56 protein-coding genes (1 of these 56 only partly in view) are annotated in these 54,462 nt (G+C 69.1%); 32 read left to right on the plus strand and 24 right to left on the minus strand.

Annotated elements, in window-relative coordinates; all coding sequences use genetic code 11:
* The first annotated feature begins 249 nt into the window (after nt 1–249).
* Genes ACFV2O_RS26580 through ACFV2O_RS26590 form a run of 3 tightly spaced genes read left to right on the plus strand, consistent with a single transcriptional unit; the run spans nt 250 to nt 2,064 of the window.
* Nucleotides 250–981, plus strand: coding sequence for a rhomboid-like protein (locus ACFV2O_RS26580; protein ID WP_379254096.1), 732 nt, complete (start codon nt 250–252; stop codon nt 979–981).
* A gap of 37 nt (nt 982–1,018) precedes the next feature.
* Nucleotides 1,019–1,708: an endonuclease NucS gene (nucS, locus tag ACFV2O_RS26585; protein ID WP_355081528.1), complete on the plus strand. Its 690-nt coding sequence runs from the start codon at nt 1,019–1,021 to the stop codon at nt 1,706–1,708.
* Between the two features lie 47 nt (nt 1,709–1,755).
* Nucleotides 1,756–2,064, plus strand: coding sequence for an ATP/GTP-binding protein (locus tag ACFV2O_RS26590; protein WP_379254097.1), 309 nt, complete (start codon nt 1,756–1,758; stop codon nt 2,062–2,064).
* Between the two features lie 99 nt (nt 2,065–2,163).
* Here ACFV2O_RS26590 and ACFV2O_RS26595 read toward each other — a convergent pair whose 3' ends face one another.
* A complete protein-coding gene (locus ACFV2O_RS26595; protein ID WP_355081524.1) occupies nt 2,164–3,165 on the minus strand; it encodes a hypothetical protein in 1,002 nt (333 codons plus the stop codon).
* An 86-nt stretch (nt 3,166–3,251) separates the two neighbouring features.
* Nucleotides 3,252–3,725: a methylmalonyl-CoA epimerase gene (gene mce / locus ACFV2O_RS26600; RefSeq protein WP_379254098.1), complete on the minus strand. Its 474-nt coding sequence runs from the start codon at nt 3,723–3,725 to the stop codon at nt 3,252–3,254.
* A 127-nt stretch (nt 3,726–3,852) separates the two neighbouring features.
* On the opposite strand from mce, the gene ACFV2O_RS26605 reads away from it, so the two are divergent.
* The 3 genes from ACFV2O_RS26605 (at nt 3,853) to ACFV2O_RS26615 (ending at nt 6,985) form a co-directional block, all read left to right on the plus strand.
* Entirely contained in the window at nt 3,853–5,031 is a 1,179-nt protein-coding gene (locus tag ACFV2O_RS26605; protein WP_379254099.1) for an acetyl-CoA C-acetyltransferase, read from the plus strand.
* A 675-nt stretch (nt 5,032–5,706) separates the two neighbouring features.
* A complete protein-coding gene (locus ACFV2O_RS26610) occupies nt 5,707–6,075 on the plus strand; it encodes a DUF3817 domain-containing protein (protein WP_355075568.1) in 369 nt (122 codons plus the stop codon).
* Nucleotides 6,076–6,136: 61 nt separating this feature from the next.
* A complete protein-coding gene (locus ACFV2O_RS26615) occupies nt 6,137–6,985 on the plus strand; it encodes a tetratricopeptide repeat protein (RefSeq protein ID WP_355075969.1) in 849 nt (282 codons plus the stop codon).
* A gap of 282 nt (nt 6,986–7,267) precedes the next feature.
* On the opposite strand, the gene glgB is transcribed toward ACFV2O_RS26615, so the two are convergent.
* The 4 genes from glgB to ACFV2O_RS26635 all read right to left on the minus strand — a co-directional run bounded on the left by glgB (nt 7,268) and on the right by ACFV2O_RS26635 (nt 12,747).
* Entirely contained in the window at nt 7,268–9,421 is a 2,154-nt protein-coding gene (gene glgB, locus ACFV2O_RS26620; protein ID WP_379254100.1) for a 1,4-alpha-glucan branching protein GlgB, read from the minus strand.
* The gene (locus tag ACFV2O_RS26625; protein ID WP_356966874.1) at nt 9,418–11,421 is read right to left on the minus strand and encodes an alpha-1,4-glucan--maltose-1-phosphate maltosyltransferase; all 2,004 of its coding nucleotides are present in this window, start codon (nt 11,419–11,421) and stop codon (nt 9,418–9,420) included. Before ACFV2O_RS26625 ends, glgB begins: the two co-directional genes overlap by 4 nt.
* 101 nt (nt 11,422–11,522) lie before the next feature.
* Nucleotides 11,523–12,164 carry a LysE family translocator gene (locus tag ACFV2O_RS26630; RefSeq protein WP_379254101.1) on the minus strand — a complete coding sequence of 214 codons (642 nt, stop codon included), beginning with the start codon at nt 12,162–12,164 and terminating at the stop codon, nt 11,523–11,525.
* 139 nt (nt 12,165–12,303) lie between these two features.
* On the minus strand, nt 12,304–12,747 hold the full coding sequence (locus ACFV2O_RS26635; protein ID WP_355075574.1) for a hypothetical protein: 444 nt from the start codon (nt 12,745–12,747) through the stop codon (nt 12,304–12,306).
* Between the two features lie 262 nt (nt 12,748–13,009).
* On the opposite strand from ACFV2O_RS26635, the gene glgP reads away from it, so the two are divergent.
* The 3 genes from glgP to ACFV2O_RS26650 all read left to right on the plus strand — a co-directional run bounded on the left by glgP (nt 13,010) and on the right by ACFV2O_RS26650 (nt 17,751).
* A complete protein-coding gene (gene glgP, locus ACFV2O_RS26640) occupies nt 13,010–15,583 on the plus strand; it encodes an alpha-glucan family phosphorylase (RefSeq protein ID WP_379254102.1) in 2,574 nt (857 codons plus the stop codon).
* 108 nt (nt 15,584–15,691) lie between these two features.
* Nucleotides 15,692–17,053, plus strand: coding sequence for an NCS2 family permease (locus tag ACFV2O_RS26645; RefSeq protein ID WP_379254103.1), 1,362 nt, complete (start codon nt 15,692–15,694; stop codon nt 17,051–17,053).
* Between the two features lie 164 nt (nt 17,054–17,217).
* Complete coding sequence (locus tag ACFV2O_RS26650) at nt 17,218–17,751, plus strand: DoxX family protein (RefSeq protein ID WP_379254104.1); 534 nt, start codon at nt 17,218–17,220, stop codon at nt 17,749–17,751.
* Between the two features lie 78 nt (nt 17,752–17,829).
* Here ACFV2O_RS26650 and ACFV2O_RS26655 read toward each other — a convergent pair whose 3' ends face one another.
* Together ACFV2O_RS26655 and ACFV2O_RS26660 are read right to left on the minus strand one after the other, a co-directional pair.
* Nucleotides 17,830–19,878 carry an ATP-dependent DNA helicase gene (locus ACFV2O_RS26655; protein WP_379254105.1) on the minus strand — a complete coding sequence of 683 codons (2,049 nt, stop codon included), beginning with the start codon at nt 19,876–19,878 and terminating at the stop codon, nt 17,830–17,832.
* Nucleotides 19,879–19,935: 57 nt separating this feature from the next.
* Complete coding sequence (locus ACFV2O_RS26660) at nt 19,936–20,502, minus strand: isochorismatase family protein (RefSeq protein WP_355075583.1); 567 nt, start codon at nt 20,500–20,502, stop codon at nt 19,936–19,938.
* Nucleotides 20,503–20,685: 183 nt separating this feature from the next.
* On the opposite strand from ACFV2O_RS26660, the gene ACFV2O_RS26665 reads away from it, so the two are divergent.
* Complete coding sequence (locus ACFV2O_RS26665; protein ID WP_356966884.1) at nt 20,686–20,877, plus strand: hypothetical protein; 192 nt, start codon at nt 20,686–20,688, stop codon at nt 20,875–20,877.
* Between the two features lie 2 nt (nt 20,878–20,879).
* Here the strand turns inward: ACFV2O_RS26665 and ACFV2O_RS26670 are convergent, their stop codons facing one another.
* Nucleotides 20,880–22,190 (minus strand): nicotinate phosphoribosyltransferase, encoded by a 1,311-nt coding sequence (locus ACFV2O_RS26670; protein ID WP_379254106.1) that lies wholly within the window; start codon nt 22,188–22,190, stop codon nt 20,880–20,882.
* A gap of 123 nt (nt 22,191–22,313) precedes the next feature.
* On the opposite strand from ACFV2O_RS26670, the gene clpS reads away from it, so the two are divergent.
* The 10 genes from clpS to rdgB all read left to right on the plus strand — a co-directional run bounded on the left by clpS (nt 22,314) and on the right by rdgB (nt 29,705).
* Entirely contained in the window at nt 22,314–22,664 is a 351-nt protein-coding gene (gene clpS, locus ACFV2O_RS26675; protein WP_039796380.1) for an ATP-dependent Clp protease adapter ClpS, read from the plus strand.
* A gap of 22 nt (nt 22,665–22,686) precedes the next feature.
* Nucleotides 22,687–23,256 carry a DUF2017 domain-containing protein gene (locus ACFV2O_RS26680; protein WP_355075589.1) on the plus strand — a complete coding sequence of 190 codons (570 nt, stop codon included), beginning with the start codon at nt 22,687–22,689 and terminating at the stop codon, nt 23,254–23,256.
* 61 nt (nt 23,257–23,317) lie between these two features.
* Nucleotides 23,318–24,382: a P1 family peptidase gene (locus tag ACFV2O_RS26685; protein WP_379254107.1), complete on the plus strand. Its 1,065-nt coding sequence runs from the start codon at nt 23,318–23,320 to the stop codon at nt 24,380–24,382.
* 111 nt (nt 24,383–24,493) lie between these two features.
* A complete protein-coding gene (locus tag ACFV2O_RS26690; protein ID WP_355075591.1) occupies nt 24,494–24,913 on the plus strand; it encodes a M67 family metallopeptidase in 420 nt (139 codons plus the stop codon).
* Nucleotides 24,914–24,946: 33 nt separating this feature from the next.
* Complete coding sequence (locus ACFV2O_RS26695) at nt 24,947–25,219, plus strand: MoaD/ThiS family protein (protein ID WP_379254108.1); 273 nt, start codon at nt 24,947–24,949, stop codon at nt 25,217–25,219.
* An 8-nt stretch (nt 25,220–25,227) separates the two neighbouring features.
* Nucleotides 25,228–26,190, plus strand: a complete 963-nt coding sequence (locus ACFV2O_RS26700) for a cysteine synthase (protein WP_355075595.1) — start codon at nt 25,228–25,230, stop codon at nt 26,188–26,190.
* 65 nt (nt 26,191–26,255) lie between these two features.
* Complete coding sequence (locus ACFV2O_RS26705) at nt 26,256–26,972, plus strand: rhomboid family intramembrane serine protease (RefSeq protein ID WP_379254109.1); 717 nt, start codon at nt 26,256–26,258, stop codon at nt 26,970–26,972.
* A gap of 69 nt (nt 26,973–27,041) precedes the next feature.
* Nucleotides 27,042–27,806 (plus strand): cyclic nucleotide-degrading phosphodiesterase, encoded by a 765-nt coding sequence (locus tag ACFV2O_RS26710; protein ID WP_379254110.1) that lies wholly within the window; start codon nt 27,042–27,044, stop codon nt 27,804–27,806.
* A 517-nt stretch (nt 27,807–28,323) separates the two neighbouring features.
* A complete protein-coding gene (gene rph, locus ACFV2O_RS26715; RefSeq protein ID WP_355075601.1) occupies nt 28,324–29,094 on the plus strand; it encodes a ribonuclease PH in 771 nt (256 codons plus the stop codon).
* Nucleotides 29,094–29,705, plus strand: a complete 612-nt coding sequence (gene rdgB, locus ACFV2O_RS26720; RefSeq protein ID WP_379254111.1) for an RdgB/HAM1 family non-canonical purine NTP pyrophosphatase — start codon at nt 29,094–29,096, stop codon at nt 29,703–29,705. Before rph ends, rdgB begins: the two co-directional genes overlap by 1 nt.
* A 4-nt stretch (nt 29,706–29,709) precedes the next feature.
* On the opposite strand, the gene ACFV2O_RS26725 is transcribed toward rdgB, so the two are convergent.
* From ACFV2O_RS26725 to ACFV2O_RS26740, 4 genes are all read right to left on the minus strand, one after another.
* Nucleotides 29,710–30,075, minus strand: coding sequence for a DUF3817 domain-containing protein (locus ACFV2O_RS26725; protein ID WP_379254112.1), 366 nt, complete (start codon nt 30,073–30,075; stop codon nt 29,710–29,712).
* Nucleotides 30,072–30,545 (minus strand): transcriptional regulator, encoded by a 474-nt coding sequence (locus ACFV2O_RS26730; protein ID WP_379254113.1) that lies wholly within the window; start codon nt 30,543–30,545, stop codon nt 30,072–30,074. The genes ACFV2O_RS26725 and ACFV2O_RS26730 overlap by 4 nt, the downstream gene beginning before the upstream one ends.
* A 424-nt stretch (nt 30,546–30,969) precedes the next feature.
* A complete protein-coding gene (locus tag ACFV2O_RS26735) occupies nt 30,970–31,845 on the minus strand; it encodes an oxidoreductase (protein WP_356966897.1) in 876 nt (291 codons plus the stop codon).
* A 114-nt stretch (nt 31,846–31,959) separates the two neighbouring features.
* The gene (locus ACFV2O_RS26740; RefSeq protein ID WP_379254114.1) at nt 31,960–33,369 is read right to left on the minus strand and encodes a lipase family protein; all 1,410 of its coding nucleotides are present in this window, start codon (nt 33,367–33,369) and stop codon (nt 31,960–31,962) included.
* A gap of 162 nt (nt 33,370–33,531) precedes the next feature.
* Between ACFV2O_RS26740 and ACFV2O_RS26745 the strand changes: the two genes are divergently transcribed.
* The 5 genes from ACFV2O_RS26745 to ACFV2O_RS26765 all read left to right on the plus strand — a co-directional run bounded on the left by ACFV2O_RS26745 (nt 33,532) and on the right by ACFV2O_RS26765 (nt 39,375).
* Entirely contained in the window at nt 33,532–34,191 is a 660-nt protein-coding gene (locus ACFV2O_RS26745) for a TetR/AcrR family transcriptional regulator (protein ID WP_379254115.1), read from the plus strand.
* A gap of 55 nt (nt 34,192–34,246) precedes the next feature.
* Nucleotides 34,247–36,280 carry a DHA2 family efflux MFS transporter permease subunit gene (locus tag ACFV2O_RS26750; RefSeq protein ID WP_379254116.1) on the plus strand — a complete coding sequence of 678 codons (2,034 nt, stop codon included), beginning with the start codon at nt 34,247–34,249 and terminating at the stop codon, nt 36,278–36,280.
* Nucleotides 36,281–36,343: 63 nt separating this feature from the next.
* Nucleotides 36,344–36,988, plus strand: a complete 645-nt coding sequence (locus tag ACFV2O_RS26755) for a PadR family transcriptional regulator (RefSeq protein WP_364430129.1) — start codon at nt 36,344–36,346, stop codon at nt 36,986–36,988.
* Nucleotides 36,989–37,170: 182 nt separating this feature from the next.
* Nucleotides 37,171–38,373 carry an FAD-dependent oxidoreductase gene (locus ACFV2O_RS26760; protein WP_379254117.1) on the plus strand — a complete coding sequence of 401 codons (1,203 nt, stop codon included), beginning with the start codon at nt 37,171–37,173 and terminating at the stop codon, nt 38,371–38,373.
* A gap of 78 nt (nt 38,374–38,451) precedes the next feature.
* Nucleotides 38,452–39,375 carry a LysR family transcriptional regulator gene (locus ACFV2O_RS26765; protein ID WP_355075618.1) on the plus strand — a complete coding sequence of 308 codons (924 nt, stop codon included), beginning with the start codon at nt 38,452–38,454 and terminating at the stop codon, nt 39,373–39,375.
* 12 nt (nt 39,376–39,387) lie between these two features.
* Here the strand turns inward: ACFV2O_RS26765 and ACFV2O_RS26770 are convergent, their stop codons facing one another.
* A complete protein-coding gene (locus ACFV2O_RS26770; RefSeq protein ID WP_379254118.1) occupies nt 39,388–40,179 on the minus strand; it encodes a helix-turn-helix domain-containing protein in 792 nt (263 codons plus the stop codon).
* Between the two features lie 86 nt (nt 40,180–40,265).
* On the opposite strand from ACFV2O_RS26770, the gene ACFV2O_RS26775 reads away from it, so the two are divergent.
* Nucleotides 40,266–40,709 (plus strand): hypothetical protein, encoded by a 444-nt coding sequence (locus tag ACFV2O_RS26775; RefSeq protein WP_379254119.1) that lies wholly within the window; start codon nt 40,266–40,268, stop codon nt 40,707–40,709.
* Nucleotides 40,709–41,725, plus strand: a complete 1,017-nt coding sequence (locus ACFV2O_RS26780; protein ID WP_355075973.1) for an NAD(P)-dependent alcohol dehydrogenase — start codon at nt 40,709–40,711, stop codon at nt 41,723–41,725. The genes ACFV2O_RS26775 and ACFV2O_RS26780 overlap by 1 nt, the downstream gene beginning before the upstream one ends.
* A gap of 3 nt (nt 41,726–41,728) precedes the next feature.
* On the opposite strand, the gene ACFV2O_RS26785 is transcribed toward ACFV2O_RS26780, so the two are convergent.
* The gene (locus ACFV2O_RS26785; protein ID WP_355075622.1) at nt 41,729–42,451 is read right to left on the minus strand and encodes an HNH endonuclease family protein; all 723 of its coding nucleotides are present in this window, start codon (nt 42,449–42,451) and stop codon (nt 41,729–41,731) included.
* A gap of 593 nt (nt 42,452–43,044) precedes the next feature.
* Between ACFV2O_RS26785 and ACFV2O_RS26790 the strand changes: the two genes are divergently transcribed.
* A complete protein-coding gene (locus tag ACFV2O_RS26790; RefSeq protein WP_379254120.1) occupies nt 43,045–44,004 on the plus strand; it encodes a haloalkane dehalogenase in 960 nt (319 codons plus the stop codon).
* Nucleotides 44,005–44,068: 64 nt separating this feature from the next.
* A complete protein-coding gene (locus ACFV2O_RS26795) occupies nt 44,069–44,929 on the plus strand; it encodes an RNA polymerase sigma factor (protein ID WP_379254121.1) in 861 nt (286 codons plus the stop codon).
* Between the two features lie 17 nt (nt 44,930–44,946).
* Here ACFV2O_RS26795 and mmuM read toward each other — a convergent pair whose 3' ends face one another.
* Both mmuM and ACFV2O_RS26805 read right to left on the minus strand, forming a co-directional pair.
* Nucleotides 44,947–45,873, minus strand: a complete 927-nt coding sequence (mmuM, locus tag ACFV2O_RS26800) for a homocysteine S-methyltransferase (protein ID WP_379254315.1) — start codon at nt 45,871–45,873, stop codon at nt 44,947–44,949.
* Nucleotides 45,874–45,898: 25 nt separating this feature from the next.
* On the minus strand, nt 45,899–46,561 hold the full coding sequence (locus ACFV2O_RS26805; protein WP_355075627.1) for a PhoU domain-containing protein: 663 nt from the start codon (nt 46,559–46,561) through the stop codon (nt 45,899–45,901).
* 523 nt (nt 46,562–47,084) lie between these two features.
* Here ACFV2O_RS26805 and ACFV2O_RS26810 point away from each other — a divergent pair.
* Both ACFV2O_RS26810 and ACFV2O_RS26815 read left to right on the plus strand, forming a co-directional pair.
* On the plus strand, nt 47,085–47,480 hold the full coding sequence (locus tag ACFV2O_RS26810; protein ID WP_355075629.1) for a nitroreductase/quinone reductase family protein: 396 nt from the start codon (nt 47,085–47,087) through the stop codon (nt 47,478–47,480).
* Nucleotides 47,481–47,549: 69 nt separating this feature from the next.
* On the plus strand, nt 47,550–48,641 hold the full coding sequence (locus ACFV2O_RS26815) for a calcium:proton antiporter (RefSeq protein ID WP_379254122.1): 1,092 nt from the start codon (nt 47,550–47,552) through the stop codon (nt 48,639–48,641).
* 121 nt (nt 48,642–48,762) lie between these two features.
* On the opposite strand, the gene ACFV2O_RS26820 is transcribed toward ACFV2O_RS26815, so the two are convergent.
* Together ACFV2O_RS26820 and ACFV2O_RS26825 are read right to left on the minus strand one after the other, a co-directional pair.
* Nucleotides 48,763–49,143 carry a DUF5313 family protein gene (locus tag ACFV2O_RS26820; RefSeq protein WP_355075633.1) on the minus strand — a complete coding sequence of 127 codons (381 nt, stop codon included), beginning with the start codon at nt 49,141–49,143 and terminating at the stop codon, nt 48,763–48,765.
* The gene (locus tag ACFV2O_RS26825; protein WP_379254123.1) at nt 49,140–49,631 is read right to left on the minus strand and encodes a MarR family winged helix-turn-helix transcriptional regulator; all 492 of its coding nucleotides are present in this window, start codon (nt 49,629–49,631) and stop codon (nt 49,140–49,142) included. Before ACFV2O_RS26825 ends, ACFV2O_RS26820 begins: the two co-directional genes overlap by 4 nt.
* Before the next feature lie 116 nt (nt 49,632–49,747).
* On the opposite strand from ACFV2O_RS26825, the gene ACFV2O_RS26830 reads away from it, so the two are divergent.
* Complete coding sequence (locus tag ACFV2O_RS26830) at nt 49,748–50,749, plus strand: DUF418 domain-containing protein (protein ID WP_379254124.1); 1,002 nt, start codon at nt 49,748–49,750, stop codon at nt 50,747–50,749.
* 2 nt (nt 50,750–50,751) lie between these two features.
* Here ACFV2O_RS26830 and ACFV2O_RS26835 read toward each other — a convergent pair whose 3' ends face one another.
* From ACFV2O_RS26835 to ACFV2O_RS26855, 5 genes are all read right to left on the minus strand, one after another.
* Nucleotides 50,752–51,954, minus strand: coding sequence for an MAB_1171c family putative transporter (locus ACFV2O_RS26835; protein ID WP_379254125.1), 1,203 nt, complete (start codon nt 51,952–51,954; stop codon nt 50,752–50,754).
* 2 nt (nt 51,955–51,956) lie between these two features.
* On the minus strand, nt 51,957–52,514 hold the full coding sequence (locus ACFV2O_RS26840; RefSeq protein WP_379254126.1) for a hypothetical protein: 558 nt from the start codon (nt 52,512–52,514) through the stop codon (nt 51,957–51,959).
* 3 nt (nt 52,515–52,517) lie between these two features.
* Nucleotides 52,518–52,907, minus strand: coding sequence for a hypothetical protein (locus ACFV2O_RS26845; RefSeq protein WP_379254127.1), 390 nt, complete (start codon nt 52,905–52,907; stop codon nt 52,518–52,520).
* 218 nt (nt 52,908–53,125) lie between these two features.
* Entirely contained in the window at nt 53,126–54,292 is a 1,167-nt protein-coding gene (locus ACFV2O_RS26850; RefSeq protein WP_379254128.1) for a cytochrome P450, read from the minus strand.
* A 72-nt stretch (nt 54,293–54,364) separates the two neighbouring features.
* A protein-coding gene (locus ACFV2O_RS26855) for a heavy-metal-associated domain-containing protein (protein WP_067802986.1) crosses the window boundary here: on the minus strand, nt 54,365–54,462 show its 3' portion. Its footprint extends 97 nt past the window's final position; only the last 98 of its 195 coding nucleotides appear in the window; its start codon lies off the right edge, out of view; its stop codon occupies nt 54,365–54,367.

Genomic DNA, 54,462 nt, shown 5'->3' on the forward strand with positions numbered 1-54,462 from the left:
CATTCCGAACCCGGAAGCTAAGCCTGCCAGCGCCGATGGTACTGCACTCGACAGGGTGTGGGAGAGTAGGACACCGCCGGAACATCCTTTCACGAAAGGCCCTCGACACCGTCGAGGGCCTTTCGTCGTTCATGCGGCGAGAACGTTTCGCAGCAATTTCAGAGGGAACTACAAGCACACGCAGCGCGCGGACGACGATGATGGATGGTGGAGACGGATCGCTGTCCCGCGCGAACAACGGAGGTATGTATGGTCGTCGCGACGACGCCGGGTCACCCGGCGCCGCCAGCCCCCGCCACCTCGACGCGACCGCGTTGGTGGCGGCCGAGGCTGCCCGCGACGGCTGTGTACTTGGCGGGGTTGGTCGTCGTCTCTGCGATCTTCTCCGTCCTGAGCGACTCCGCGCAGACGAGGGTGGTTCTGCACGCGAGCACGAACCTGCACAACCTGCTGGACGGCCGGATCGGGACGTTGCTGGCAAGCGCGTTCGTGATCGGCGACGTCGTCGGGTCGTGGGTGATCATCCCGCTGCTGGCCTGTCTGCTCGCTCTCGTCGAACTGCGCTTCGGCGCGTTGCGGTTGGTTCGGGTTTTCCTGGCCGGCCACATCGGCGCCACGTTGTTCGTCGCGGCGGGGCTGTGGGTGGGCGTTGAGGCCGGATGGGTGCCCACGAGCATCCGGTGGGCCGAAGACGTCGGTGTCAGCTACGGCGCCATGGCTTTGGTCGGCGCGCTGGTGGCCGCCCTGCCCTACCGGTGGCGCGCCGCCTGGTCGACGCTCTGGTTCATCGTCGCGGTCGAGGGTGTGCTCATCGAGCACACCTTCACCCAGGTCGGCCACATGGTGGCGTTGATGATCGGCACCGTGGTCGGGTTCTGCATGGTCTGGGCCAGGACGACCACCCGTCGGCGGCTGACCCGGATCGAAAGCGCCCTGCTCGCCGTCAGCGGGGTTCTCGCGGCGATTCTGCTCATGGGCTGACGACGGGGGCGTGCGGGCGTTCGCCTACAGTGCTTGGGTGCGCCTAGTGATTGCTCGCTGTCAGGTCGACTACGTAGGGCGACTCACCGCCCATCTTCCGATGGCCCGCAGGCTACTGCTGGTGAAAGCGGACGGCTCGGTACTCGTGCACTCCGACGGCGGCTCGTACAAGCCGCTGAACTGGATGAGCCCGCCCTGCTGGCTGGAGGAACGCAACGGCGACGCGCAGCTCCCGGAGGGAGCGAAGGCGCTGTGGGTCGTCGCCAACAAGGCCGGCGAGGAACTTCGCATCACCATCGAGGACATCGAGCACGACTCCTCCCACGAACTCGGCGTTGACCCGGGCTTGGTGAAAGACGGTGTGGAGGCTCATCTCCAAGAGCTGCTGGCCGAGCACGTGCATACGCTCGGCACCGGCTACACGCTCATCCGCCGCGAGTACATGACCGCGATCGGCCCGGTGGACCTGCTGTGCCGGGACGCCGACGGCGGCACCGTGGCGGTGGAGATCAAACGGCGCGGTGAGATCGACGGCGTCGAACAGCTCACCCGCTACCTCGAGTTGCTGAACCGGGATCCGCTGCTGGCTCCGGTGGCGGGCGTTTTCGCCGCCCAGCAGATCAAGCCGCAGGCGCGCACGCTTGCCGAGGATCGCGGCATCCGCTGCCTCACACTCGATTACGACGCCCTGCGTGGCACGGAGAGCAACGAATTCCGCTTGTTCTGAACTCGGGGGCGTGCGGGGCGCACGCGGCCGAGTAATAGGCTTGTCGCATGCCTCGCCGGAAACCGCGTTCGGATCGCTCCGCTGATCACTCGCGGTCGGGAGGCGCGCCGATCGGCGATGTCTTCGGACGGACCGAATCAGGCCCGGACGGTGACGAGACTTATGTGGTCCGCACCATTCCGGGTACCCGCGCTGTGAAGACCTACCGCTGCCCGGGCTGTGACCACGAGATCCCGCCCGGCGTCGCGCACCTCGTCGCGTGGCCCGCTCATGGCGGAGAAGACGACCGCAGGCATTGGCATCGCGGGTGCTGGAACGGTCGCCGTACTCGGAAGATCACCCGACGCTGGTCCTGATGCCCAGCAAACCGGGTGCGGAATTAAGGAAGGCCGCCCCGGTTGGGGCGGCCTTCGGTGAATTCGGTTCAGTTTTGCTGTAGTCGCCTCAGTCCGACGTCAGTTGCTGACGTCGGCGCTCTCGCGCTCTTCCGAGTCGATATCGTCGTCCTCGGTGGCGACCTCGGGGATCGCCTTCTGACGGGAACCGGTGACCGACTTGGTGTTGCCGCCGATCGACTTGCGCTGATCCGGAACGCCGTCCAGCAATTCGCTTTCCCGGTTGACCGCGGCGAGCATCGCGGGCACCGAGTCGAGCTGACCGCGGATACCGAGCAGCTGGGCGAGCACGCGGCCGCGCAGCACGCGCATCTCCTCGGCCAGCTCCTTCGCGTGCGCGATCTTGCGCTCGGAGGTCTGGGTGGCGGAGGTGATGAGGCGGTTGGCCTCGTCGGTCGCGTCCTTGATCCGCTGGGCGGCCTCGGCGCGGCTGGTGGCTTCCAGCTCTTCCATGGCGCGGGTGAGCTTGGTGCGACGCTCGGCCATGGTGGCCTCGAAGTCCTGCTGGGTGGCCTTGCGCTTCGCGTCGGCTTCCTTCGCGATGCGGTCGGCCTCGGCCTGAGCGGCCTCGATGATCTTGGCGGACTCGGTGCGTGCGTTCGCGAGGGTCTGCTCGAATTCGATTTCGAGCGCCTCGCGCTTCTCCTTGGTCTCCGCGAGCAGCGACTCGTACTTGCCACGCATCTCGGTGGCCTGCTGCTCGGCGATCGACACCATCTCGGCGGCCTCGGCCTGCGCCAGGGCACGGACCTCGGACGCCTCGTCGGAGGCGAGACGGAGCATGCGGGAGATGCGGTCGGACATGCCTTCCGCGGTGGTCGGCGGCACCGAGAGTCGGTCGACCTCCTTGCGGAGTTCGTCGATCTCGTCGCGCGCGTCTTCCAGCTGGCTCGCGAGGTTACGTGCTTGTGCCGCAGCCGCATCGCGGTCGGTGGCGGTGACTCTCAGTTCCGCGTCGAAGCGGTCGAAGTAATTACGCACCTCGTCTTGCGCATAACCCTTGCGCACAACGGTGAAGGGCAGTGCAACGAAGCGATTGCGATCGGACTCGGGTGACGACATGGCACACAAACTACAGCCTGAAGACAGCCGATGGTGACTCGACTGCGAATGTCATTCCAACGAGTTTTCCCGACCTGACGCCGATACTAGTGCGTAACATTAGCGTTCGGTTCGACCAACTCGATCAGCACACCTCCAGCATCCTTCGGGTGGATGAAATTGATGCGAGAATCGGCCGTTCCGTGCCGCGGGGCCTCGTACAGCAAACGCAGACCCTTGGCGCGCAGGTACGCGGAGACGGCCTCGATGTCGGTCACCCGGTAGGCCAGTTGCTGCAAGCCGGGCCCACTGCGGTCGATGAACTTCGCGATCGTCGACTCCGCGTTGAGCGGTGCCAGCAACTGCAGGGCAGTGGCGCGGTCGGGTGCGCCGGGCAGCGACAGCATCGCCTCGTGCACGCCCTGAGCCTCGTTGACCTCGCGATGGGTCTCGATCATGCCGAGGTTCTCCGCGTACCAGGCGACGGCGGTGTCGAGATCCGGCACCGCGATGCCGACGTGGTCCACCGCGGTCACGTAGTCCGCGGGGATGAAAGATGACTGTTCGATAACGTTGCTCACCATTCGAAAGTAGCGCGACCTGGCACGGGGCGCGTGCGACGCACCCGCTACCGTTGAGTAGAACACCTGCTCTCGCATTGCCCGGTGTGGGCGCGAGCAGGTCCGATCTACGAATGCGAGGCTCGTCGTGACCACTTCCGTGATCGTCTCCGGTGCGCGTACCCCGGTCGGCAGGCTGCTCGGAGGTCTGAAGGACTTCAGCGGTTCCGATCTGGGCGGGTTCGCGATCAAGGCGGCGCTGGAGAAGGGCGGTGTCGCGCCCGACCAGGTCGACTACGTGATCATAGGTCAGGTGCTCACCGCGGGCGCGGGCCAGATCCCGGCCCGGCAGGCGGCGGTGGCGGCGGGCATCCCGATGGACGTGCCCGCGCTGACGCTGAACAAAGTCTGCCTGTCGGGCATCAACGCGATCGCGCTGGCCGACCAGCTGATCCGGGCGGGCGAGTACGAGATCGTCGTCGCGGGTGGCCAGGAGTCGATGAGCCGGGCGCCGCACATGCTGGAGAAGAGCCGGGAGGGCTTCAAGTACGGCGACGTGACGCTGCGTGACCACATGGCCTACGACGGCCTGCACGACATCTTCACCGATCAGGCCATGGGCGCGCTGACCGAAGCGCGCAACGAGGCCGATCGGATCAGCCGGGAGGATCAGGACGCGTTCGCGGCGGCTTCGCACCAGCGTGCGGCGGCGGCGTGGAAGAACGGCGTGTTCGACGACGAGGTGGTCCCGGTCGCGGTGCCGCAGCGCAAGGGTGATCCGGTGCTGGTGACCACGGATGAGGGCATTCGCGCCGACACCACGGTGGAGTCGCTGGGTAAGTTGCGTCCGGCGTTCCGCAAGGACGGCACCATCACCGCGGGCACCGCGTCGCAGATCTCCGACGGAGCCGCGGCGGTCGTGGTGATGAGCAAGGAGAAGGCGCAGTCGCTGGGGTTGAGCTGGATCGCCGAGATCGGTGCGGCGGGTGTGGTCGCGGGTCCGGATTCGACGCTGCAGGACCAGCCCGCCAACGCGATCGCCAAAGCCTGCGCACGCGAGGGCATCTCGCCCGCCGACCTGGACCTGGTGGAGATCAACGAGGCGTTCGCCGCCGTCGGCATCGCGTCCACCCGCAAGCTGGGCATCGACCCGGAGAAGGTGAACGTCAACGGCGGCGCCATCGCCATCGGCCACCCGCTGGGCATGTCCGGCGCCCGCATCCTGCTGCACCTGGTGCTGGAGCTGAAGCGCCGCGGCGGCGGCGTCGGCGCGGCCGCGCTCTGCGGCGGCGGCGGACAGGGTGACGCGCTGATCGTTCGCGTCTGAGTCCGGCGGGGCGATGCCCCGCGCCGAATCGTGCCGATGGCCGCCCCGATGTGGGCGGCCATCGGTCGTTCTGCTGAGGGCCACCAGCCATCGCAAGGTGACAGATCGGGGCGACGAGCGGCCGCTCGGCTCGTGGCGAGCCGTAGGCAGCGGTCGCCTTGCCATCGGCGAGCAATGCGGCTACGAGCGGCAGGTCTTCGTGCAACCTGGTCACGTCGTCCGATCGCTGCCCAGGCAGCGGGGCTCCGGATCGCCGGGTCGGAACTCGGCTGGCGTAGGAGTGGTCGCGTCATCCGTGGCGCACTTCACCCGAAGCAGTCGTTTCGCTACTGGTGCCATGCGCAACTGCGATCGGAAGGTGACCGATGTTGCGATCGCACCGGCCGATCAGCGCGTTCAAGAAAGCGAGGGGCATTCGCGGCGTTCGCGCGTTCGCGCGGTCCTGGTCCTGGTCCTGGTCTCGAGTTCGCATGCCGACGCGCCCAGCGCACCGCAACCACGTCTTTCGAGCGGAGCGAGACCGAGCCTGTTCCGTTCGCGGCCCGCGCGACGAAGGAGCAAGCGGCGGTCGCGCAAACGCGAGCCATAAGGGGCCGCGAACACGCGGCGCCGCAGGCGCCGCAATTAGACACAGCTCACTACGACAGCCTGTAGTGCATCCGGCAGAATGGGCGCATGGGCAATGTCTTCGACCTGAGCACGGTGGCCAAGCGGTTTCGTTTCATCGCGGTGCTCGAGGCGATCTCCTGGCTGCTGCTGATCATCGGCATGGTGTTCAAGCGGATTCCGGAGCCGGTGCTGTGGCCGGTCAAGGTGTTCGGCATGACGCACGGCATCGTGTTCGTGCTGTTCGTCATCACCGCGATCGTGGCGGCGCGCGAGCTGGGCTGGAACGTCAAGACCACCGTCCTCGCGCTGCTGTCGAGCATTCCGCCGTTCTGCACGGTGCTGTTCGAGGTCTGGGCGGTGCGCACGGGGCGGTTGGGTGAGCTGAGCAACGCCGGTTCGGTCGAGTCCGGGGCGCCCGCATCCGCCACGTCGTGACAAACTGGAGGTCGTGAATCGACCAGCCGCACGCCGTCCTTCGCCCGCTGTCGCCGCCGCCATGTCCGGCGCGGTCGATCTGTCCAGCCTGAAGCAGCCCGCCGGTGGCGGGGGCGCTCCGGCCGGTGGCGACTACGCGGTATCCGAGGCCGATTTCGAGACCAAGGTGCTGCGTCGTTCGATGCAGGTGCCGGTGGTGGTCGTGCTGTATTCGCAGCGCAGTCCGGGCAGCGTCGAACTGGTGCGGACGCTGGAGCGACTGGTGGCCGCCGACGGCGGCAGCTGGGACCTGGCGATCGTCGAGGCCGAGGCCAACATGCGCATCGCGCAGGCGCTGCGGGTGCAGGGCATCCCGACGGTCATCGCGATCGCGGCAGGGCAGCCGCTGGCCGATTTCGAGGGCGCCCAGCCGGAGCCGCAGGTGCGGCAGTGGCTGAACGCCGTGGTCGACGCGGTGGCGGGCAAGCTGGAGGGTGGCGGGGAGCCGCAGCCGCAGGCTGAGGACCCGCGTTTCGCGGCGGCCGAGGCGGCGCTCGAGCACGGTGACCTGGCCGGCGCCGAGGCGGCTTACCAGGCGATTCTCGACGCCGAGCCGACGAACGACGAAGCCAAGGGCGCGCTGCGTCAGCTGCGCTTCCTCGCGCGGGCCCAGGAGCTGCCGGAGTCGGCGATCGAGGATGCCGATGCCGACCCGTCGAACGTCGATGCCGCGATTCGCGCCGCCGATCTCGAATTGTTCCAGCAGCGGCCCGAAGCGGCCTTCGATCGGCTGATCGGCGTCGTCAAGCGCACTTCCGGCGACGAGCGCACCAAGGCGCGCACCCGCCTGCTCGAGCTGTTCGAGCTGTTCGATCAGGCCGAGCCGTTCGTCGTGGCCGCGCGCCGCAAGCTGGCCGCGGCGCTGTACTGAGCCGCCGCGCGGGGCGGTCCGCGAACCAGCCGGCCGCGTCACCGCCCCCGGTTGCGCCCAGGCGTCGGGTATCCGATCCGGCGCGGTGTTGTGACGGACCTCCGCTACAACCGGTCGCGATGATCATCGATCGCCGCTCATAGTGGGCGTCCGCCGAGTCTGCTCTGGATTCGCGCATCGGACTCGGGTCTCGCACCGAGGCGTCAGCTGCTCACCTGAGTCCGTGCTTCGAGGACCGGCGCACGTCGGCGTCGGGCAGGGCTCGGTTCGCCGGGCGACTCGTCAGGCGGGGCGCAGCCAGACCGCGCCGTGGGGTGCGAGCGTCACGGTGGCCGAGGCGGGCCGATCGTGCCACGGCTCGGCGCTCGCCGTCACCTCGCCCAGGTTGCCGAGGCCGGAGCCGCCGTAGTCCGCGGCGTCGCTGTTGAGGATCTCCAGCCACGGGCCCGCGTGCGGCAGGCCGATCCGGTACGCGTCGTGCGCCGACCCGGAGAAGTTGTAGACGCAGGCGACAACGGAGCCGTCGGAGCCGTAGCGCAGGAACGCCAGCACGTTGTTCGCGCGGTCGTCCGCCTCGATCCAGGCGTAGCCACCGGGTGTGGTGTCCTGGCTCCACAGGGCGGGGTGGGCGCGGTAGACGGCGTTCAGGTCACGCACCAGCGTGGTGATGCCTTGGTGCAGCGGGTTGTCCCGTTCGTGCCAGTCCAGACCGCGATCGTGTGACCACTCCCGGAACTGGCCGAAATCCTGGCCCATGAACAGCAGTTGTTTACCCGGGTGGGCCCACATGTAGGCCAGCAGCGCCCGCACGCCCGCGGCTTTGGCGAAATCGTCGCCCGGCATTCTGGTCCACAGCGTGCCTTTGCCGTGCACGACCTCGTCGTGGCTGATCGGCAGCACGTAGTTCTCGCTCCAGGCGTAGACCAGTGAGAAGGTGATCTCGTTGTGGTGCCAGGAGCGGTGCACCGGGTCGCGGCCGAGGAACCCGAGGGTGTCGTGCATCCAGCCCATGTTCCATTTCATGGTGAAGCCGAGACCGCCGACGTCGATGCCGCGGGTGACGCCGGGCCAGGTGGTGGACTCCTCGGCGATCGTCACGACCCCGGGGTGATGCCGGTGCAGCGTCTCGTTGAGGTCCTGCAGGAAGTCGACGGCCTCCAGGTTCTCCCGGCCGCCGTGCACGTTGGGCTCCCACTGGCCTTCGGCGCGGGAGTAGTCCAGGTAGAGCATGGAGGCGACCGCGTCGACGCGCAGACCGTCGATGTGGAATTCCTCGACCCAGTAGCGAGCGTTGGCGATGAGGAAGTTGCGTACCTCGTGCCTGCCGAAGTCGAACACGTAAGTGCCCCAGTCGAGTTGCTCGCCCCGGCGCGGGTCGGCGTGCTCGTAGAGCGGAGTGCCGTCGAATCGGGCCAGCGCCCACTCGTCGCGCGGGAAGTGGGCGGGGACCCAGTCCAGCAGGACGCCGATGCCCGCCGCGTGCATGCGGTCGACGAACGCTCGGAAGTCGTCCGGGGAACCGAATCGCGCCGTCGGCGCGTAGTAGGAGGTGACCTGGTAGCCCCACGAGCCGCCGAACGGATGCTCGGCGATGGGGAGCAGCTCGATGTGGGTGTATCCGGTCGCCCGCACGTACTCGGCGAGCTGGTCGGCCAGTTCGCGGTAGCCGAGGCCGGGCCGCCAGGAACCGAGATGCACCTCGTAGACGCTCATCGGGGCGCGGGTGGGATCGGTGGCCGCGCGCTGCTCGAGCCAGGCGCTGTCCTGCCACACGTAATGGCTTTCGGTGACCACCGACGCCGTAGCCGGTGGTAGTTCGGTGGCGAATGCCAGCGGGTCGGCGTGATCGACGGTCCGCCCGTCGGCGCCGTGCACGCGGTATTTGTACTTGGCGCCCGGCTCGACACCCGGGATGAAGACTTCCCAGATCCCGGACGACCCCAGCGTCCGCATGGGCGCGGTGGTGCCGCTCCAGCCGTCGAAGTCCCCGATCACGGTGACGCCGCGCGCGTTCGGCGCCCATACCGCGAACGACGTGCCCGCGACGTCACCGTCGAGGGTGCTGTAGCGGCGCGGGTGCGCCCCGAGCACGTCCCACAGGCGTTCGTGGCGGCCTTCACCGATCAGGTGCAGGTCGAGTTCGCCGAGCGTGGGCAGGAATCGGTAGCCGTCGGCGCCGATGACGGTCTGGCCGCCGGGGTAGGTCGTCACGACGCGATAGTCATCGATCTCCGGGTACGGCAGCACCGCGGCGAATACGCCGTGGCCCACGGACTTCAGCACGTGGTCGTCGCCGCCGACCCGCACCGAAACGGTTTCGGCGTGCGGGCGCAGCACCCGCACGGCGGTGCCGTCCGGATGGGGGTGTGCGCCGAGCACGGTGTGCGGGTCGGTATGGGTGCCCGCCGCGAGCAGCATGAGGTCGCGACGTTTCATCGCAGCGTCCTGCGGTAGGCCAGCTCGGTGCGAGCCTGCTGGGACACCGGGGGCAGGGCGATGATGTGCGCCACGGCCCGCGCGGGGTCCAATCGCACGTAATTGGTTTGGGCCCAGTGGTATTCCTCGCCGCTGACCTCGTCGTACACCACCGGGTGGTCGTGCCACTCGCGGCCGATCGCGGGCAGGTCGAGCGAGAGCATGCCCCATTCGGCGCCGAAAGGATTGAGATTCACCACGACCAGCACCGCGTCGCCACTGGCGGGATCGAGCTTGGAATAGGCGATCAGCGCGTCGTTGTCCACGTGGTGGAAATGCAGGCAGCGCAGCTGTTGCAAGGCGGGGTGGGCCCGGCGGATCTCGTTGAGCCGAGTGAGCCAGGGTTCCAGCGATTCTCCGCGCGCCAGCGCCTCGGCGAACGGGCGCGGGCGCAGCTCGTATTTCTCCGAATCGAGGTACTCCTCGCTGTCCGGGCGCACCGCCTGATGCTCGAACAGCTCGAAGCCGGAGTAGACGCCCCAGGTGGGCGCGAGGGTGGCGGCCAGGACGGCGCGTATGGCGAACATGCCCGGCCCGCCGTGCTGGAGGCTCTCGTGCAGGATGTCCGGGGTGTTCACGAAGAGGTTCGGGCGGGCCTCGTCGGCCTTCGCGGCCAATTCGTTGCCGAACTCGGTCAACTCCCATTTGGCCACGCGCCAGGTGAAATACGTGTAGGACTGGCTGAATCCGCGCCGGGCGAGCCCGTAGAGCCGGGCGGGGCGGGTGAACGCCTCGGACAGGAAGATGACGTCCGGGTCGGTGCGCCACACGTTCGCGATCAGCCACTCCCAGAAGTCGGCGGGCTTGGTGTGCGGATTGTCGACGCGGAATATGTTGACGCCCAAGCCGATCCAGTGTTTGACGACGCGCAGCACTTCGGCGTAGAGCCCGTCGGGGTCGTTGTCGAAGTTGACCGGATAGATGTCCTGGTACTTCTTCGGCGGGTTCTCCGCGTAGGCGATGGTGTTGTCGGGCAAGGTGGTGAACCACTCGGGGTGCGCCTCGACCCACGGATGATCCGGCGCGCATTGCAAGGCGAGGTCGAGCGCGACCTCGAGGCCCAGTTCCCGCGCCGCCCTGACGAACTCGGCGAAATCGGCTTCGGTGCCCAATTCCGGATGCACGGCGTCGTGACCGCCGTGCCGCGAGCCGATGGCCCACGGCGAGCCGACGTCGCCGGACTCCGCCGTGAGCGCGTTGTTGCGGCCCTTGCGGTTGACCTCGCCGATCGGGTGGATCGGCGGCAGGTACACCACGTCGAAGCCCATGGCGGCGATGCGCGGAAGGTCCTTGGCCGCGGTGACGAAGGTGCCGTGAACCGGCTCGCCGGTGGCGTCGCGGCCGCCGGTCGAGCGCGGAAAGAACTCGTACCAGGAGCCGTAGAGCGCGCGGTGCCGCTCGACCAGGACGGTGTGCTGCGGCCCGCGGGTGACCAGGTCGCGCAGCGGCGTGGCGCGCAGGATCCCGGCGACCTCCTCGGTGAAGGCCGGGGCCACCCGTGCGGGGAGTTGCTCGTCACCGCGCAGCGCAGCGGCGACCGCGCGCAAGCGCTCGAACTGTTTCTTCGGGACGGCCTGCGCCGCGCGGTCGAACAGGCGAGCGCCCAGCTCGAGATCGTTGGCCAGATCGACGGCGCTCTGCCCGACGGCAAGTTTCGCCTCGATCGCCGATCGCCAGGTCGCGATCGGATCGCTCCAGCCTTCGATCCGGTAGGTCCAGGCTCCCGGCGTGTTCGGTGTGAAGGTCGCGTTGAAGACGTCGGGCTCGTAGTCCGGCGTCATGCGGACGCGGGTGGGTCGCGACGCGCCGGGGGCGCGCACGACGAGTGTGGCGGCGACGGCGTCGTGCCCCTCGCGCCAAACCACGGTGCGCACCGGGAATACCTCGCCGACCACCGCCTTGGCGGGCCGGCCGCCTGGGATGGACGGGGCAGTGTCATCGATAGCGATGCGGCCGGTCACGGACCCCAACCTACCGGCAACCGGCCTTTCGGACCGGACCAGCCGATTTTTCGTGCCCGGTTCCTGGCCTCTCACGGTGGCGGGCCAGCTGGGCATTCGCCTCAGCGTGCGTCGGCGGCGAGGCCCAGGCCGAGCGCGACCAGCACCGCGCCGAGCGCACGCTCTACCCGCTGCCGGATACCGGTGCGGCGCAGCCAGGCGCCCGCGCGGTCGGCCGCCATGACCACGCCGACGCACCACGCGGTGTCGATCACCAACTGGATCAGCGCCAGGATCACCACCGTGGGCAGCACCGGCCCCTCGGACGGAAGGAATTGGGGAAGGATTGTCAATCCGAAAATCGCCGCCTTGGGGTTGGCCGCGATCGAGATCAGCGAGGCGCGGAACGCGGCGGCGGGCGTGTGACCCGCCGGTAGCATCCTCGTCATCGCGCTGCCGAACTCCTCGCCACCACGGGCATTCCGCCACGCCTGCACGCCGAGCCAGATCAGGACCAGCGCGCCGATGACGTGCACGGCCGTGTTCATGGCGCGATTCGCGACGAGCAGGACGGACAGTCCCGCCCCGCCCGCCAGCGTCCAGCCGAGTACGCCGATCTCGTTCCCGGCCACCGCCGCCAAGCCCGCGGTGCGGCCGTCCCGCACCGCGCGCTGCAAGAACAGTGCGGTCGCAGGCCCGGGCAGCGCGGCGATGAGCAGGCAGGCCGGCAGGAATTGCGGAAGAACATCGACCCAGTGCGGCATCAGCCGATGCTGTCATCCCGGTCCTGCTCGGGCTACCGATTTTCCCGCTTTGAAGAGTGAGGTGCCCGGGTGGCCATGGACGGAGCTCGTCCACTGGGTGGCCACCCGGGCGCTCAACTCGACATGCCCGAAACGTCGATCACGGCATGACCATGCACGCGAAGCCCAGGTTCATCCCGTTGCCCACCGTCATCACCGGTGAAGTCCAAGCGGGCGTGGCGCCTTGCGTCGCGGAAATGGTGTGCTGCCCGGTCGCCTCGGGGATCCAGACCGTGGTGGCCTGGCTGCCGACCACCGGTGCGGGGTTCGGTGAGAAGGTGCCCCCGGCGCTGTCGGCGAACTGAACCGATTCGGTCGAGGGATTGTTGTCCACCGTCGCCGTCACCCGGTACTGGCAGTTGGTTCCGTAGTTTCCGAAGCCGAAACTGGTGCCTTGGGCCGGGCTGGCGGTCGCCGTCGTGACCGCCGCGCCGGCGGCGGGTGCGACGAGAACGAATGCCGCCGCGAGCGCTCCGAACCCTGTGATCGCTGCTCCAGCGCGCGACCAGCGCCGATCGCGGGCGCGATTTGGGTGTGCTGTCATCCACATCTCGATCACTCCCGTACTGATTCGGTTGGTGCGGCCGGTTGGTCCGCACAGCTTGTGGGTTTGCCCCGGGTTCCGGAGTTCACAAGCGAGCGCGGGTCTCGATCGGGTAGCGGGCACGGGGGTGCCGGTGTGCGGCGTGTGGCCGTTCCGTGACGATGAAGAGCGTTATGCTGCCGGGAAACGCGCTGGTCGGAAGGTTGTTCCGGGCCGTGGTCGGGCAGGGCGCGTCCCGCGGTCGGCGTGTAGGTTCTACCCAATGAAGGCATTGCGTCGTTTCACCGTCCGTGCCCATCTGCCCGAGCGCCTGGCCGCCCTGGGGGAGCTCGCCACGAATCTGCGCTGGTCGTGGCATCCGCCGACGCAGGACCTGTTCGCCGCGCTCGATCCCCAGCGGTGGCAGGAGATGGGGCACGACCCGGTCCGGATGCTGGGCGAGGTGCCCGCGGCGCGGCTGGACGAGCTTGCCGCCGACCCCGGCTACGTCGCGCGTGTGGACTCCGCGGCGGCGGACCTGCGCGAGTACTTGGCCGCGCCGGGCTGGTTCCAGCGCCGGGCGGGCGAGGAAGGGGTGCGGGGCATCGCCTACTTCTCGATGGAGTTCGGCGTCACCGAGGTGTTGCCGAATTATTCGGGCGGCCTCGGCATTTTGGCCGGAGACCACCTGAAGGCCGCCTCCGACCTCGGCCTGCCGCTGATCGGCGTGGGATTGCTGTACCGCTCGGGCTACTTCCGGCAGTCGCTGACGACGGACGGCTGGCAAGCCGAGCACTATCCGGCGCTGGATCCGCAGGGCTTGCCGCTGCGGGCGCTCACCTCCGGCGGTTCGCCCGTGCTCATCCACGTCGCGATGCCCGACCGCAGGGTGCTGCGTGCTCGGGTGTGGATCGCGCAAGTCGGCCGGGTTCCGCTGCTGCTGCTCGACTCCGACATCGCCGAGAACGACCCGGAGTTGCGTGCGGTGACCGACCGGCTCTATGGAGGTGACCAGGAGCATCGCATCCGTCAGGAGATTCTCGCTGGCATCGGCGGTGTGCGGGCGGTGCGCGCGTACACCGCGTCCGCCGGACTGCCCGATCCCGATGTGTTCCACATGAACGAGGGCCACGCGGGTTTCCTCGGCGTGGAGCGGATCCGCGAATTCGTCGCGGCCGGGCAGGATTTCGATTCCGCGCTCGCCGCCGTTCGGGCGGGCACGGTGTTCACCACGCATACGCCGGTCCCGGCGGGCATCGACCGGTTCCCCATGCCGATGGTGCGGCGTTATTTCGGCGGTGCGCACGGGGAATCCGAATCCGCTCTGCTGCCGGGGCTTTCGGTGGACCGGATCGTGGCTCTCGGCCGGGAGGCCGATCCGTCGGTCTTCAACATGGCGCACATGGGCTTGCGCCTGGCGCAGCGCGCCAACGGCGTATCGAAGCTGCACGGCGAGGTGAGCCGGTCCATGTTCGCTTCGCTGTGGCCGGGCTTCGACCCGGCCGAGGTGCCGATCGGTTCGGTCACCAACGGTGTGCACGCCGCCACCTGGGCCGCGCGCGAGTGGGTGGACAAGGCGCGCGAACACATCGGCGCGGAGCTGGTCGAGGAGGGGCGCGGCTGGGAACGGCTGCGCGACGTCGATCTCGCCGAGTTGTGGTCGACCCGCAACACCCTGCGCGGCATCCTCGTCGAGGAGGTGCGCCGCAGGCTGCGCGCGTCCTGGTTGCAGCGTGGCGCCGCGGAAGCCGAACTCGGCTGGGTGAACGGCGTTTTCGACCCCGATGTGCTGACCGTCGGGTTCGCCCGGCGAGTGCCGACCTACAAGCGCCTCACCCTGATGCTGCGCGATCCGCAGCGACTGCGCGCCCTGCTGCTGGATCCGCGGCGGCCGATGCAGCTGGTCGTCGCGGGTAAGAGTCATCCGGCCGACGACGGCGGCAAGGCGCTGATCCAGCAGGTGGTCCGCTTCGCCGACGATCCCGAGGTGCGGCACCGGATCGTCTTCCTGCCCGACTACGACATATCAATGGCTCGCTACCTGTACTGGGGCTGCGACGTCTGGCTGAACAATCCGCTGCGCCCGCTCGAGGCCTGCGGCACCTCCGGCATGAAATCCGCGCTGAACGGCGGGCTCAATCTCTCCATCCGCGACGGCTGGTGGGACGAGATGTACGACGGCGAGAACGGGTGGGCTATTCCGACCGCGGAAGGCGTCCGGGACGAGCACCGCCGCGACGATCTGGAGGCCGCCGCGCTCTACGACTTGTTCGAGCGTGCGGTGGCGCCGCGTTTCTACGAGCGCGACGCGTCCGGGATGCCGGTGCGCTGGGTCGAGATGGTTCGCCACACGTTGCAGACCTTGGGGCCGAAGGTGCTGGCTTCCCGGATGGTCCGCGACTACGCGGTGGAGTACTACGCTCCCGCCGCCGCGGCGTCGCAGCGGGCGACGGCCGACGATTTCGCGGTGGCGCGCGCCATCGCCGAGTACCGCCACCGGGTCGAGTCGGCGTGGCCCTCGGTCAAGGTGATCCAGGTGGACAGTGCAGGGCTGCCGGACACGCCGGTGATCGGGGCGCGGCTGTCGCTCACCGCGCGGGTCGAGCTCGGTGGCTTGAGCGTGCCGGACGTGGTGGTGCAGGCGGTGCTCGGCCGGGTCTCGTCGACCGACGATCTCTCCGACACCACGACGATCCCGATGAATCACGTCGGGTCCGACGCGGGCGCCGAGCTGTTCACCGTGGACACGCCGCTGCCGCTGTCCGGCGCGGTCGGGTACACCGTGCGGGTGCTGCCGCACAACGATCTGCTGGCCTCCGACGCCGAGTTCGGACTGGTCTCCGCTCCGAGCGCTTGACCCCGGTGGCGCCGGTCACGGTGGCGCCGCCGTGGGTGTCGCGGGCAGTGAACCGTCGGCTACCGTGCCCTTGGCCCGCCCCGAATCGTTCCTGTACTGGAGTCACCCATGGTCACCGACGTTCTGCACCGGACCCGAGGACGCCTCGACGGATACTTCGGGGTTCGCTCGACCGGCTCGACCGTGAAGCGCGAACTCATGGCGGGGACGGTCACGTTCCTCGCCATGTCGTACGTCCTCGCGGTCAACCCCGCCGTGCTGGGCGATCAGGGCGCGTTGGGTGACAAGGGCATCCCGATGCAGGCGGTGTTCACCGCGACCGCTGTCGCCGCGGTATTCGGCACGCTGGTCATGGGGCTGTGGGCGCGATATCCGATCGCGCTCGCGCCGGGCATGGGACTCAACGCCTTCTTCGCCTACACGGTGGTGCTCGGCATGGGGATTCCCTGGCAGGTCGCGTTGTCGGGCACGTTCCTGTCCGGCGCCATCTTCTTCGTCCTGGCGGTGACGCGGATTCGCGAACGCATCCTCAACGCGATCCCGATGCAATTGAAGCTCGCCGTTGGCGCCGGCATCGGACTGTTCGTCGCGTTCCTCGGCTTGAAGAACGCCGGGATCGTGGTGAACAGCGAGGCGACGCTGGTCACCCTGGGCGACTTCACCAAGGGCACCACCTTGCTCGCGCTGTTCGGGTTGCTGGTGACCGTGGTGTTCCTCGTGCGCGGCTGGCACGGCGCCGTGCTCTACGGCATCGTCCTGACCACCCTCGTCGGCATCGTCAGCGGCTTGGTCGCGCTCCCCAAGGGCTTGTTCGCCGCGCCGCATGGGCTCGAGCAGACCTTCGGTCAGGCGATCGTCCATCTGCCCGACGCGTTCACCGGTCAGATGGTCGTGGTGGTGCTGACCATGCTGTTCGTCGACTTCTTCGACGCATCCGGCACGCTGATCGGCGTCGCGAACCAGGCCGGGCTGCTGGACGCGAACGGTAAGTTGCCGCGCGCGGCGAGCGCGCTGGCGGCGGACTCGGTGGGCACCATGGCGGGTGCGGTCATCGGCACCTCGACCACCACCGCCTACGTGGAATCGACCGCGGGCGTCTCGGCGGGCGGACGGACCGGGCTGACCGCCGTCACCACGGCGGGCTGGTTCTTCGTGGCCATGTTCTGTTTTCCGATCTTCGCGGTCGTCGCGGGCTCCAGCGAGGTGACCGCGCCCGCGCTCATCGTGGTCGGCATCCTGATGGCCCGATCGCTGGGGCAGATCGACTGGAACCGCCTGGAGTACTCGGTGCCCGCGTTCATCACCATTGTGATGATGCCGCTGACGTACTCGATCGCCAACGGCCTGGCCATGGGGATGCTGCTGTACCCGGTGGTCATGGCGGCCAAGGGCCGCGTCAAGGATGTGCATCCGGCGATGTGGGCACTGATGCTGGTGTTCCTCGGCTACTTCTTCTTCCTCGCGGAATGACTTTCCGCTCGCCCGAGCGCTGAACCATCCTTCCCGCCCGACCGTGGAATAGACCGAGAGGTTGGGTAGTTGCCCCCGTTCGTGCGATAATCGGACCGCAGTCCGCTTTCTTCGCCGAAGTAACGATCATGTCCGGGAACGACAGCGCAGGGATGAGGACCACCATGACGATCAAATCCGTACTCGACAGAACCGGAACCGATTCCGAGCTGGACCGAATCGCCCCCGACATCGGCCTGCTGGTCGTGCGAGTCGTCTTCGGCGGCCTGCTCGCGGCGCACGGCGCGCAGAAGCTGTTCGGCTGGTGGGGCGGGCCCGGTCTGCAAGCCAACGCCGACGGCTTCGAGAAGATGGGCTACAACCCGGGCAAGGTATTCGGGACGCTGGCGGGGCTGAGCGAATTCACCGGCGGCCTCCTCCTGCTGCTCGGTTTGCTGACGCCGCTTGCCGGAGCGATCGTGCTGGGCACGATGATCAACGCGATCAACGCCACCTGGGCCGGTGGCCTGCTGGGCGGTTACGAAATGGGTCTGCTGTTCGCGGTGGTCGGCGCGGCGCTGCCCTTCACCGGGCCGGGTAAGTTCTCGTTGGACGCCGGGCGTCCGTGGGAGCGCCACGGATTCGTGTGGGGTGTGGGGGCGCTGATCCTCGCCGTCGTCGCGGGCGTGCTCACGTTGATCCTGAAGTGGGTCCTCTGAGCCTGCGGCGCAACGGATTCGCGGCGCTCGCGTTGCCGGCCACGCTGTTCGAGGTGGCGTGGTGGCCGTGCGCCGTTGTCACACCTTCGCCGCGGCGGCCAGCCTGCTCAGTGCTTTGACCACGACCTCAGGGTCGGCAGTCTCCCAGTACGGCGGCAGCGACGCGCGCAGGTATCCGCCATAGCGAGCGGTCGCGAGGCGGGAATCCAGGATGGCCACCACACCGCGATCGTCGACGCTGCGCAGCAGGCGGCCGGTGCCCTGCGCGAGCAGCAGAGCCGCGTGGTTGGCGGCCACGGTCATGAAGCCGTTGCCGCCGCGCATCTCCACGGCGCGTTGCCTGGCCGCCAGCAGCGGATCGTCCGGGCGGGGGAAAGGGATGCGGTCGAGGATCACCAGACTCAGCGACGGTCCAGGCACGTCGACGCCCTGCCACAGCGACAGCGTGCCGAACAGGGAGGTCTCCGGGTCGTCGGCGAACTTGCGGACCAACGCGCCCGTCGCGTCCTCGCCCTGGCACAGCACCGGTGTGTGCAACCGTTCGCGGAGTGCGTCGGTGGCCGCTCGGGCGGCGCGCATCGAGGAGAACAAGCCGAGGGTGCGTCCGCCCGCGGCCGTGATCAGTCGCTCGATCTCGTCCAGGTAGGCCGGTGCGAGCCCGTCGCGGCCCGGCGCGGGCAGGTGTTTGGCGACGTAGAGGATGCCGGACTTGGCATGGTCGAACGGTGAGCCGACATCGAGCGAACTCCAGCGCACGCTGTCGGCGTCCGACGGCGCCTGCGCGCCGTTCGCGGTGGCCGGGTCGGTGCGATTGCCCGACTGCGCGGGCAGGCCCCAGGTGACCGCGAGGCCGTCGAACGAGCCGCCGATCTGCAACGTGGCGGAGGTGAGCACGACGGTCGCGGCGCCGAAGAGCCTGCTGCGCAGCAGCCCGCCCACCGACAGCGGCGCCATCCGCAGCGACCGGCGCACGACGCCCCGGATCTCGTCGGCGGCCAGCCAGATGACGTCGCGGCGGGCGGCGGGATCGGGCTCGTCGAACGCCGTCAGCGCGCGGACCGCGCTGTCGTGCACCTCGTCGAGCGCGGCCAAGGCCATGGTGCGGGCGGCGGAACTCTCCGGGTCGCCCTGCGCGGTGGCGCTGCCAGGGGGCGCGAGCGCGGTGCGCGCGTTCCACGCGCCGTCGCGGACCAGGGCCAGTACCGGGGCCACGCCGTCGGGCAGGGTGTCCCACCGGGCGGCGGGCAGCTCGTCCAGCACGGTGTGCCAGGCCTCTGCGGCGCCCTCCAGGCGGTCGACCTCCTGCTCGTCGATGAGCTTGGCGCAACGCCGGGCCGCCGCGCTGATCGCGGCGGAGGTCAGTTCGGCGGTGGCCACGCCGGTGACCCGGTCGACCAGCTCGTGCGCCTCATCGATGACCACGACGTCGTGTTCGGGGAGCACCTGGATGCCGCTGATCGCGTCGATGGCCAGCAGCGCGTGGTTGGTCACCACCACGTCGGCCTGCGCCGACTCGGTTCTGGCGCGCTCGGCGAAGCAATCCTGGCCGAAGGAGCAACGCGACTTGCCCAGGCATTCCCGCGACGACACGCTCACCTGCCGCCAGGCCCGATCGCTCACGCCGGGAGCGAGTTCGTCGCGGTCGCCGGTGTCGGTGTCGGAGGCCCATTCGTTGAGCCGTTGCACTTCGCGACCGAGGCGCGAGATCGCGAACGCGTCGAACAACTCCGCTTCGGCGGGCTCGTCCGGTACGGCGCTGTTGATCTTGTTCAAGCACAAATAGTTGTTGCGGCCCTTCAGGATCGCGAACTTCGGCGTGCGTCCCAACGGGCCGCTGAGCGCCTCGGCCAAGCGCGGAAGGTCACGGTCGACCAGCTGACGTTGCAGCGCGATCGTGGCCGTGGAGACCACCACCGTGCGGCCGGTGCGCACGGCGTGGCGCAGGCTCGGCACCAGATACGCCAGCGACTTGCCGGTGCCCGTGCCTGCCTGCACGGCGAGGTGCTCCTTGGTATCGATCGCGTGGTCCACCGCCGCGGCCATCGTCACCTGCCCGGCGCGCTCCTTGCCGCCCAGCGCGTGTACGGCGGTAGCCAGAAGGTCGGATACGGGGGGCAGTTCGGGCACGCGAGCAGCCTACTCGGCGCCTCCGACAGGGCAGGGCGGTCGCGGAGACCGGACGGTCTATCGGGTGATGCCGCCTTCCAGGTCGACGCCGGCCCCGCGCATGCGGTCCAGTGCGAGGGCGACCGTTTCGGGTGCGACTCCCGCGGTGAGATCGAGCAGGACGCGGGTGTCGAAACCCTCGATGCGCGCGTCCAGCGCGGTGGCGCGCACGCAGTGATCGGTCGCGATGCCCACCACGTCGACGGCGTCGACGCCGCGATCGTGCAGCCAGTCGGCCAGCCCGGTGCCGTCCTCGGTCGTGCCCTCGAACCCGGAGTAGGCCGCCGAGTACGCGCCCTTGGAGAAGACCGCATCGATGGGTTCGGTGGTCAGGGCGGGGTGGAAGTCGGCGCCCTGCGTACCGACCCGGCAGTGCGGCGGCCAGCTGTCGATGTAGTCGGGCGCGTCGGAGAAATGCGCACCGGGATCGATGTGATGATCGCGGGTGGCCACGATCGCGCCGTAGTTCGCCGCCGCGAGGTGCTCACTGATCCGGGCCGCCACGGCGGCGCCGCCCGCCACCGCGAGCGAACCGCCCTCGCAGAAATCGTTCTGGACGTCGACGATGATCAGTGCCCGGGTCATGGCGACCTCCCGCGATGTGGCTGAACAACTGTTTCAGATTCTGCCGCTCGGTCGGACGCTCGTTCGGCCGACTCGCGGGAAATTCACATGCGCGCGATGTAAACGCGGCCTGCGCCCACGGTGATTACCGGGTGCCCCTTTCGTCGGCGGCCGGATGCGCCGCCTTCCAGCACGGAGACCCTTATGAGCCCTGCCAAACTGTTCCGCAGCGTAATCGTCGCCACCACCGTGTTCCTGGCGGTCTTCTTCCTGCTCGGCTCCCGCCCCGCGGAGCCGTCGGCATGGGTGTGGTTCGGGATCACCGGATTGGTGTTCGCGCTGCTCTTCGCCGCCGGGCTGCGGCTGGTGACCCGCGTCGACGAGCGCAGGCGCTGACCTCAGACGAAGGTGGTCACCACGGCGGGTTCACCCGCCGACAGCTTGAGGCCCTCCCACGGCAGGCTGATCAGTCCGCGCGCGACCAGGTCGCGGCTCTTGGCGAGGGTGGGCAGGTCATCGACCTGCTTGCCCTCCCGGATCAAGGGGACCAGCAGCTCACGGGATCGGAAGCCGTTGCGGGGCGGCATCGGCCCCGCCGCCGGATAGACGATCTCCTCGACGATCGTGCCGGTGTCGCGGGCCAAGCGGAGCGCCTTCTTCGTACCGCCACGAGACTGCTTGTGACTGCTGCGTTTGGCGACCGGCACCCCTTCGACTTCGACCAGCTTGTAGACCATCCCGGCCGTCGGCGCGCCGGAGCCGGTGACCAGGGCCGTTCCGACACCGTAGACGTCGACCGGCTCGGCGCGCAGCGCGGCGATGGCGTACTCGTCGAGATCGCCGGAGACCACGATGCGGGTCTTGGTGGCCCCGAGCGCGTCGAGCTGGTCGCGCACCTGCCTGGCCAGGACACCGAGATCGCCGGAGTCGATCCGCACGCCGCCCAGCTCTGTTCCCGCGACCTCGATGGCCGTCGCGACGCCCCTGGTGATGTCGAAGGTGTCCACCAGCAGCGTCGTCCCGACTCCCAGCGTCTGCACCTGGCTGCGGAACGCTTCGGCCTCGTGCGCCCCGTCGGGGCCGCTGTGCAGCAGGACGAACGCGTGCGCGCTGGTGCCCGCCCCCGGGATCCCGTAGCGGCGCACCGCCTCCAAGTTCGAGGTTGCGTCGAAACCGGCGAGATACGCGGCGCGCGCGCAGTCCGCCGCGGCCAGCTCGTGGGTGCGCCGCGAGCCCATCTCGATCATCCGGCGGCCGCCCGCGGCGCTGACCATCCGCGCCGCGGCGGCCGCGATCGCGCTGTCGTGATTGAGAATCGAGAGGACCAGCGTCTCCAGCACGACGCATTCGGCGAAACTGCCGCGCACCGAGAGGATCGGGGAGCCCGGGAAGTACAGCTCGCCCTCTGGGTAGCCGTCGATGTCGCCGGTGAACCGGTAGTCACGCAGCCAGTCCAACGTCCGCCGATCCGAGAACGAGGCGGCGACGGACAGTTCCGCATCGCCGAACCGGAACTGCCGCAGCGCGTCGAGCACCCGGCCGGTACCCCCGACGACGCCATAGCGGCGACCGTTTGGCAAACGTCTAGCGAACACCTCGAAGGTGCACTGCCGATGCGCCGAACCATCGGCGAGCGCCGCGGCGAGCATGGTCAGTTCGTACTGGTCGGTCAGCAGTGCCGTGCTGGTCACGCCGTCACGCAGGTCCACGCTGTCACTGTAGACAGAACGGTCGGCTCACGCCGTCCGGCATCGGCCCGGTGAACCGGCGAAAACCCGAATCGGGGCTGCGTGGGTGTTGTTTATCCGGTGTCGAGTCGTACCCTTGACCCTATGGCCTTGTGCAACACAGTCCGGGGTGACGTCGTTGTGGACGCCGCGAACGCGACATTGTCGGCGGCACAGGCGACACCCGAAGCGGTGGAGTACACCGAGATCCTGGAGGCGGAGGACCGCCCGTGGGTGACCGTGGTCTGGGACGATCCGGTCAATCTCATGCACTACGTCACGTATATCTTCCAGAAGCTTTTCGGCTACAGCAAAGCGAAGGCGACCGAGCTGATGCTCAAGGTCCACAACGAGGGCAAGGCGGTGGTCTCGTCCGGTTCCCGCGACAAGATGGAACACGATGTTCAGCGGCTGCACGCCGCCGGACTTTGGGCCACCATGCAGCGGGACGACTGACCAGCGCGACTACCCTGACGCCGTGCGCAAGTGGAGCAGGAAGAACTCGCTGAGCGGTCTCAAACTGCGATCCGAAATGGACGCACGTGAGGCCAACGTGCTTCGGTCCTTGGTCGGTGCGGTCTCCGGACTGCTCACCGAGCGCGCCGGGTCGGCGCCCGACGACGACTTGGCCGCCCTCACCGGACTGCGATCCGGCAACACCGTCCCGCCGGAGGATCCGCGGCTGCGCAGACTGCTGCCGGACTTCCACCGCAACGAGCCCGGCTCGCCGGACGCCGAACGCGCCGACCTCAACAGCGCGCTGCGCGGTCTGCACGAGCCCGACATCATCGACGCCAAGCTGGCGGCGGGCTCGGTCGTGCTGGACACCGTGCCGAGCGCGGGCGGCAAGATCGTCATCACCCCCGAGCAGGCCGACGCGTGGTTGACCGCGCTCACCGACGTGCGGCTGGCGCTGGGCACGGTGCTGAACATCGATGCCGACACGCCCGACCATCTCGATCCCGACGATCCGCGCGCCCCGCACCTGGACGTGTACCACTGGCTGACCTGGATGCAGGACTCGCTGCTCCAGGCGCTGGCTCCCTGACCGGCCGCGCTGCGATGATCGGCGCGAACCGACCAGCAGTCCCGCGCCGTGAGGAGTACCGATGGTGAATGCCGAACCGGGTGAACGCAACTCGCTCACCGATGTGCCCGGAGTGCTGGTCGGTCATCATCACGTCCTCGATCCGGACGCCACGCTCGGTTCCGGATCGGCGACGGGATGCACGGTGGTGCGCGTGCCGGGCGGCGCGGTGGCGGCGGTCGACGTGCGCGGCGGCGGGCCTGGTACCCGTGAGACCGATCTGCTGGATCCGATGAACACCGTCCGGCAGATCGACGCGATCCTGCTCACCGGCGGCAGCGCCTTCGGGCTCGCCGCGGCCGACGGCGTGATGCGGTGGCTGGAGGAGAACGGCGCGGGCATCGTGATGGACCCGGCGGACCCGAGCCGGGTGGTGCCCATCGTCCCCGGCGCGGTGATCTTCGATCTTCCGGTCGGCGCGTGGGACATCCGTCCGACCGCCGAGTTCGGCTACCGGGCCGCCGCGGCGGCGGACGTCGACTTCGCTCGCGGTTCGGTCGGTGCTGGCGTCGGCGCGCGCGCCGGTTCGATCAAAGGCGGGATCGGCACGGCGAGCATCGTGCTGGGTGATGGCGTGGCCGCGGGAATCACCGTCGCGGCGCTGGTCGTTGCGAATCCGGTCGGCTCGGTGTTCGATCCCCGCACGGGGTTGCCGTGGGGGTGCGGCACCGATGGGCCCGGCTTCTTCGGTCTGCGGCAGGCGACCCCGGAGCAACTGGCGGCGGCGAACGCGCTGCCGGTGAAGGGCACCGTGCTCAACACCACGATCGGCGTCGTGGCCACGGACGCTCCGCTCGATCCGGCCGGATGCAAGCGCGTCGCGGCCACCGCGCACGACGGGCTGGCCAGGGCGATCCGTCCCGCGCACTCGCCCCTGGACGGGGACACCCTCTTCGCGCTCGCCACCGGAACGGCGGAGGAGGGCGGCGACTTGCCGTTGCCGCCCGCCTTCCCCGCCGATCTGCTTGTCCTGGACCAGATCTGCACCGCCGCCGCCGTCTGCGTCGAACGCGCCATCGTCGACGCGATCCGCTCGGCGCACCCAGTGGCGGGCATCCCGGCCTACAACGACCTGTTCGGTGTTTGAACAGGCGCTGCCGCGAACCGGGGGACCGGGCGACGTCGCCGGGGGAATAGCCGAATATCCTGGCTCGTTGTCGACTGCGATGGGTCGGCGTTGTGGAAAGGTGTGCGACTCGTGCTGGTGATCAGGGCCGACCTCGTGGAGGCGATGGTGGCGCACGCGCGCGCCGATCACCCCGATGAGGCCTGCGGTGTCATCGCGGGGCCGGAGGGCTCGGATCGTCCGGAGCGCTTCATCGCCATGGTCAACGCCGAGCGTTCGCCCACGTTCTACCGCTTCGACTCCGGCGAGCAGTTGAAGGTGTGGCGCGCGATGGACGACGCCGACGAGGCGCCGGTCGTCATCTACCACTCGCATACCGCCACCGAGGCCTATCCGAGCCGGACCGACGTGTCGTACGCCTCCGAGCCGTTCGCGCACTACGTGCTGATCTCCACCCGCGATCCCGAGCGGCACGAGCTGCGCAGCTACCGGATCGTCGACGGCGAGGTCACCGAGGAGCCGGTGCGGATCGTCGACGCGTACGAGAACTAGACCGATGCCTGTTCGCGAAACCGAGGAGTACCCATGCCGGTAACCGTCTCCATTCCGACCATCATGCGCGGCCTCACCGGAGGTGAGAAGCGCGTGCGGGCCGAGGGCGCCACGCTGTCGGCGCTGATCGACGACCTGGAGGCCAACCACCCCGGGCTCGCCGAGCGCCTGCTGAAGGACGGCAAGCTGAACCGCTACGTCAACATCTACGTCGATGACGAAGACGTGCGCTTCGCGGGCGGGCTGGCCGCCGAAGTGCCCGAGGACGCCAGCGTCACGATCCTGCCCGCCGTGGCCGGAGGCTGACCCGTCCCGTGGCGCGTTACGAATCGCTGATCGCGACTCTCGGCAATACCCCGCTGGTCGGGCTGCGCACCCTGTCCCCGCGATGGGACGGTGACGATCACGTGCGGCTGTGGGCCAAGCTGGAAGATCGCAACCCCACCGGCTCGATCAAGGACCGGCCCGCCCTGCGGATGATCGAGCAGGCCGAGGCCGACGGGCTGCTGCGCCCCGGTTGCACGATTCTCGAACCCACCAGCGGCAACACGGGCATCTCGCTGGCCATGGCGGCGAAGCTCAAGGGATACCAGCTGGTCTGCGTGATGCCCGAGAACACCTCGGTGGAGCGGCGGCAGTTGCTCACCATGTTCGGGGCCAGGATCATCGATTCCCCGGCCGCGGGCGGCTCCAATCAGGCCGTCGCGCTGGCGAAGAAGATCGCCGCGGAGAACCCCGATTGGGTGATGCTCTACCAGTACGGCAATCCGGCGAATACGGCGGCGCACTACGAGACGACCGGCCCGGAGATCTTGGCCGACCTGCCCGAGATCACCCATTTCGTAGCTGGTCTCGGCACCACGGGCACGCTGATGGGGACCGGCCGCTTCCTGCGGGAGAAGGTGCCCGGCATCGAGATCGTGGCCGCCGAACCGCGTTACGGCGAACTGGTCTACGGCCTGCGCAACATCGACGAGGGATTCATCCCCGAGTTGTACGACGAGAGCGTGCTGACCACACGTTTCTCGGTCGGCCCGTACGACGCGGTGAAACGCACCCGCGAACTGGTGCTCGAAGAGGGCATCTTCGCCGGGATCTCCACCGGCGCCATCCTGCACGCCGCGCTCGGCGTCGCCCGCAAGGCGGTCAAGGCGGGCACGCGCGCCGACATCGCGTTCGTGGTCGCCGACGGCGGATGGAAATACCTGTCGACCGGGGCCTACGACGGCACGCTCGAAGAGGCGGAAGAGCGGCTCGACGGCCAGCTCTGGGCCTGATTCCCGGCCGCGCCGGTACCCTCGGTGAGGCGGGGCCACGTCCCCGCCACGGCGAGGAGGTGGCCATGACCGGCGCGGGACTCGGGCCGTCGTTCGACCCTGATCGGCTGGCTGCGCTTCGTGGGCAGCTGGGCAAGCCCGCCGGTGTGCCCACACCGCCCGCCACCGCGGGCTTCGCCGCGATCAAGCAACTGTGGCTGCGGGCCGGCGTGCTGATCGCCGGGTTCGTGGCGGTGCTGTACGGCGTCGAAGGGGTCGACACCGCCGTCGGTGGCCGGCTCGACCACGCGGGCATCGAGCCGCGCCGCGCCGACGGGCTGACCGGCATCCTGTTCGCCCCGTTGTTGCACGGCGGCTGGCCACATCTGATCGGCAACACGCTCCCGGTGCTGGTGCTCGGCTTCCTGGTCCTGGTGACGGGCATCGGCCGCGGGCTGGCCGCGACCGCGATCATCTGGCTGGGGGCCGGGCTCGGCGTCTGGCTCACCGGGGCGACGGGGAGTACGCATATCGGCGCGTCGTCGCTGGTGTTCGGCTGGCTGACCTTCCTCATCTCCCGTGGCTGGTTCGCGCGCAACGTCGGGCAGATCGTGCTCGGTCTCGTGGTGCTGGCCCTCTACGGGTCGCTGCTGTGGGGCGTTCTGCCGGGACAGCCCGGAATCTCTTGGCAGGGGCATCTATTCGGCGCGTTGAGTGGATTGCTGGCCGGCTGGGTACTCTCTGGAGATGCACGACGAAACCGCCGCGGCGACCGAGCCGGAATCGGCGCGTCGCCGCGGTGACCGGGCGGCCCGCCGGAGATGTGGGGGGATCCTTTCTTGAGTGAGAATTCCGCGTGGCAGCATGGGGGAATGCGCCTTACCGTCCTCGGGTGCTCGGGCAGTGTGTCCGGCCCGGACTCTCCCGCGTCGGGTTACCTGCTGACCGGCCCGGACATGCGGCCGACGGTGATCGATTTCGGTCCGGGAGTGCTCGGCGCGTTGCAGCGCCATGCCGATCCCGGTGAGGTCGACATCTTCCTGACCCATCTGCACGCCGACCACTGCCTGGACCTTCCCGGTTTGCTGGTATGGCGCCGGTACCACCCGACGCCCCCGGAGGGCAAGGCGATCGTGCGCGGCCCGTCGGACACCTCGTTGCGCATCGGCAACGCCTCCGCGGAGGTCGGCGGCGAATGCGACGACTGGTCCGATGTGATCGACATGCGGCGCTGGGTCGAAGGCGAGCCCATCTCCTTCGGGCCGGGTCACACCGTCACCGCGCGCCGGATGTACCACCCCCCGGAGTCCTACGGTCTGCGGATCGTCACCGCCGCCGGACGCACTTTCGTCTACACCGGCGACACGGCACTGTGCCCCCAGGTCCACGAACTCGCGCAGGGCGCCGACATCCTGATGGCGGAAGCCTCCTGGACCCACGACCCGGCGAATCGCCCTCCCGGCATTCACCTTTCGGGCACCGAGGCCGGCCAGATCGCCGCCCGGGCAGGCGTGAAGGAACTGCTGCTCACCCACATCCCCCCGTGGACCTCCCGCGAGGACGTGATCGCCGAGGCGAAAGCAGAGTTCACCGGCCCCGTGCACGCGGTGGCTCCGGGCGAAACCTTCGATCTCTGACCGGATCCCGGGTAACGCCGGGCATGACGTAAACTTCACGAGCGGAACCGCGTCACCGGCCTTGTACACCCCGCGCGGCAGCACGCCGGTCTGCCGAATGACGCGCCGATCCCCGAGTCCGTACGTCCCCTTCGACGACCGATTCGCGGCCTGACTCGACCCGGGTGCCGACCATCCCACGCAACCGTGACAGGCCTCGCCGATCCGCGTTCCCGCTCGCGGTGCGACAACGGCGGTATCCGCGTGCGGAACCACGGCGGGCACACGGACCGAATTTGCGCCGCATCCGCTCAGCCATGGGTAGCGACCGTCGTCCCCAACGCGCCCAGCTCGCCTCAACCACGGGTTTCGAGCGAAGCGAGACCGAGCATGCGCCGTTCGCGGCCCGGCTCGCGTTTGCGCGACCGTCGCGTACGCGACGAAGGAGCAAGCGGCGGCCGCGCAAACGCGAGCCATGAAGGGGCCGCGAACACGCCGCGACGAAGTCGCGGCAAATTGAACACAGTAGGCTGTGGCCGTGTCGAGACGAGCCGATGGCAGGGCGGACGATGAGCTCCGCGAGGTCCGGATCACCCGTGGTTTCACCACGCATCCAGCTGGTTCGGTGCTGGTGGAGTTCGGGCAGACGCGGGTGATGTGCACCGCGAGCGTCACCGAGGGGGTGCCGCCGTGGCGGCGTGACTCCGGGTTGGGCTGGCTCACCGCCGAGTACGCGATGTTGCCCGCCGCGACGCACACTCGCAGCGGGCGGGAATCGGTGAAGGGCCGGATCGGCGGACGGACCCAGGAGATCAGCCGTCTGATCGGCCGCTCGCTGCGCGCCTGCATCGACCTCGCCGCGATCGGGGAGAACACCATCGCCATCGACTGTGATGTGCTCCAGGCCGACGGCGGTACCAGGACGGCCGCCATCACCGGCGCCTACGTGGCGTTGGCGGATGCCGTGACCTATCTCGGCGCGGCGGGCGCGCTGGCCGACCCGCAGCCGATCTCCTGTGCGATCGCCGCGGTGAGCGTCGGCGTGGTCGACGGCCGGGTGCGGGTGGATCTGCCCTACGAGGAGGACTCGCGCGCCGAGGTCGACATGAACGTGGTCGCGACCGATACCGGAACGCTGGTGGAGATCCAGGGCACCGGCGAGGGCGCCACCTTCCCGCGCTCCACGCTGGACAAGTTGCTCGATGCCGCGCTCGCGTCCTGCGAGCAGCTGTTCGTCGTGCAGAAAGAGGCGCTGGCGCTGCCATATCCCGGTGTGCTTCCCGAGCCCGCCGAGTCGAAGAGGAAGTGATGACCCGCCGTCTGCTGGTGGCCAGCCGCAACACCAAGAAACTGAACGAACTGCGCCGCATCCTCGACGAGGCAGGCATCGCCGGGATCGAGATCGTCGGATTGAACGATGTTCCCCCGTACGACGAGGCGCCCGAGACCGGCGCGACGTTCGAGGAGAACGCGCTGGCCAAGGCGCGCGACGGCGCCGCGGCCACCGGATTGGCTTGCGTCGCCGACGATTCCGGTATCGAGGTGGACGCGTTGAACGGCATGCCGGGTGTGCTGTCGGCGCGCTGGTCGGGCAAGCACGGCGACGACGCGGCGAACAACGCGCTGCTGCTGGCACAGCTGTCGGACGTGCCGGACGAGCGGCGCGGCGGGCGGTTCGTGTCCGCCTGCGCGCTGGTGGTGCCCGGCGGCGCGGAGACCGTGGTGCGCGGCGAATGGCCCGGCTCGATCGGGCGGAAGCCGGTGGGCGACGGCGGTTTCGGCTACGACCCGCTGTTCGTCCCGGAAGGCGGCGATGTCACCGCGGCCCAGTTGACGCCCGCCCAGAAGGACGCGGTGTCGCATCGCGGGCGGGCGCTGGTCCAGTTGACGCCCGCGCTGGCTGCGCTCGCCGAAGGCTGACGCCTCAGACGCCGAAGGTTTGCTTGACCTGCTTGGCGTTGACGTGTTCGACGAAGAACGACAGCAACGGGATGGTGCCCGCGAGTAGGGTGCCGACGGTGCGCAGGACCGGCCAGCGGACCTTGACCGCGAGGTCGGCGGTGACCAGCAGGTAGACGAAGTACACCCAGCCGTGCACGACCGCGATCCAGCTGGGGGTGGCCACGTGGAAGCCGTACTTGGCGATCATCTCACCGGTGAGCAGCAGCAACCAGAGGCCGGTGATCCAGGCCAGCGCCCGATAGCGCAGCAGCGCCGGACCGATCTTGGCGGCGTTCCCGGCCCGGGCCGGGGCAGCGGTGGTCTCGGTGGAATTCTCGCTGGTGGTCAACCGGCGCTCCTCTCGCGGGTGTGCAGGCCTGCCGTGCGGACCTGTTCTTCGATGTCGTCGGCGTGCAGCGCGGCGAGGTATCGGTTGTACTCGGCGAGCACGGGGTCCTCATCCCGGACGGCCTTCGGGCGCTCGGGCAGCAGTCCCGCCGGGAGTTCGGTCGGCGCGATCGGCTTCGCGGCGCGCCTGGCTGTGGGTGCATCGCGCCGCGAAGCCACGGCGGACTCGTTCTTTTCCTCTGGTGCGCCTGCCTCGCGTTCCAGCCGCACGAACCGGAAGTAGGCGAAGACGGCGAAACCCGCGAACAGGGGCCACTGCAGCGCGTAGCCGAGATTCTGTGCGGTGCCGGTCGCGGACTCGTACCGTTCCCACTGCCACCAGGCCAGTCCCAGGCAGCCCAGCGCGGCGACGATCACCAGCGCGATGAGGGCCGGGCGGTTGTGTGCCGAGCGGCGGGGTGAGGCGGACACGGCTTCTACGGTACCCGTTCTACTACGCGGGCCGTAGAACAAGGTACGCCGTCCGGCGCCTGCTGTGACCACGGTCATCGAGGCGACGACCGGTGCGGAGCGGACCGGCGCTCGGGGCGGTGTCGGATGCCGAGACGACGGCCGCATGCCCGCTGCCAGATGTGGCTTCCGATGTGGCAGCGGGCAGCTACAAATCACGCAGTCGTCACGAGTGGTGCCGCTCGCCGCCGTGTGGCAACGCGCATCGGGCGTCCGCTCCGGCGCGTGCCACCGAGCACGCGGCCGGACTCCGCCTGCGGTGGACTCGACGAGTCAGCCCGGGTCGACCGCAGGGGCCGCGCGCACGACGCGGACCCTTCCGGGCGCATCGACAGCCGGGCCCCCGGCGAACAGTTGCCCGCTGACTGCTCCGGTGTTGCTGCGCTCAGAACGAGTAGGTGACGCCGGTCTTGCGCTCCGACTCTGCCCACAGCCGCTGCCACAGGTCCTTGTTCTGCGACAGGCGGGTGGACGACGAGGGTTTCACCGGCCCCTGGCTGCCGAAGAGCCGGGTCGGGCCCCAGTAGGTCTCGGGATCGGCGTCCGGCATGGTGGCGGCGAACAACGTCGAGTGCGCGGCCTTGGCGGGCGAGTGCCCGATCAGGCGAATGAACGGCTTGGAGATGTGGTCGAGCGGGGTCTCGGTGTGCGCGAAGAGGTCGGTGGCCGAGACGCCGGGGTGCACCGCGTAGGAGCGCTTGCGGGAGCCGGATTCACGCAGCCTGCGCTGCAGTTCACGGGCGAACATCAGATTGCACAGCTTGGCCTGCGCATAGGCGAGATTGCGCTGGTAGCGGCGCTTTTCGTAGTCGAGGTCGTCGATCCAGAGCTTCGGCGTCTGCTTGTGCGCGATGCTGGAGAGGGTGACCACCCGATCGGTGATCCGGTCCAGCAGCAGGCCGGTGAGCGCGAAGTGCCCGAGGTGATTGACGCCCCACTGGGTCTCGAAGCCGTCTTTGGTTCGCGAGAACGGGATGTTCATCAGGCCGGCGTTGTTGACCAGGACGTCGAATTCGCCGCTGTCGTCGGCGAACTTGCGCACCGAGGACAGATCGGCCAGGTCCAGTTCCGCCACGCGGACATCGCCGTCGATGCCCGCGGCGACCTCTTTCGCCTTGACCGCGTTGCGGCAGGCCATGATCACGGTCGCGCCCTTGGACGCCAGGACTTTCGTGGTGACGGCGCCCAAGCCGCCGTTCGCGCCGGTGATGACAAAGGTGCGTCCCGTCTGGTCCGGGATCTCAGCTGGTTTCCACGCCATGCGCCAACCTTACTCTGGAGTAAGTTTCCGGGGAAGATATCGGCATTGATCGTCTCAGACGCAAGAGCTCGTGTCGCGGAACGCGCCCGCGACACGAGCTGTCGGCCGGGTCGTTCAGCGGCCGCTGCCGATGGGTTGCCCGAAGGCGGCCGCGAGTACGGTGCCCACCGTGTCGCTCCACACCTGCCAGGTGGCGGGGTCCAACGTCATCGAGCCGACATCGGTGATGGTGACGCCGCCGGCCACCGGCGCGCCCGCGAAGCGGTCCTTCAGCCACAGCAGCGCGCGCGGTGCCGCGATCGGGTCCAGGGTCAGGTGCTCGCTGAAGTGGTCGCGGATGTACTCGACCCGCGCGCCCGGGTCCTGGGCATAGGTTCCGACGAGCTCGTTGACCGGTCCGACCGGGATCAACCAGTCGGCATTGGCCTGGTACATCAGCATCGGCATGTCCGGCACGGCCTTGCCGAGCTTCGTCTTGTGCAGCACGTCGGCGACAGCGGGGTCGGTGAAGGGGTTCTTCGTCAGCATCCCGAGGTTGTCGGCGAACGGGAACAGCGCGGCCTGGTAGCTCGCGCAGAGTTGTTCCTTGCCCGCGATCATGAGCTTGCCCAGGCCGTTCGCGTTCTCGTCGAGGAATTTCCGCAGCTCGGGATATTCGCGCGAGACGCCGAGCGCGCCTGCGAAGATCAGCCCGGCGGAGAGATTGCCGTTGGCCATCCGCAATGCGGCCGACAGGTCGGCGGGGATGCCGCCCTCCGCGGTGCCGACCACGTTGAGTTCGGGTGCGTAGTCGCGCTTCAGTTCGGCGGCCCAGCCGGTGGCGATCGCGCCGCCGGAGTAGCCCATCATGCCGACCCTGGTCCCGGTCCCGGACAATTGCATCGGTGCGAAGTTCTCCGCGGCGCGAATGCCGTCGAGCGTGATCCGGCCCGCCAAAGGACCTGCGGCGTAAGCCGAGTCGGGCCCCTGGTGGTCGGGGATCACCGCGGCCCAGCCTTGGGCCAGTGCGGCCTGCACCTCGAGGAACTGGGCCGCCACCAGGGCGGAGCCGGTCAAGGTCGCGGGGATGGAACCCATCTGGAGTTGATACGACGGCATGCAGTAGTTGCCGGTCGAGTCTTCGGCGATCTGGTAGGAGAACAGCGGCCGGTCGGCGACGTAGCCGCGCGGCTTGATCACCGTGGCCACGGCGGGGATGGCCTCGCCGCGGGAGTTGGTGGAGCGGTAGGACAACTGCCAGGCGTCCACGTTCACCGGGAGCAGCGACAGGTTCGCCAGATTCACCTGGCGTGCGGCGATGATCTGGCCGGGGGACAAGTCGGTGTAGGTCTGCGCGGGCGGGCGATAGAACGCCGGGTCGAAGCCCGGCGGCAGCGGCGGAAGGGGGAACGGCAGTGCGGGCTGGACCATCGGATCGTCCGGCGCGGGCTCGGCGGCTGCCGAGGCGGGGAGGAAGGGCAGTCCCACCGCCACCACGGCGAGCGCCGCGAGCAGCTTCGGTGCGTGCTTGCGGGAAATGACCACGCGAGAACCTCTTCGTTCTATGAGCAACATTTGTGAGCCCCATCGGTTTCAGACTGGACCCGAGTATGCGGCGTCATGACCCGGATCACAAGTACGAATCGGGCGGCGGCCCAGGCATGCGAGGTAGTTCGTGGTCGCCGGGATTTCGCTACGGTGAGAGATATGACGGCGACAGTGGGCAGGCAATACGGCGGGCGTGCCGTCGTGGAGCGGAAAGCCGAGCGGCGTCAGCGGTTCCTCGACGCGGCCACCCGGATCTTCGCCGAGCGCGGTTACGCCGATTGCTCGCTGGCCGACGTGTGCGCCGCCGCGGGTCTGTCCAAGCGTCAGTTCTACGAGGAGTTCCAGACAAGGGAGGACGTTCTGGTCGCCGCGTACGACCGGATCCAGGACGAGGCGGCCGCGGCCGTGGTCGCGCGGATGGACGCGCTCGACCCGCGGTTCGACCTGCGCGCCGCGATGACCGCCGTGGTGACCGCTTATCTCGAGTCGATCGGCGCCGATCCCTACCGCGCCAAGGTCGCCTTCATCGAAGTGGTGGGCGTGAGCGAACGGATGGAGCGGCACCGCCGCGAACGCAGGCACGCGTGGGCTTCCGTGCTGGAAACCCACGTGGTTCCGGTGGTTGCTCCCGGTTCGCGGGTGCGCGGCACGCCGGGGTGGGGGGCGAGCGCCTTGATCGGCGCGATCAACGGGCTGGCGCACGAGTGGGTGCTCGCCGACCCGCGTCCGTCGGTGGCCGAACTCGTCGATCTGCTCGTGCCCATCGCGATGTCGCTCATCGAGCGGCCGGAGGAAGCGCCGGAGCGCGAACCCGGCTGATTCGCTGCCGTGTCGCTGGATATCCATCGACGCGGCAAAAGCCCATACTGGGCTGATGGCCGGTTCGGTTGCTGTCGCCGCGGACCCTGTTGCCCCGATGGGCAGGGCCAAGACCAACATCGTATTCGGCACCATCGTGCTCGGCATGCTCATGGCGGCGCTGGACCAGACCATCGTGTCCACCGCGCTGCCCACCATCGTCGCCGACCTCGGCGGGGCGGGGCACATGGCGTGGGTGGTCACCTCGTACCTGCTCGCCGAGGCGGTGGCGACCGCCCTCGCCGGAAAGCTCGGCGATCTGTTCGGCCGCAAGCTGGTGTTCCAGATCAGTGCGGTGATCTTCATCGTCGGCTCGATGGTCGCAGGCCTGGCGAACGGCATGCTGGTGCTGGTCCTCGCCCGCGGGATCCAGGGCTTCGGCGCGGGCGGACTGATGGTCACGTCGATGGCGCTGATCGCCGACATCATCCCGTTGCGGCAGCGGGGTAAGTACCAGGGCGCGCTGGGTGCGGTATTCGGCGTGACCACGGTGATCGGTCCGACGCTGGGCGGCCTGTTCACCGACCACGCCAGCTGGCGCTGGTGCTTCTACGTCAACGTGCCGGTCGCGGTGGTGATGATCGCGTTGGCGGCCCGCACCATCCCACGGGTGCGCGCGGCGGCCAGGCCGATCATCGATTACCTCGGCATCGGCTTGGTGGCGCTGGGCGTCTCCTGCCTGATCCTCGGCCTGGAATGGGGCGGGCAGCAGTACGCGTGGGGCTCGCCGACGATCATCGGCCTGTTCGCCGCGGCGGCTTTCCTGCTCGTCACGTTCGTCGGGGTCGAGTTGCGCGCAGCGGAACCGATGCTGCCGATGGGGTTGTTCCGCAGCCGGGTGTTCACGGTGTGCTCGATCCTCAGTTTCATCGTCGGCTTCGCCATGCTCGGCTCGATGACCTACCTGCCCGCGTATCTGCAATACGTCGACGGTGTTTCGGCCACCATGTCGGGTGTTCGCACGCTGCCGCTGGTGGTGGGCCTGTTCACCACCTCGATCCTTTCCGGGCAGGTGGTCGGCAAGACCGGCCGCTACCGGTACTTCCCGATCGCGGGCACGTTGGTCATGGCGCTCGGCCTGTACTTGATGTCGACGATGGGCCGGACCACCGGCACATTGCTGGAGTCGCTGTACATGCTGATCCTCGGCCTGGGTATCGGACTGGCGATGCAGGTGCTCACCATCGTCGTGCAGAACACCGTGCCCTACGCCCAGCTGGGTACCGCGACCTCCGGTGTCACGTTCTTCCGCACGCTCGGCAGCGCCTTCGGGACGGCCATCTTCGGCACGCTCTACAGCAACCAGATCGGCCCCAACCTCGCCGCCGCGCTGGCTCAGGTGCGCGTGGTGCCACCCGGGGTCGCGGCGGACCCGCAGGCGTTGCGCGCGTTGCCCGCCGAACAGTCGGCGCCGATCATCGATGCGTACGCGGACTCGATCGATTACGTGTTCTTCTGGGTCGTTCCGATCGTGCTGGCCGGATTCGTGGTCGCGTGGTTCCTGCCCGAGGTGCCGCTGCGTGACAGCGCGCGGGCGGGGGCGGGCGATGTGGGCGAGGGGTTCTCGGTGCCCGACTCGCCCGATCGGCTGGTGCAACTGGAACGCGCCATCGCGGGCACCATGCACCGAGCGGGGGCGGAGGATCCGATCGGCGCGCGCATCCTCGCCGACGCGGACAGCCACCTCACACGCGGTGAGGCATGGGCGCTCGGCCAGGTGTATCTGCGCGACCGGGTGCGCGGTGACGCCACGCTGGCCGGAATCGCCTGGGCGCACCGCGTGCCCCAGGAGGTGATCGAGCCGATCTACGACCAGGTCGGCGCGGAGGGCTATCTGACGCGAGAGGGTAAACGCTTGCGGCTCACCGATTCCGGTGCGGCCGAGATGGATCGGATCAAGGCGGCCTGGCGGCGCTGGCTCGACACCAGGCTCGATGACTGGAACGAGGCCGACCCGGCCGATCGCGCACTGCTGGATCAGGCGCTGACGAACATCGCCACGAAGTTGCTGGAGGACCACGCGCGCGAGCAGGAAACGGTACCCGCCTGACCGCTCTTGCGGTCGATTACTCGTAGACGTATATTCGTAGACGAGTAAGGAGGAGGTGCCGCGATGAAGAAACGCAAGGTCGACAACCTGCTGGCGCTCGCGGTGCTGTCCGTGATCGTCGAGCGCCCGATGCACCGCTACGAAATCGCCCAGACCCTGCGTGACCGGGGCAAGGACCACGACATGGCGATCAAATGGGGTTCGCTCTACACGGTCGTGCAGAACATGGCCAAGGTCGGGTTCCTCGAGGTCGTCGGCAGTGAACGGGCGGGCGCCCGTCCCGAGCGAGTCATCTATCGGATCACCGACGAGGGTCGCGCCGAGATGGCCGATTGGACCAGGGAACTGCTGTCGACTCCGGAACCGGAACCGCACCGGTTCGTCGCGGGGCTGTCGATTCTCGCGGTGCTTCCGCCCGCCGAGGTGGTCGAACTGCTCGCCACCCGCCTCGAAGCGCTGGATCGAACCATCGAGACCGTACGTCGTGAACTCGGCGAACTCGCCGGCGCGTTGCCGCGACTGTTCATCGTCGAGTCCGAGTTCGGACTGGCGATGCTCGAAGCCGAGGCGGCGTGGACGCGCTCGCTGCGCGCGGAACTGACCGAGGGCACCTTCCCCGGACTGGCGCAATGGCGCGAGTGGCACGAGCGCGGCGCGCTGCCGTCGGAGGTCGCCGAAATGGTGGAGAGGGGGATGGCCGAGGACTAGCCGAGAAACCGGACCCGGCGAAGGTGCGGCAACACCGCCGCCGGGCCCGATCGAACAGTCTCGAACCGCGCCCGCGAACGCGCACCCGGCTACAAGGCTGGCAACCACAGGATAACCGGGTGGGTGGCGCGTGTGTCGGTCCGGGAACCGAAACCCGTATCGCACGAATCCTGGAGACACCCATGTCCACAACACGTACCGCCCTGGTGATCGGTGGCGGCATCGCCGGCCCCGTCGTCGCGACGGCCCTGCGCAAAGCGGGCATCGACGCCCGCGTCTACGAGGCCTATCCCGGCCCTTCCTATGGCATCGGCAGCGGACTCGCGCTCGCGCCGAACGGCGTCGCCGCGCTCGACATCATCGGGGCGGGCGACCCGGTCCGCGCCATCGCGCTTCCGGTCCGCAACATGAACATGTCCGTCGGCGCGAAGGTGCTGGCCATGCCCGGCATCCCCGATATGCCGCCGCTGCAACTGGTCGATCGCAGCGAGCTGCACCAAACGCTGCACCGGCACGCGGTGGCGGCGGGCGTTCCGTTCGAGTACGACAAGCGACTGGTCGATGTGCGCGAGGACGTGTCTGGCATCACCGCCCAGTTCGCCGATGGCAGCACAGCCACCGCCGACGTGCTGATCGGCGCGGACGGCATCCGCTCGCGGGTGCGCACGCTGATCGACCCGAAGGCGCCCGGCCCCGACTACACCGGCATGCTCGGCTTCGGCGCGACCACCGAGTGCGACGCCGACATCCCCCCGGACACCATGACCTTCGCGTTCGGCAAGCGGGCCTACTACCTGTACTGGCCGCTCGGGGACGGGCGGGTGGCATGGGGAGCGAACCTGCCGCACAAGGAGTATCTGTCGCTCACCGCGGCGCGGGCGGTGCCGAGCGCGCACTGGTTGCGCATCTTGCGCGAGGTCTACGGCGACGACACCCCTGGCGGCGAGCTCGCTCGGCGCACCACCGAGGAGCAGTTGGAGGTGGTCGGCGCGCTGCACATCATGCCGCCGGTGCCGCACTGGTATCGCGGGCGGATGGTGCTGGTCGGCGATGCGGTGCACGCTCCGTCCAACAGTTCCGGTCAGGGCGCGTCGCTGGCGATCGAGAGCGCCGTGCAGTTGGCCCGCTGCTTGCGTGATCTGCCCGCTCCGGAGGCGTTCGCGGTGTACGAGCGCTTGCGGCGCGAGCGGGTGGAAGGCGTCGCGGCGCGCGCGGCGAAGATCAATCACAGCAAGACGCCGGGGCCGGTGGGACGCAAGGTCATGCAGTTGCTCATGCCGGTCATGGCCAAGACCGTGATGAAACCGGAGAAGACCATGGGACCGGAGCAGCGCTACCGGATCGACTGGGACGCTCCCGCCGAGCACGAGTTCGCGTCGGTCTGAGTCGGCTGGAGGTCCCTCGGGTCCGAGCGACCCGGGGGACCTCCAGTGCGGCTATCGGCGGCAGAATAGAGTTGCGTGGTGAGCGATAGGGATTCCGATGGAAATCTGGATCTGAACCAGTTGCGCACCTTCCTGGCCGTGCACCGGGCCGGTTCGATCACAGCCGGGGCGCGGCTGGTCGGCTTGTCCCAGCCGACCGTGACCGGCCAATTGCAGGCGTTGGAAAAGCGGCTCGGCGCGCGACTGTTCGACCGATTGCCGCGCGGCGTCGCGCCGACCGCGGCGGCGACCGAGCTGGCGGCGCGCATCGCCGCGCCGCTGGACGCGCTGGACACCGTGGCGGGTCCGGTCCACCGGGCCGAACCCGCGCCACAGCCCGCCGTTCGTCTCGCCGGACCCGCCGAGTTCCTCGCGGTGCACGGGCTCCCCGCGCTGGCGCCGCTGGTCGAGCGAGGGGTCCGACTGGCGGTCCACGCGGGGCTGACCGACGACTTGCTCGGCGGGCTGCGGGCCGGGCACTTCGACCTGGTGGTGTCGACGGTCCGGCCCAGAGGCCGGACGGTGGTCGCCGAACCGCTGGGTGACGAGGAGTTCGTGCTCGTCGCCGGGCCGCAGGTCGCCGCACGCGTCGACGGCGACCTGTTGCGGACCAAGGGCCCGGTCGCGTTGTCCGATGTTCCGCTGGTCAGTTACGCCCCGGATCTGCCGATCCTGCGCCGGTATTGGCGGCACGTCTTCGGCGTCCGGCTTGCCGCCGAGGCCGCGGTGGTCGTCGCCGACCTGCGCGCGGTCGCCGCGGCGGTCGCGGCGGGCGCGGGGATCAGTGTGCTGCCGCGATATCTCTGTGCCGCCGAACTGGATTCGGGATCGCTCGTCGCGCTGTTGGAACCGGAGGACCCGCCGATCAACACGGCATTCCTGGTGCGCCGCCCCGGACCCGCTGTCCGCCCGCACGTCGAGCTGGTCCGTCAGCGGCTGACCGCCGCGGCGCTGCACTGGTGAGTGCGGGCCCGCTCAGTATCGCGCCGCGCGGTCGCGCAGAATTCGCGCGGTCTGCTCGTCGCCGGGCAGGAACGCCTCCAATTGCAACTCGGCGAGCGTGACGTCCACCGCGGTGGCGAAGGAGGTGAGCGTGGTGATCAAACGCAATTCCCCTTCGGCGCAGCGCAGGCGCAGCGGCACCGCGAAACCGAGATGGTCCGGTCCCGGCTCGGCCTGGGGCAGATACGTCTCCAGCTCGGCGATCAGCTCGTCCAAGGCGGGATCGGGGCTGCGGGCCATCCGGTTGCGCAGCGCCTCGGTGACGTGCCGTCCCCATTCCGGCAGGTTGAGCACGCGGGCGGCCAAGCCGTCCGGGTGTAGCGCGAGCCGCAGCACGTTGACCGGCGGCTCCAGCAGCCACGGCGCGGCGCCCTCGGTGAGCACCTCGAAGGCCGAGTTGGCGGCGAGCAGGACGCCGTGCGGCCGGACCACCAGCGCCGGGTAGGGCAGGTGGCCGTCCAGGATCGCCCGCAACGCCTCCAGCATCGGCGCCAATTCCGCGGTATCGAGCGCCGATTCGGGGAAGACCGGCGCGTAACCCGCGGCGAGCAGCAGTCCGTTGCGCTCACGCAGTGACAGCTCCAGTGATTCGGCCAGCCGCACCACCATCGTGCGTCCGGGGCGTGAGCGGCCCTGTTCCAGGAAGCTGAGATGACGCTGCGTGGTGTCGGCGCGGATCGCGAGATCCAGCTGGCTGACCCGTCGCAGCGTGCGCCAATGCTTGAGCTGCCGGGCGAACCCGGTGGACTCGGCCGCCGTCGTCATGGCAGCAGTATCGGGCGTCGGGCGGCGGCTTCGCCATACCTTGCGGGGAATCGCACAGGCTCCGAACGACGGCAAGACTCCGTCCCATGAGCAATCAACTCGATGCACAGGAACTGTCCCGATTCGCCGATCGCTACATCGCGCTGTGGAACGAATCCGACGCGGAGGCCAGGCACAAACTGATCCGGGAACTGTGGTCCGAGGACGGCGCCCAGGTACTGGTGGATCCGCCGCAGGAGATGCGGGAGGCGCTTGCCCGACTGTCCTTCCCGATCCCGACCGTGGAGATCCGCGGCTACGAAGCGCTGGACCGGCGCGTGGATCGCGCCTACGAGGAATTCGTCGCCCCTGGTGAGCACGTGTTCGTACCCCAGGGGCAGGCGGTTCGTCTGTCACTGAACCTGATCGGCCTGACCTGGCACATGGTGACGAAGACCGACGGGGCGGTCGTCGGCGGCGGATACGACGTCATCGCGCTCGACGACGCGGGCCGGATCCGCTGGGACCACCAGTACATCGGTGTCGCGTGATGCGGGCCGTCGCCTATCATCTCGACCCCGCGCGCGGGGCGGACGCGCTGACCGTCGCGCCGCAAGAGATGCCAGAGCCAGGGCCACGCCAAGTGGTGATCCAGATGCTGGCGGCGTCACTGAATCGTCGCGATCTCATGTTGCTGGACGGAACGTATCCGCTGCCCGCGACCCCGGGCGTCGTCCCGCTCAGCGACGGTGTCGGCGCGGTGATCGCCGTGGGCGAGGAAGTGACGCGCGCCGCGCTGGGCGACCGGGTGACCGCCTCCTACTTCGTCCGCTGGATCGACGGGCCACAGCGCCAAGCGCACGTGGTCGAGCAGTACGGCGCCACCTATCCCGGCATGCTCGCCACGTACGCGGTGCTGGAAGAGGATTCGGTGGTGCACGTGCCCGACCATCTCACCGACGTGGAGGCCGCCACGCTGACCTGCGCCGGAGTGGTGGCGTGGGCGGCGCTGACCACGCCGCTGCCGGTGCTGCCCGGCGAGACCGTCTTGACCGTCGGCAGTGGATCGGTGGGCCTTTTCGGTGTGCAGCACGCGAAAATGCTGGGCGCTTATGTCATCTCGGTGACCTCGAGCGCGCGAAAGGCCGAGCGGCTGCGCGCGCTGGGAGCCGACGAGGTGATCGATCGGAGCCGGACGCCGGACTGGGAGCTGGCCGTGCTGGACCGCACCGGAGGCGACGGTGTGGAACACATCCTCGACGCGGTGGGCATGCCGACCCTGGCGAAATCCGTGCGGTCGGGCGGATACAACGCGCGGATCACGATGATCGGCGCGTTGCCCGCCACCGACGCGCCCGTAGGCAACCCGTTCGGGACGTCGTATCTGTCGATTCGCCGCATCGCGGTGGGCAGCCGGACGCAGTTCGAGGCGATGAACCGAGCGATCACCGCCCACGGGATGCGTCCCGTCATCGACCGCGTGTTCGCGTTCGAGGAAGCCGAAGCGGCCTACCGGTATTTCCGCACCGGAGACCCCTTCGGGAAGGTGGTGATCGAGTTCCCCTAGGACTCAGGGGCAGGCGGTGAGAATCCGCGTCATGGCGTCCTTTTCGGCCGCGGTGACCCAGAGTTGGTAGGCCGTCTTCACCTGGATCTGCCTGGTCACGTAGGCGCAGTGGTAACCCTTGTTCGGCGGCAGCCAATCGGCCGCGTCGGAGTCGCTCTTGGACTGGTTGGTCGGACCGTCCACGGCCTGCAGGTTCAGCGGGTCGTTGGCCAGGTCGCGGCGGCGTTCGGCGGAAAGCTTCTGTGCGCCTTTCTGCCACGCGTCCGAGAGCGCGACGACATGGTCGATCTGCACGTCGTCGGAGGACTTCGTGCCGCGCTTGAAGTCGATGGTCTTTCCGGTGTAGAAGTCGGCGAGCGTTCCGGTCGCGACGATGCACTTGCCCGACTTGAACGTCACGTCGGTCATGTCGCGCTGGAGGATGTCGTTGCGGGTGTCGCAGCCGTTGTTGCCGCCGGGCACCGAGACGTTGTCGGACCAGGGCGGCCCGAATTCGTCACGGCTGTATCCGGTCTTGGGCGCACGGTCGGCCACGCGCAGCGCGTTCAACAGCGCGAGCGCGTCGCGCGAGGGAATCGGGGCGGGCGCGTCGGCGCAGGCCCGTCCGCCGGAACCGCAGCCCGACGCGGTCGACTGGCCGGGCGGAACGGTTGTGCAGGAGACCAGTCCGATGGAAGTCGCCACCATGATGCCGATCAGAGCCAGCCGTTGCACTGTGGACTTCATCGAACTTCCTAACGCCGAATCCACTTGAAACTGTAACCGGCGAAAAGGTATCCAGTGACCGGCTTCGCGCAACCGATCGGCGCGTATGAGATTCGGCACAGCTGGCCGGTAACGGGCCGTGCGCCAGAGCTGCCGAGCCGGAGAACGGGGCCGCCCCCGAATCGCCGTGCCGGCGCCGATTCGGGGGCGGTGATCACGAGGAGGCCGGTGGAGCCGCGCGGTTGTGCGGATGGTTGTCCACTCCGAAGCCCGCACTGGGACGACACCACGGGGCTGATGAGGGGGAGGTCCCGAGGTGTCGAGCCGCGCCTGCTCCGGACTCACTCGTGATGATCAGGGGTGATCGATGTCCGGCGGGCGCCGGTGACCAGGGAAGCCGCTCTCCGGTTGCAGCACGCATCCGCTCCGTCTCGATCACGCTTTGTTCTACGTATCAAGACAGTAGATAGATGCCGCGCGAATTGGCAAGTTCGTTCGCACGGTTCGAAAAGTTTCTCAGCCGATCTTCAGTTTCGGCCACACATCTACTGCATGAGTACGGATGTATCCGAGAGTTGCCGCCCTCGCGACGACCGGTTCGACGGGCTGTGACGATGCTCACTTCACATCCGGTCACAGGCGGTGTGATTCCTGTGTCCAAACGGGTGCAGGCGAAAAGCCGGACCCGAAAGGACCACATCATGCCCACCGTCGACGTCATCGACTCGTTCATCAACTACCGCGATACCGGTGCGGGAGAGATCCCCGTCGTGTTCCTGCACGGCAATCCGACCTCCTCGCATCTGTGGCGCAACGTCATTCCGCACGTGGGCGACCGGACCCGGGTGCTGGCGCCGGACCTGATCGGCATGGGGGAGTCGGGCAAGCCGGACAGCGCCTACCGTTTCACCGATCACGCCGCCTACCTCGACGCCTGGTTCGACGCGCTCGGGCTGGACCGAGTGGTGCTGGTCGGACACGACTGGGGCGGCGCGCTGGGCATGGACTGGGCCGCGCGGCATCCCGGCCGCGTGCGCGGGATCGCGCTGATCGAAACGTTCCTGCGGCCGATGCGCTTCGACGAGCTGCCTCCGCTCGGCGCCGAGCTGTTCCGGAAGTTCCGCTCCGCGGAAGGGGAGCGGATGATCCTGGAGGAGAACATCTTCATCGAGTTCAACCTGCCGAAGGGCGTCGCCGACCTGTCGCCCGAGGACCACGACGTGTACCGGGCGCCGTATCCGACCCCGGCCTCGCGCAAGCCGCTGCTGGTGTGGCCGCGGGAGTTCCCGCTGGACGGCGAGCCCGCCGACGTGGTCGCCCTGGTGCGGAACTACGACGATTGGGCGGCCGCTACGCCCGAGGTGCCCAAGTTGCTGATGGCGTTGGAGAACGGCGTCGGGCTGGGATCGGCGGAGGCGATCGACTGGGCCGCGAGCACCTTCGCGAGCGCCGAGGTCGTCGCGATCCCTCCGGCGGGCCACCACGCGCCGGAGGATCGGCCGGACGAGATCGGCCGGGCGGTCGCGCAGTGGCTCGATCGGCACGCCTTGGTCGGTGCCGCCGCTCGCGCGTGATCTCGGCCGCGCTGTGACCCGGCAGTGCTTGCGCCGACCGCGGCGCGGGCCGAATGATGGCCGGATGAGCACGGAGCACGAGCGGGTGGCAGCGGACGAGAAGGCCATGGTCGCCCGCGCGGTCGCGGGCGACCGGGACGCCGTCGCCGAGGTGGTGCGCCTGTTGCAGGACCCGCTGTACCGGCTGGCGCTGCGCATGGTCTGGCGGCCCGCGGAGGCCGAGGACGCGACGCAGGAGATCATGGTGCGCGTCCTCGATCATCTGCACACCTGGCGCGGCGAGGCGAAGCTGCTCACCTGGGCCTACCGCATCGGCGTCAACCACCTGCTGAATCTGCGGCGGCAGACCCCGCAGGAGGCCGCGGAACTGAGCTTGGACGCCTACCGGGACGGACTGGCCGACGGTCTGTCGGAGGCGGACTATCGCGGACCGGAAGCGGTGCTTCTAACTGCCGAGGTGCGGCTCACCTGTAGTCAAGGCATGTTGCAATGCCTGGCCCGGGACGAACGGATCGCGTTCGTGCTCGGCGACGTGTTCGAGCTGAACTCCACCGAGGCCGCCTGGATCCTCGACATCACCCCCGCCGCCTATCGAAAGCGGTTGGAGCGTGCCAAGAAACGGCTCGGGAACTTCCTGAACTCGACCTGTGGCCTGGTCGACCCGGCGGCGTTCTGCCGCTGCTCACGCCGCGTGGACAAAGCTCTGGCGCTGGGACGGGTCGACCGGAGCCGTCCGGTGTACGCGCGCCATCCGGTCAGCGCGGGCGGGCGCACCGCGGCCGAGGCCGAACGGCAGATGATCCGGCTGCACGACGCGGCGTCGGTGCTGCGCGCGCATCCCGACTACGCCGCGCCGCAGGCGAAGATGGACGCGATCGCGGGGCTGCTCGGTTCGGGGCGTTTCCCCATGCTCGAGGAGACGTGAACCCGCCGCGTCGGAGATCAGCCCGGTGCTTCCGCGTCGGGTGAACCGGTGCCGGGCGGGGTTCCTCGTAGTTCCGTTGCCAGGCGTGTGATCTGCGCGGGGCCGACCCGGCAGCAGCCGCCGATGATCCGTGCGCCTCGGGCGAACCAGTCCCTGGCTTGCCCTGCGGTGAACCGGGTGGGGCCGGTCCAACGGCGGCGCGCCGCATCCCAGTCCTCACCGCTGTTCGGGTAGGCGACCACGGGCTTGCCGGTTCCCGCGGCGAGTTCGACCGCGGCGGCGACATCGGCGGGCGGGCAGCAGTTTACGCCGATCGCGACGATCGAGTCCGAGCCCGCGGCCACCGCGAAGGCGTCGGTGAGCGGTTGCCCGGCTCTGGTGCGCGCGCCGTCGACGGTGTAGCTCAGCCATGCGGGCACGCCGAGGTCGTTCACCAGGTCGACCAGCGCTTCGGCTTCGTCGACGTCGGGAACGGTCTCCAGGGCCAGCAGGTCGGCGCCCGCCTCCGCGAGCACCTCCATGCGCGGTCGGTGCCAGGCCCGCAGTTCGGCCACGGTGCGCCCGTAGCGGCCACGGTATTCCGATCCGTCCGCCAGCGCGGCGCCGTAGGGGCCGACCGAGGCGGCGACCCAGCGCCGCCGATCAGCGGCCTCGGCGTCGCACGCCGCGCGGGCCAGCGCCACGCCGCGTCGCCACAGCTCCACCGTCTGCGCCCTGGTCAGCCCGCGCGCGGCGAAGCCATCGAAAGAAGCCTGGTAGGTGGCGGTGGTCGCGATGTCGGCGCCCGCCCGGAAATAGGCTTCGTGCACGGACCGGATCGCGGCGGGATCGTCCACGAGCAGACGGGCCGACCACAACGCGTCGGAAAGGTCGTGGCCGCGCGCCTCCAGCTCGGTGGCCAGTCCACCGTCCGAGATCAGTGCCCCCGCCGAAGGGTCGAACAGCACGGCTCCACTGTAGGACGCGGATTCACTCGTCGTCGGTGGGCTGGGCGGTCGGGGGTACCCCGGTGTCGAGGAAACGGATGAGCCGCTCGATGCGCGCGGTGTGGTCGGCACAGCGCTCCAAGTGGTGTCCCAGCAGCGCGTTGTCGATCGCGACTTCGGTGGACGGCTGGGACGCGGGGTCGCGCAGCGCGGAATGCAGTTGCCGGTGCAGCGTTTCCATCGAATGGTCCGCGGGCGTCTCCTCCTCCGGCAGCGGATGCCGACCGGCGACCGCTCGCCCGGCCAAAGCCGTACGCTCGGCCGCCAGCTTGCCCATCGCGGCGAGGATGTCCAGGATGGGTTGCTCGGCTGCGTGTCCGGGGTGACTCTGGTACACCTTGTCGGCGACCCGGCTGGCGAGCCAGCCGATGCGGGACAGCTCACCGGCGATCTGGATCGCGGTCACCACGTGCCGCAGGTCGCGGGCCACCGGAGCCTGTAGCGCCAGTAACACCACGGTGCGCGCCTCGCATGCGCCGTACATCTTCTGCAACTGCTCGTCGAGCGCGAAGACCTCGTATGTCGCGGTGAGGTCGGCGTCGACGAGCGCGTCGGTGACACGCTCGACGGCGTCGTGGGCCAGCGTGCACATCAGCGTCAGATCATTGGTCAACGCGATGAGCTCGGCAGTGAACTGGGTGCGCACCGCCAAATTCTCACCTATCGACCGGGGCGGGGTCGATTCCTTGTCGGATGTTCTTCGGTAACGACATCGCCTCGACATGCCGTCGCGGACGCGAACGCTGGACCACGCGCGATCGCTTCGCCAGCAGGACAACGGGAAAACACAGTTCAGGCAGTGCTTTTCGCGGCCGGAACACGCTATGGCGGATCGGACGCAGCGGCGCGCGCGACGGCGGGCGGCACTCGCGCACGCATGTCGGCCGGGGCAGCGGAGGAGATGCATTGCCCGATCGGAGATCTATGGCGCGCATCACATTGCGCAGTTGCGGCGCATGGCGACTCGCGTGGTTGCTCGCCGCGTGCCCTGTTCGGCTCCGTGCGGCGGCGTGGCCGGTCGATACTGCGCGGCGCGATGGGCGGGCGTTTGCGTCCCGGTTCCTGTGGCTGCCGCGGTCCGCCGCGTGCGGGTCTGTGCCCTGGTCAACGCCCGAATCGCACACGCGGCGAAGCCAGCCGACGGGTGCGCCCGGTGTTACGGTCGCGGCATGCCGAACTTGCGCGATATCCAGCATCGTGTGGTGACGACGTTCCAGCGCCGACTGGGCAATCCGATCCTCAGTACGCTGCCCGGGCAGACTCTTTTGGAGACCACCGGCCGGGTGAGCGGTCAGCCGCGGATCACTCCGATCGGCGGACGAAAGATCGGCCGGGAATTCTGGCTGGTCTCCGAGTTCGGCGAGCGATCCCAGTATGTGCGGAACATCAAGGCGGACAATCGAGTCCGGCTGCGGCTGCACGGCCGCTGGCACGCGGGCACCGCCCACCTGCTGCCCGACGACGACCCGCGTGCCCGGTTGGCGGCCCTGCCGCGCGCCAACAGCGCGGCCGTCCGGTTGGTCGGCACCGACCTGCTCACGCTGCGCATCGATCTGGACGACTGAGCCCGCGGCAGGGTGGGGGCGTTGGTCGCCTGATCTGGATGCGGGCGATTTGCTGGGACCATGGTGGGCATGATCCGTCTGTTCATCGCCCGTTGGACCGTGCTCGTACCATCGCTCGCCGTTGTCGCCCTCGCGGTCACCTGGGGCCGAAGTCTGCCCGGTGTCGCGGTGACAGTTGTGGTGGTGGCGTTGATCGGGGCGGTGCTCTCGGCGGTTCATCACGCGGAGGTGGTGGCGCGCCGGGTCGGTGAGCCGTTCGGCTCGCTGGTGCTGGCCGTCGCGGTGACCGTGATCGAGGTCGCGCTCATTCTCACGCTGATGACCCAGGGCGGTGACAAGACCGCGACCTTGGCTCGCGACACGGTCTTCGCCGCGGCGATGATCACCTGCAACGGCATCCTCGGTCTCTGCCTGCTGGTGGGGGCGTTGCGCAGGCGCGTGGCGGTGTTCAACGCCGAAGGCACCGGCGCGGCGCTGGCCACCGTCGCGACGCTGGCCACGCTCAGCCTCGTGTTGCCGACCTTCACCACGAGCAAACCCGGCCCGGAGTTCTCGCCCGCGCAGCTGGCCTTCGCCGCGGTGGCCTCGCTCGCGCTGTACGGCTTGTTCGTGATGGTGCAGACCGTGCGTCATCCGGACGACTTCCTGCCGGTGGAGGCGGACGGCGTCGTCGCCGAGGACGACGAGCGCGTCGAGCCGCCCACCGTGCGCGACGCCGTCACCAGCCTCGGTCTGCTGCTGGTCGCCCTGGTCTGCGTGGTGGGGTTGGCGAAGGTGGTCTCGCCCGCCGTGGAATCGGCGGTCCAGTCGGCTGGTCTGCCGCAATCGGCGGTCGGCGTGGTGATCGCGTTGCTGGTGCTGCTGCCCGAGACGATCGCCGCGGTGCGGGCCGCGCGCCGCGACCAGGTGCAGATCGGTCTCAATCTGGCGCTGGGTTCGGCCATGGCGAGCATCGGCCTCACCATTCCGGCGATCGCCGTGGCCAGCATCTGGCTGGAGGGCCCCTTGGTGCTCGGCTTGGGGGCGACGCAGATGGTGCTGCTGGCGCTGACCGTCGTGGTCGGTGGGTTGACGATCGTTCCTGGGCGGGCGACGCTGCTGCAGGGCGGCGTCCACCTGGCGGTGTTCGCCGCCTTCGTCGGCCTCGCCGCCAGCCCTTAGCGGACGGCTCGGACGAGCGCCTCGACGCGGGCAGCGCCGAATTGGTCCGGCGCCAGCGGTGCGAACACGGGAGGACGCCGGACAGGCGACACCCCGCCTTCGGTGGCCGCGAGCCGCGCGCTCAGTGTGGGTGCTGAGCCGCGTACCTGGCTCGTTCCAGCGCTCGGCGCTGCGCGCGCTGCGGATTCTCCAGATCCGCGGGCAAGCCGTGCTTCGCGAGCCGATGCGCGCGGTTCATCGGCATGAAAGCGATCGTGTAGAACAGGGCAAGCAGCAGCGCCAGCAGGACCATCGCGCCGCGCAGCCACAGCTCGCCGGGGAAGAGCAGGAACACCGCGAACAGCGGTGTGAACGGCACCATTCCGCGCAGCACGTGCCGGGTGGCGGCGAACCTGCCGGTCAGGTCGTCGCGCACCCACTCACGCATCGAATCGGGCAGGCGGCGGCCGAAGGCGTAGCCGATCCACTGGATCGGACCTGGCCGTCGTTGCTGTCGGGTCATGACCGGGCTCCTGGGTTCGGGGACGGGGCGTGGGGCTCGGCGAGCACCGACCGGCGGGCCGCCTCGTTCACCCGGGTGAGGACATCGCGCAACTGCTCGAGGTCGGCCAGGGTCACGCCGAGGCGTTGGACGACGGCGGGCGGTATCCGCTCGGCCTTCGCGCGCAGTTCGGCTCCGGCCGGGGTCAGGTTCACCACGAGGTTGCGCTCGTCTCTGCTGTCGCGTTCGCGACTGATCAGCTCGGCGGCTTCGAGGCGTTTGAGCAGCGGGGACAGTGTGGGGGAGTCGAGCTGGATGGCCTCGGCGATCGCTTTCACCGACATCGGCGCCTCGCCCCAGAGCGCCAGCATCACCAGATACTGCGGGTGGGTGAGCCCGAGCGGTTCGAGCAGCGGACGGTAGACGGCCAGCACCGCGCGATTGGCCACGGCCAGCGCGAAGCACACCTGCCGGTCCAGGCGCAGCGGATCCTCGATCTCGGTCTCCATCGGTCCTCCTTGTCTTCCCCTAAATTAGCGCATGAATAGTTAGTGCGTTAATCAATGTGGGCGACATCTCGCCGCGAGATACCGGCTTCGGGGCCGTCGCTGGATACCGTGAATCCATGCACCACGACGCGGGTCCGCTACGCATCGAGGAACTCGACGCAGTTCGTGGCTTCGCGCTGTGCGGCATGCTGGTGGTGAACATCTGGCGGATCACCGACATCGCGGCGACGGACGAATCGGGCGTGGTGCTCCCGATCCGGCACACGCTGTCGGTGGTGTTCGAGGGACGGTTCTTCCCGATCTTCTCGTTCCTGTTCGGAATCGGCTTCGCACTGCTGCTGGACAGTGCCGAGGAACGGAGCGAGCGCCCGCGACTGGTCCTGATCCGCCGCTTGCTCGCGCTCGGGGTGATCGGCCTGGTCCATCAGCATTTCCAACCGGGTGAGGCGCTGCTGCCGTACGCGCTGGCCGGGCTGGCGATCCTGCTGCCCGCCTCGGCGCTGCCGAACTGGGCGGTGCTGCTGGCGGGACTGGTAGGGACCTTCGGCGTGGCGCTGGCCCTCGGCGGCGGGCTGGCCCTGGCGCCGGGGTTGTTCCTGCTCGGCCTGGCCACCGCGCGCGCCGGGATCGTGGACACACTCGATGAGCGGGGCTGGCAGATCGCCGCGGTCTTCGCCCTCGCCCTGCCCGCCGCGATAGTGGCGGGCAGGTGGGAATACCGCACACCGTATCTGGAGCTGTGGTCCACTCCCGCCGTGGCTGTCGCTGGTCTACTGGGCGCGCTGGCCTATGTCACCGGGCTGCTGCTGTTGCTGCGCATCGAGCCGGGCCAGGTACTGGCGGAGGTGTTGCGGCCGCTGGGTCGCCTGGCTTTGACCAACTATGTCGGCGCCACCGCGCTGATCCTGCTCGCGGCACCCCGTCTCGGCCTGTCCGGCTCCGGCAGCTACGCGGCGGTGCTCGGGTTGGCGGTCGGGATCATCGCGGTGCAGGCGGTGTGCAGTGCCGTGTGGTTGCGGTTGTTCGAGTACGGCCCGCTGGAATGGGTGTGGCGCTGCGTCACCTGGTGGACGGTGGTGCCGATCCGGCGGACGCGCGTGCCGAGCCGCCCGTACTGAGTTCAGCGCGGGGCCGCCGGATCGCCGGTGTTCTCCAGCTCGGCCAGGGTCGCCGAAACCAATGGCCCCGTCTCGAATTGGACGGCGACCTCGACCAGCCAGGCCGACTCGGCGGCCAGCGTGGGTCGACTCGGTTCACGGAACGACTGGTCGTCGCCGGTGGGCGGCAGACCGAGCCGGTGCGCCCGTAGCGCCGCGGCGATGCGGGCGGCCTCGATCGCGGCGGCTCTGCTGCGATCCGGGATCGCCAGTTCGGTCGCCAAGCGCTCGGCGATCGCCTCCGCTTCGGCGGAGAGATGCGGTCGCAACCGCAACAGCCAGTCCCGTATCTCGATCACCCTGCGGTACACCCGATCTCGGGCCGCCGTGCCGCGCCGGTCCGGCGGATGCGCCAGTTCCGGGTCCACCTCGCGCAGGGCCAGCCACAACGGGCGCAGCCGCGGCAGCGCCCGCAGCCGGGCGGTGGTGTGCAGCAGCCACGGCGCCAACGAGGGGCACAGGTAGCCGACCAGCATGACGGTGGCGCCCAGGCTCGCGAACGCGGGCGCGATATCGGTGTTGAGGCGGCGCAGATCGATACCGGACCACGCCGCGCCGATCGCGATCACCTTGCCCACGCTGTAGCCGAGCGCGACGGCGCTGCCGAGCGCGAGCAGCCGCAGGCCGCGGCGCAACCAGATTCGATCGACCACGCCCATCCACCGGCGGCACAACACGATGATGCGGATCAGCGCCGCCGAGTAGACGGTGAGGTAGACGCCGAGGAACGCCACCGCCAGCGGGACTTTCGCGTAGTGGTCGTCGAAGTCGGTGGGATGACTCTCGTCATGCACCGGCGCCGCCGCGAACAGCGCCGCCAGCACGACGGGCACGAGCATCGGCAGGACGAGCACGCGCCGTGCCGCGCCCGCGTCCGGTTCCCGCTCCGCCACCATGAACCCCGTCCAGACCACTTGGGCGAGCACCGCGCCCGCGATGGCCCCGTACACCACCAGAGACGCCAGGTTGGGCACGCGGGAGACGTCATCGATCCAGGTATAGGTGCGCGGCACAGCCGCTTCGAACCCGATGCCCGCCGCGAGGATGGCGAACGCGACCGCCCAGCGCGCGGGGTTGCCCGGGTTGCGCAGGGCCAGACCGGCTCGCCACAGGAACGCCGCGAAGGCGAAGACGCCCACGCCGCCGTACACCAGCGCGAACCACATGCTCAGCCCTGCCCCGGCCCCAGCGCGTCCAGCAGTCGGCGCGCGGCGACCGGCGCGGAATCGGGCAGGACCCACTCCTCCCGTGCCGTCCACTGCGTGATGTGGTGCGTCATCAGCATATTCGCGAGGTGTTCGGCCTCGCGTTCCTGCGGCTGCGCGTAGCTGGTGCGCCCGAGCATGCGCCGCACGACCGCGGGGTCGATGTTCGGCGCGAGCAGCCGCACGGCTTCCGCGCCGCGCACGTCGACGGTGCGGTGGCCGGCGAGCAGATGGCCGAGTTCGTGACAGACGATGTGATCCTGATGCATCTTGGAGGTGTTGCGCTGATAGGCGATGAAATCGATCGCATCGGTGACCAGCAGGCCGCCGGTCAGGCCGGTGACCGGGAAGCTCTCCGGGCGCAGCCGCAGGGGACGGGCGCGCCGCTCGGCGACGGCCTCGGCCAGCTCGCCGACGGTGAACCGGCCGGGCAGTCCCATGGCGCGCAGCTCACGGCGCAGCCAGCGACGATCCAGCACCGGCTGGTCACCTCCGTCCTTGCTCCAAGCCGCGATCCGCATCGCTCACCCGTTGTGCTCGTTCTCGATGCGCCGCAGGATGTCCAGCATCGCCAGCACCGATTCAGCGCGGACCGTACCCTGTTGCAGCCCGTCGCGCAGCACCAGTTCGAGTACCTCGTGTTCGGCATTTCCCTTGAGCGCGTTGATCAATGCCAATTCGCTGCCGCGCGATGCCGCCAGTCGCGGGTCGGTGAACGGATCCAGGCTGTCGAGCCCGAAGTAGCCGCGCAACACCTCCAGCGTCTCGTAGGACGGGTTCACCGCCTGCCCGGTGCGCAGCTTCCAGAGGTAGTTGGCGGACAGGCGCGTTCCGGTGGTGCGGTGGATGTCTTCGGCGAGCGCCCGGTGGGTGATCTCCTGCGGTCGCCCGTCTTTGCCTGCGGGCGGGTGCATTCCGTTGATGAGTGTGTTGAGAGCCCGTGTAAACGGGTGTAAGCCGTCCCCCATATCAGCGTGTCTCCTGTGGTTGACAGGGTCTGTGGCGTAGATCATACTCGTCCCTGCTCCGTCAGCACATGCCGGTGTGGTCGCCCCCGAAGGGGCGCCGACCACGAGAGGCCCGGCATCTCAGAGCGGTAGCAGGTGGGGCGATCATCGTCGCTCGCCCCATCTCATCGGAGCCGCACCGGTAGCGCCAGTGGTCCGCGATGGCGGAAACCGGAGCGCCAGGCGATCTCTCGTTCGTCCACCGCGAGCGCCGCATCCGGCCATCGGGTGAGGACGTGCTCGAGAGCGGCCGCGGTGACGGTGCGTACCAGCGCGTTCCCCAAGCAGGCGTGCATGCCGTAGCCGAGCGCGAGCTGATCCGCGCGGTCCCTGGTGAGGTCCGGTTCCGCTGGACGCGCGAAGATTTCGGGATCGTGGTTGGCCGATGCCAGACACAGCAGTACCGTCTGACCCGCGGCGATCGTCGTGTCGCCGATGACCAGGTCGGTGGTGGCGAAGCGCGGTCCGGCCAGCACCTGCGGGGAGAGGTGCCGCAGCAGCTCGTCCACGGCTGATTGCTTGTCGCCCAAGCCGTACCACGTCTGCCGCAGGCCGGGACTGCCGAGCAAGGTGAGCACCGACCCGGCGATCAGATCGGCGAGCACTTCGTACCAGACGAACAGCAGATAGAACAGCAGTCCGGTCAGCTCAGCATCGGTCGGCGACCCACAGGCCCGGTGTGCGCCTACCCAGCGCCCCAGCGCGGTGTCGGAGCGCGGTGCCCGCGCGGTGGCGTCCGCGATGATCGTGAGCATGGTGGCCAGGGTGTCGCGGGCGCGCGGTGGCGCGGCCGACGGCAGTAGCGTCGAATGCGCCCAGCCGCGAAGGCGTTCGGCAGTGTGGTCGTCGAGGCCGAGTAGTTCGCCGAGCACGGCGGCGGGAAGCGGCACGGCAAGACGTTCGACGAGATCGACGGTCTCGCCCGAATCACCCTCGTGCAGTAGCGAATCCACCAAGCGGGGCGCGCGGTCGGTCCACTCGGCCAGTCGGCGTGGCGACAACTCGGAGGTCACCAGACTGCGCAGGCGTGCGTGGTCGGCCGGGGCGGCGCTGAGCATAGCGTCCAGTGGTGGCGGCACCGAGAAGCCCCGGTAGTCGTCTCCCTGGGCATACCGGAGCCGGGTGGACAGCCGCTCATCCAGCAGCCCGGCCCGTACGTCGCGGTATCGGGTTACCAGCCAGGCCGGTGGCCCATCTGGCGTGCGTACGCGGTGAACGCCCCCTTCGATGCGAAGCCGCTCGAGCGTGGGCCACGGGTTGCGGGCGAAGTCGGAGTCGAACACATCCGTCACTCGGCCATCATCCCGCACCGGGTCCTGAGGACGGTGGCTGCCGAGGGCTGCCGGTGCGCGCGGCGCGCCCGATCAGGAGGCGGCGGCTCCGGTCTGCCGGATCGCGTCGAGGACTTCACCGTAGGTCAGCGTGGTCGAATTCACGAGCGCGCGCTCCGAGGCCACGTCGA

The organism is Nocardia sp. NPDC059691 (assembly GCF_042733915.1).
GTDB classification, from domain to species: domain Bacteria; phylum Actinomycetota; class Actinomycetes; order Mycobacteriales; family Mycobacteriaceae; genus Nocardia; species Nocardia sichangensis.

Excerpts from the sequence above, each read along its gene's own strand:
- ACFV2O_RS26815 (WP_379254122.1), top strand. The coding sequence starts at position 47,550 with ATGATCCGTCTGTTCATCGCCCGTTGGACCGTGCTCGTACCATCGCTC.
- glgB (WP_379254100.1), bottom strand. The coding sequence starts at position 9,421 with ATGAAACGTCGCGACCTCATGCTGCTCGCGGCGGGCACCCATACCGAC.
- ACFV2O_RS26695 (WP_379254108.1), top strand. The coding sequence starts at position 24,947 with ATGCCGGTAACCGTCTCCATTCCGACCATCATGCGCGGCCTCACCGGA.
- ACFV2O_RS26840 (WP_379254126.1), bottom strand. The coding sequence starts at position 52,514 with ATGCGGATCGCGGCTTGGAGCAAGGACGGAGGTGACCAGCCGGTGCTG.
- ACFV2O_RS26790 (WP_379254120.1), top strand. The coding sequence starts at position 43,045 with ATGCTCACTTCACATCCGGTCACAGGCGGTGTGATTCCTGTGTCCAAA.
- ACFV2O_RS26580 (WP_379254096.1), top strand. The coding sequence starts at position 250 with ATGGTCGTCGCGACGACGCCGGGTCACCCGGCGCCGCCAGCCCCCGCC.
- ACFV2O_RS26615 (WP_355075969.1), top strand. The coding sequence starts at position 6,137 with ATGTCCGGCGCGGTCGATCTGTCCAGCCTGAAGCAGCCCGCCGGTGGC.
- ACFV2O_RS26685 (WP_379254107.1), top strand. The coding sequence starts at position 23,318 with ATGGTGAATGCCGAACCGGGTGAACGCAACTCGCTCACCGATGTGCCC.
- ACFV2O_RS26665 (WP_356966884.1), top strand. The coding sequence starts at position 20,686 with ATGAGCCCTGCCAAACTGTTCCGCAGCGTAATCGTCGCCACCACCGTG.
- ACFV2O_RS26825 (WP_379254123.1), bottom strand. The coding sequence starts at position 49,631 with ATGGAGACCGAGATCGAGGATCCGCTGCGCCTGGACCGGCAGGTGTGC.
- ACFV2O_RS26745 (WP_379254115.1), top strand. The coding sequence starts at position 33,532 with ATGACGGCGACAGTGGGCAGGCAATACGGCGGGCGTGCCGTCGTGGAG.
- ACFV2O_RS26780 (WP_355075973.1), top strand. The coding sequence starts at position 40,709 with ATGCGGGCCGTCGCCTATCATCTCGACCCCGCGCGCGGGGCGGACGCG.
- ACFV2O_RS26830 (WP_379254124.1), top strand. The coding sequence starts at position 49,748 with ATGCACCACGACGCGGGTCCGCTACGCATCGAGGAACTCGACGCAGTT.
- ACFV2O_RS26710 (WP_379254110.1), top strand. The coding sequence starts at position 27,042 with ATGCGCCTTACCGTCCTCGGGTGCTCGGGCAGTGTGTCCGGCCCGGAC.
- ACFV2O_RS26735 (WP_356966897.1), bottom strand. The coding sequence starts at position 31,845 with ATGGCGTGGAAACCAGCTGAGATCCCGGACCAGACGGGACGCACCTTT.
- ACFV2O_RS26820 (WP_355075633.1), bottom strand. The coding sequence starts at position 49,143 with ATGACCCGACAGCAACGACGGCCAGGTCCGATCCAGTGGATCGGCTAC.
- ACFV2O_RS26650 (WP_379254104.1), top strand. The coding sequence starts at position 17,218 with ATGACGATCAAATCCGTACTCGACAGAACCGGAACCGATTCCGAGCTG.
- ACFV2O_RS26845 (WP_379254127.1), bottom strand. The coding sequence starts at position 52,907 with ATGCACCCGCCCGCAGGCAAAGACGGGCGACCGCAGGAGATCACCCAC.
- ACFV2O_RS26635 (WP_355075574.1), bottom strand. The coding sequence starts at position 12,747 with ATGACAGCACACCCAAATCGCGCCCGCGATCGGCGCTGGTCGCGCGCT.
- ACFV2O_RS26770 (WP_379254118.1), bottom strand. The coding sequence starts at position 40,179 with ATGACGACGGCGGCCGAGTCCACCGGGTTCGCCCGGCAGCTCAAGCAT.
- ACFV2O_RS26810 (WP_355075629.1), top strand. The coding sequence starts at position 47,085 with ATGCCGAACTTGCGCGATATCCAGCATCGTGTGGTGACGACGTTCCAG.
- ACFV2O_RS26750 (WP_379254116.1), top strand. The coding sequence starts at position 34,247 with ATGGCCGGTTCGGTTGCTGTCGCCGCGGACCCTGTTGCCCCGATGGGC.
- ACFV2O_RS26705 (WP_379254109.1), top strand. The coding sequence starts at position 26,256 with ATGACCGGCGCGGGACTCGGGCCGTCGTTCGACCCTGATCGGCTGGCT.
- glgP (WP_379254102.1), top strand. The coding sequence starts at position 13,010 with ATGAAGGCATTGCGTCGTTTCACCGTCCGTGCCCATCTGCCCGAGCGC.
- ACFV2O_RS26610 (WP_355075568.1), top strand. The coding sequence starts at position 5,707 with ATGGGCAATGTCTTCGACCTGAGCACGGTGGCCAAGCGGTTTCGTTTC.
- clpS (WP_039796380.1), top strand. The coding sequence starts at position 22,314 with ATGGCCTTGTGCAACACAGTCCGGGGTGACGTCGTTGTGGACGCCGCG.
- ACFV2O_RS26795 (WP_379254121.1), top strand. The coding sequence starts at position 44,069 with ATGAGCACGGAGCACGAGCGGGTGGCAGCGGACGAGAAGGCCATGGTC.
- rdgB (WP_379254111.1), top strand. The coding sequence starts at position 29,094 with ATGACCCGCCGTCTGCTGGTGGCCAGCCGCAACACCAAGAAACTGAAC.
- ACFV2O_RS26775 (WP_379254119.1), top strand. The coding sequence starts at position 40,266 with ATGAGCAATCAACTCGATGCACAGGAACTGTCCCGATTCGCCGATCGC.
- ACFV2O_RS26660 (WP_355075583.1), bottom strand. The coding sequence starts at position 20,502 with ATGACCCGGGCACTGATCATCGTCGACGTCCAGAACGATTTCTGCGAG.
- ACFV2O_RS26755 (WP_364430129.1), top strand. The coding sequence starts at position 36,344 with ATGAAGAAACGCAAGGTCGACAACCTGCTGGCGCTCGCGGTGCTGTCC.
- ACFV2O_RS26785 (WP_355075622.1), bottom strand. The coding sequence starts at position 42,451 with ATGAAGTCCACAGTGCAACGGCTGGCTCTGATCGGCATCATGGTGGCG.
- ACFV2O_RS26595 (WP_355081524.1), bottom strand. The coding sequence starts at position 3,165 with ATGTCGTCACCCGAGTCCGATCGCAATCGCTTCGTTGCACTGCCCTTC.
- ACFV2O_RS26835 (WP_379254125.1), bottom strand. The coding sequence starts at position 51,954 with ATGTGGTTCGCGCTGGTGTACGGCGGCGTGGGCGTCTTCGCCTTCGCG.
- ACFV2O_RS26645 (WP_379254103.1), top strand. The coding sequence starts at position 15,692 with ATGGTCACCGACGTTCTGCACCGGACCCGAGGACGCCTCGACGGATAC.
- ACFV2O_RS26590 (WP_379254097.1), top strand. The coding sequence starts at position 1,756 with ATGCCTCGCCGGAAACCGCGTTCGGATCGCTCCGCTGATCACTCGCGG.
- ACFV2O_RS26760 (WP_379254117.1), top strand. The coding sequence starts at position 37,171 with ATGTCCACAACACGTACCGCCCTGGTGATCGGTGGCGGCATCGCCGGC.
- ACFV2O_RS26630 (WP_379254101.1), bottom strand. The coding sequence starts at position 12,164 with ATGCCGCACTGGGTCGATGTTCTTCCGCAATTCCTGCCGGCCTGCCTG.